The organism is Aeromonas sp. R7-5, from assembly GCF_040908015.1.
Classification (GTDB): Bacteria; Pseudomonadota; Gammaproteobacteria; order Enterobacterales; family Aeromonadaceae; genus Aeromonas; species Aeromonas caviae.
Window position 1 is genome coordinate 1 of sequence record NZ_JBFOCZ010000021.1, and the last position, 57,402, is coordinate 57,402.

Here is a 57,402-nt window from a genome sequence, read left to right on the forward strand (position 1 = left end):
TGAGAGGATTCGAACCTCCGACCCTCTACACCCCATGCAGATGCGCTACCTGGCTGCGCTACACACCGACGGAGTCAGCTCGGCTGACGGGGAGGGAGTTTATGGAGATGCCCCGACCCTGTCAACAGGGGAAATTCAGGTTCGAGATCGTTTGCCTGCTTTGCGAGCAACTTCGGATCAAAGTGCGACCAGTGGTGCATTTTGTCGGCACCTCACCGCTGTCTTGCAGGAAAAACGGCCACCCGGAGGCGGCCGTTTGGCGTGATGCTCTCAAGCCGAGATCAGCGGTTGAAGGCCAAGCGCTTGCCCAATACCTTGCCGGTGACCTGACCGTTCTGCCAGGCTATTTGCCCGTTGACCAGGGTCATCTCAAGCAGGGCGCGCTGGAAGCGGTCATCATCCAGATCAGCGGTTGAAGGTGAGACGCTTGCCCAATACCTTGTCGGTGACTTGGCCGTTCTGCCAGGCAATCTGGCCGTTCACCAGGGTCATCTCGATGGTGCTCTGGAAGCGGTAGCCGTTGAACGGGGACCAGCCGCACAGATAGAGCAGGTTGCTGTCGGTGACCACGTAGGGCTTGCCGAGATCCAGCAGCACCAGGTCGGCGAAGTAGCCTTCCCGGATGTAGCCGCGATCCTGCACCTGGAAGCGTTCGGCCACCGCGTGGGAGGTCTTCTTGACGATGGTTTCCAGGCTGAAGACCCCGTTGTGGTAGAGCTCCAGCAGCGCCTGCAGGGAGTGCTGCACCAGGGGCACGCCGGACGGCGCCTTGAAGTAGCTGTTCTGCTTCTCTTCCCAGGTGTGGGGGGCGTGGTCGGTGGCGATGATGTCGAGCACATCGTTGCGTACCGCATCCAGCAGGGCGTGCTGGTCGGCAGCGCTCTTCACCGCCGGGTTGCACTTGATCTGGCTGCCCAGGGTGTCGTAGTCCGCCTCGTTGAAGAAGAGGTGGTGGACGCACACTTCGGCGGTGATGTTCTTGTCCTTGAGATCCTTCAGATCCGGGGTGGCGGTAAAGAGCGAGAGCTCTTTCGCCGTGGTCAGGTGCAGCACGTGCAGCTTGGCGCCGTACTGCTTGGCCAGGGAGACCGCCATGCTGGAGGATTTGTAGCAGGCGTCCGCGCTGCGGATGCGGCCGTGCTCGCGCATGGGCACGTCTTCGCCCCACTTGGCGCGAGCTTCGTCTTCCAGCACCTTGATGGACGGGGTGTCCTCGCAGTGGGTGACGATCATCACCGGGCTCTCGCGGAAGATGGCTGCCAGGGTCTCCTGGTTGTCCACCAGCATGTTGCCGGTGGAGGCCCCCATGAAGATCTTGATGCCGCAGGACTGCTTGGGATCGAGCTTCTTGATCTCTTCCAGGTTGTCGTTGGTGGCACCCAGGTAGAAGCTGTAGTTGGCGGCGGCGGAGTTGGCGGCGATCTGGTATTTGGCTTCGAGGGCGTCGATGGTGGTGGTCTGGGGATTGACGTTGGGCATTTCCATGAAGCTGGTGGTGCCACCGGCCACGGCGGCCCGGGATTCACTGGCGATGGTTCCCTTGTGGGTCAGGCCGGGCTCCCGGAAGTGGACCTGATCATCGATCATCCCGGGGATGAGATGACGGCCCGTTGCATCGATCACCACGGCATCGGGGGCACTGATGTCCGGAGCGACGCGGGCGATCCGCTCACCCTCGATCAGGACGTCGGAGGCATAGATGCGGCCTTCGTTGACCAGGGTGGCATTCTTGATAAGCAATTTGTTCATGGGGGGTTCCAGTTCCTTTGCCGATAATCCGGGGTCATAATATCGCAAACTGCACTTTCTCTGTAGCAAGGCCTGAGTAATGAAGTTATTTGTTAGAGATTTGACTGTGATCGATTCCAGCTATTTATGCGAGCGCCGCGGCATGGTGGGCGAGAGCTGGCTGGTGGACATCGAGATGAGTGGCGAGCTCAACGAGATGAGCATGTTGCTGGACTTCGGTCGGGTGAAGAAGCTCATCAAGTCGATCATCGATGAAGAGGTGGATCACAAGCTGCTGGTGCCGACGGAATGTCCCCTGGTCCATGTCAACGCGCTGGAGAACGACGAGAGCACCGTGGATCTGCTGCGTCCGGGTCGCGCCATCCACCTGCGCTGCCCGGCCCAGGGCTTTGCCTTCATTCCGGCCCCCCAGGTGGATAAAGAGTCGGTGACCCGCTATCTGCTGGGGGTACTGGCCAAGCGTCTGCCCGGCAACATCAAGGATCTCTCCCTGACGTTGCGCTCGGAGCGCATCGAGGGCGCCTTCTACCACTACAGCCACGGCCTCAAGAAGCACGACGGCAACTGCCAGCGCATCGCCCACGGCCACCGCTCTCCCGTCGAGATCCTGGTGGATGGAGAGCGTGACGAGGAGCTGGAGTTCAACTGGGCCGAGCGCTGGGCCGACATCTACCTGGGCACCGAAGAGGACAGGGTGGCCCTTGGCGAACTCGCCCTGAGCGAGCGGGCCGAGGCGTCACTGAAAGAAGGGGACGCGCACTACATCGGCTTCAAGTACGTGGCGCCCCAGGGGCTGTTCCAGCTCGCCATGCCGGCGGCGGAGGTGGAAATGATCGACACCGACACCACCATCGAGCTGCTGGCCCACTACATCGCCCGCGAGGTGAAGAAGCAGGTTGGGGACAAGTTCGTCAAGATTGTCGCCTATGAAGGGGTCGGCAAGGGCGCCATCGCCTACGCCTGATCCCGCGCCGCATGCCAGTAAAAAGCAAGGCCCCGCCAATGCGGGGCCTTGTCGTATCGGGTCGTGGCCATCAGGCACTGAGGCGGAAGCGCTGGACCAGCCCCTCCTGCTGCTCGGCAAGGGAGTCGAGCTGCTGGCTGGTCTCGGCGACCCGCTCTATGCCCTGATAGTTGAGATCCGAGATGTCGGAGATGCGGTTGAGGTTGGTCGCGATGTCGGCGCTGGTGGCCTGCTGCTGCTCGGCGGCTGAGGCTATCTGGCTGGACATGTCGCTGATGAGCACCACGATGCCCTGCACCTCTTCCATGGCGTTGTTGGCCTGGGAGCTCTGATCCACGCAGCTGTCCATCTCGCGGGAGCACTCCTGCATCACGTTGACTGCCCGGGCGACGCCTTGCTGCAGGTTCTCGATCATGGTCTGGATTTCGCTGGTGGACTGGGCGGTGCGGCCAGCCAGGTTGCGCACCTCGTCGGCCACCACCGCAAACCCGCGTCCCTGCTCGCCGGCACGGGCCGCCTCGATGGCGGCGTTGAGGGCCAGCAGGTTGGTCTGCTCGGCGATGCCGCGGATGACGTCGAGGATGTTGCCAATCTGGCCGCTCATGGCGCTCACGTCGCCAATCACCTTGCCGGTCTGCTGCAGCTTGCCCGCGAGCTGATGGGTGGTGGTGATGTTGCCTGCCATCACCTTGCGCCCCATCTCGGAGGCTTTCTCCACATCCTGCACCCGCTCCAGGGTCTGGTTGGCGGCCTGGGCCACCTCCCGCACCGAGGCCTCCATCTGGGTCATGGCGGCGGCGACCGAGGCGGTCTCCTGACGCTGTTTTTCCAGATCCGCCCGCACCGATTCGGTGGTGTGGCGGTTGTCGTGGGCGGCGCTGTTGAGCTGGGTCGAAGCCTGGGAGAGCTGCTTTAGCACATCCCCCATCTGGTGGATCAGCAGGTTGATCTGGCTGGCGAGCTGGCCGAATTCGTTCTGGCTCTTGAAGCCGACCCGCTGGGTCATGTCACCCTGGGTCACTTCGGTCAGCACCCGCAGCAGCTCTTTCAGGGGGCGGCGGATGGCCTTGCCCAGGGTGAAAGCCACCAGGATGGCGACGAAGATGGCGATGGCGATGCTGATCCCCTGGGTCAGGGTACTCTGGGTCTGCACCCGATCGGAGGCCTGGATGCTGGCGTTCATCAGCTGCTGGCTCTGGGCGGTGATCCCCTCCAGCTTGTTCTGGATGCTGAGGATGAGCTGGCTCGCCTGCTTGCTCTGCTCGCGCATGGCCTGCTGCTGCTTCATCAGGGCCAGGTATTGGGAGAGCACGCCGTCATTGCCCGTGGTGTCGCGCACGAAGCCATGGACGTAGTGGCCCATGTTGTTGTCGAAGTCCTTGAGCTCCCCCTGGAGATCCTTGATGGTGCTGTTGAAGCCCTCGATCTGCATCTTGTTGCGCTTGAGCGCCGCCTCGATGGGGGCGGGGATGCTCTGGTTGAGGGCATCCATGGTGGAGAGCTCGATGGCGGAGAGCTTGGTGGTCAGGGTCTCGGAGAGCATCTTGATGAAGCTGTCGTCGATGGTAACCATCATGTCCCCCAGGTTCTTCTTGAACTGGGGCAGGCTGACCTGGAACTGGCCCTTGGCCTGATTGACCTTGTGCAGCCGGGTGAGCAGGGCCTCGTGTTCGCCGGGCAGGGTCTGGGTCAGTTGCAGGTAGTCATCCACCAGCTTGACGAGGGCAGTCATGTCCGCCTGCAACTGGGGATGCACCGCCACCTGCTGTTTGAGGCTGGCGACCATCTTGTCGACCTGGCCCTTGGCCTGTTGCAACTCGGCCACTTCCGCCGGCAGTTGCTTGAGATCCTGCTCGGTCAGCACGTCGGTGAGCCATTTGTTGGCGCTGAGCAGGCTTATCTGGGTCTGGCTGCTGGCGAGTACCAGCGGCATGGACTCCTGGGTCACCTGATCCAGGGCGCCGCTGAGTTCGCTCTGGCCGCGAAAGGTCAGTACCGCACTGGCGACCATGACGGCGACCAGGATGGCAAAGCCCAGATAGACTCTCTGTAAGATCGAGAGGTCTGACATTGTTTGTTTCATTATTGTCCCGCTGTCTGTGCAAAAGTCCCTTGCCTGAGTACCCCGTCCCTTTGATACCCTGCATGCCCCGAAGGGGATGCCGTTGTGGTTCGCGGGACGTCTCCTCGCTATCGGTATTCTTCACAATAACTGAAGCGATTGGGACAACGGCTGTGCCAAATGTCGGCTTGTGTCACACTTGGCGCGTTGCGGCGGCCTGTTTGGGAGCCGCTTGAGCTTTGTATTGAATTTTCTTTTTCCTATAAAGGAGTTACCCATGGCGCAAGAAACCATTTTCAGCAAAATCATCCGCAAGGAGATCCCCGCCGACATCCTTTATCAAGACGATCTGGTGACCGCGTTTCGCGACATCCAGCCCAAGGCCAAGACCCATATCCTGATCATTCCCAACGTGCTCATCCCCACCGTCAACGACGTGGAGCCGGATCACGAGCTGGCGCTGGGCCGGATGTTCACCGTGGCCCGCAAGCTCGCCAGCGACGCGGGCATCGCCGAGGACGGCTACCGCCTCATCATGAACTGCAACCGTCACGGCGGGCAGGAGGTCTATCACATCCACCTGCACCTGGTCGGTGGCGAGCCCCTGGGACCCCTGCTGAGCCTGTGATGCGCCTCGTCACGTCGACCGGCCTGCTGTTGGCCGGTCTGCTGCTGGGGGGCTGTGCCTCCCAGTGGAAAGACATGTTCGTCTCCTACTCGGATCAGATGGTGCCCTTGCGCAACCAGCTGCTGCTGGGCCATGCCGCCGAGGCCCTGCCCGAGGTGCGCGAATCGACCCCGGGGGACGACACCTTCGTGCTCGACCAGCTGGAGAAGGGGCGCATCGCCTGGCTGGCGGGTCAGGACGGCCCCAGCAAGCAGGCCTTTGCCGCCGCCGACAGCCGGCTTGCGTGGGAAGACAATCAGGCCGAGTACCGCCTGAGCCAGGGACTGGCCCAGGCGGGCAGCCTGCTCACCAACGATCAGACCCTGGCTTACCAGGCGCCCGATTACGAGCGCACCATGCTGCACCACTATCTGGCGCTCAACTACTTGCAGCGCGGAGATGCCGACGGCGCCCTGGTAGAGGTACGCCGTGCCAATCAGGTGCAGGAGCAGGCCCTTAAACGGCGGGCCGACGAGGTGCGCAAGGCCGCGCAGGAGGGGGAGCAGGAGGACGAAGCCGGGGAGATGCGCCAGCTGATGTCGCGCGGCGCCCCCGAGCTCGATCGCCTGATAGGCCAGGTGAAAAACGGTTTCCAGAACGCCTACACCTTCTATTTCTCCGGCGTGCTCTACGAGGCGGCCGGGGATCTCAACGACGCCTGGGTCGATTACCAGCGCGGCTACCAGATAGCGCCGGACAACCAGAGCCTGCAGGATGCCCTGCTGCACCTGGCACGGCTTCGCGGCTCTCCCGAGGAGCTCAAGGAGACCGAGCAACGGATGGGCCGCAAGGCGCCGCCCTTGGCCAAGGATCAGGGCCAGCTGGTGGTGCTGTTTGAAGATGGCCTCATCCCGGCGCGCCGGGAGCTCTTCCTGCCGCTGCCCATCTCCACCTCCAGCGGCGATTTTCGTACCTTTACCGTGGCGGTGCCCTATTACGACAATCGGGCCAGCGACGGCGCCCCGCTCACCCTGTCGGTGGGCAAGGGGGTGGCGCAGACCAGCGAGCTGGTGAGGCTGGAGGCGCTGGCGGCCAAGGATCTGCAGGAGCGGCTGCCCGGCATGCTGACCCGGCAGGCCCTGCGGCTGGTGGCCAAGGAGCAGGTGCGGCGCACTGCCGCCAAGGAGGGGGGGGATGTGGGCAACATCCTGGTGGGGATCTTCAACACCCTCTCGGAGCGGGCGGATACCCGCAGCTGGCTGACGCTGCCCGCCAAGGCCTCGAGCTGGCAGGGGATGGTCCCGGCCGGGAACGTCACCCTGACCCTGGGGGCGGGCAGCGCCATGCGGACCCTGCCACTCAGCGTCCACGCCGGGCGCACCACCCTGGTGTGGGTACAGCGCCTGGGGAGCGGGCTCACGACCCGGGTGATGCCCCTCTAGGGGGAACCGGATATGGCAACTCAGATGAATGACCGGTCAGGCCGACGGCCACCGGCAAGGAGAGCAAGATGAAAGCACAAGGGCTGGCCCTGGGCCTGGTTCTGCTGCTGACGGGCTGTGCCACCAATACTTCCGGCGTGGCGCTCTATGGCGCGGCCGGTGCGGCGGCGGTGGCCGAGCAGCATCAAAACGTCAACGTCACCCTGACCGAACTCAGCCGGCGCCAGCAGAACGGCCTGTTGCAGGTCAACGTGGCGGCGGCCAGCACCCAGCGTGGTGACAACACGCTGCAATATCTCTTCTACTGGTATGACGACGCGGGGCAGGAGGTGGCCAGCGATGGCCGCGGCTGGACCCCCCTTAAGCTGCATGGCTACCAGACCCGCACCCTGTCCGCCCTGGCGCCGAGCCCGGCTGCACGGGGTTACCGGATTTACGTTCGCGAAGTGATGGAGGAATCCTACTGATGAAAATGAATCATGCCCTGCTGATCCTGACTGGCGCCCTGCTGCTGGGCGGCTGCTCCAGCACCACCGTCAGCTATGGCGATCCCACCGAGACCGAGACGGTGACCGTCGATTACGGCTCCTCCGACTTGCAGGCCATTGCCGACAAGATGGCGGATTCCATGCTGGCGTCCCCGGCCACCAGCGAGATCACCGCCGGGGGCCGCCCGGTGATGTTCATGGACTCCATCCGCAACAAGACCTCGGAGCACATCGACACCGAGGCCATCACCGACACTATCCGCACCAAGCTGCTGCGCTCGGGCAAGTTCCGCTTCGTGGACATGAGCAAGGTGGCGGCGGTCAAGCAGCAGCTCGAATACCAGCAGGGCAGCGGCATGGTGGATCCCGCCACCATGGTGCGGCTCGGCAAGCAGACCGGTGCCCGCTACATGGTCTATGGCAACCTCGCTAGCATCGTCAAGGACAACGGCAAGGTGAAGGACGTCTACTACCAGATGACCATGAACCTGATGGATGTGGAGAACGGCGAACTGCTGTGGGCCGATCAGAAAGAGATCCGCAAACAGGCCAAGAAGTCCACCTTTGGCTGGTGAGGACCCGCGGGGGCAGGGGGATCTGGCGGAGCTGGCGCTCCTCGCCAGCCTGCCGGTGCCCTGGGATCAGGGGCGCCTTGAGCCGCTGGGCCAGGGCCTGACCAACGGCAACTACCGGCTTTGCCTCCCCACTGGCGAGCAGGCCTTCCTGCGCCGCGGTCATCCTGATCCGGTGCGCCTTGGCATCGACCGGGCCACCGAGTGGCAGCTCTACCAGGGGGCGGTGGGGCAGGGGCTGGCGTTGCCCTGTCATCACGGCGATCCCGCCACCGGCCTGATGCTGCTGGCGTGGTGCGACGAACCCAACTGGGCCGAGCAGGCGCCGCCTCTCGCCGCGCAACCCCGCCTGATGGCGGATGTGCTGGTGCGGCTGCACCGCCTGCCGGTGCCGACCGTGGTGATGGCGGTGCGGGCCCAAAGCAGCGGTTATCGGCAGCGTCTGGCCCATATCCCTCCCTGGCTGCCCGCCCTGGAGCGGGCCCTGCTCGCGAGCCGGGAGCCGGACGACTGCTGGCTCCCTTGCCATCACGATCTCAATCCGGCTAACTTGTTGGGGTCGCGACCCTGGGTCATCGACTGGGAGTACGGCGCTGCCGGTCATCCTGGGTTCGAGGTCGCCAGCATTCAGCGCACCCACGGCTGGAGCGAAGAGCAGCGGTGCCAGTTGGAGAGCTGCTATCTTGAAGCCATGGACAGGGCACCGACGGGGCTGGGGCACCGGGGATTCCAGGCCGATGCCTTCCTGCCCTGGGTCGATTACATCGGCCTGCTGTGGGCGCTGCTGATGGCCGAACAGCAACCCGGGCCCGAATATCAGGCCCTGATCGACATCAACCGCCAGCGCCTGGAGTGATGCCCGGCAACGGCCCGCGCGACGCGTGTATTCAATGAATGGGAGGCATGCATGGTGACCACATTCTCATGGCGTCAACCGCGTAGCTGGAGCCTGCTGCTGCTCTGCCTGCTGCTGACGGGTTGCGCCACCCGGGTGATCTACTACTGGCTCGACTCGGCCATCGTCTGGCAACTGGACGACTACTTCTCCCTGGACCGCAGCCAGAAGAAGCTGCTGGACCAGGAGGTGAAGGGGCTGATGGCCTGGCACCGGCAGCATGAGCTGCCCATCTATGCCCGGGATCTCGACGCCCTGGCCAAGGCGGTGGCCAGCCCCATGAGCCCGGCCCAGGTGACCCTGCACCTGGACAGAACCCAGGCGAGCCTGACCCGTACCCTGGAGAACGCCATTCCCCGCACGGTGCGCCTTGCCAAGACCCTGACCGACGATCAGGTGGCTCGCTTCATGGCCGATCGGGTGAAGCGCCAGCAGGAGCGCCAGCACGATTTTGCCACCCAGTCGAAGGCCGAGATGATCAAGGGCTTTCGGGAGAAGATGAATGAGCGCCTGGTGTTCTGGATTGGCAAGGTGAAGCCGGCCCAGGAGCCCCTCATCACGCAGTGGGCCGAGTGGCAATACGAGATGATGGCCCCCTGGCTCGACTTCCAGGAGGCCTGGACCAAGGAGCTGGATCGGCTGATGAAACAGCGCCAGAGCCCGGATTTCGGCCAGGAGCTGACCCGTCTGCTGCAGCAGGGGGACGGCCTGATGGATGGCCGCTTCACCGGCTACACGGACCAGTCCCGCCAGCGCACCATCCAGTGGCTGAGCGATCTCAGCCACTCCATGGATCTCTCCCAGCGGGCCCACCTCTACACCCTGCTCAAGGACTATGCCGAGGACTTCGAGGGCATGACCCGCAGCCGCTGAGGACGCGGTGAGACAACACAAGGGCGGCGGGCCCCGGGCCTGCTGCCCTTGTTCTTGTGGGGCAGGCTGTGGTAGCTTGCCCTATCTATTGTGTGGGAATTAACTTTTGAACCTGACCGACAACGTGAAACTGGCGGCGATGACCCTGCTCATCACCCTCGCACTGTTGTTCTCTACCCTCTCGGTGGAGGGGGTCAAGGTACCCGCGTTCCAGCCCTCGGCCCAGCAGGCCCACTCGCTGGCGGAGGGGGCGGCACCTGCCGACGCAAGCCCGGCGGCCCACGGCGTCAGCGGCAGTGACGATGGCATCGTCAAGTTCGTCGGCTCCCACCAGAATCACCTGCTGCGCCTCGAGCACTCCCTGAGCCGCGATCATCAGCCCGGCAGCGTGGTCTACGAGCTGGTGATGAGCTGGTCCCAGCAGGCGATCCTGCTGCTGCTGTGCGGCCTGCTGTTCTATGCCGCCCTCTTCTACCCGGGGACGAGCTTTCGCGATCACTTCGCCGGCATTCACAGGCGCCGCCTGCAGCGCCGGCATCTGCAGTACCGCTTCGCCCAGAGCTTCCTCGCCTGATCCCGATGGGGTCAGCTTGCCACCTGTTGCCTCATCTTCTCTCTGTTGCTGTTCACTTTTAGTGAACGGCTAGGCTGTCTTGTTTCATTTTTTTGCACGGTGCGACCCCGGTGTCGCCCCTTGCCATCGCCTGACAGAGGCCGATTTCATGAGAAAAAAGAGTCATACCGTGTTGAACCGCATGAGCCTGTGGCAGTACGCCCTGTTGCTGCTGATGCTGGTCACGTTCGCGTTCTATTCCCTGCCCACCTTCTTCGGTGAGCAGCCCTCCCTCGGTCTGCACGGCCAGTCGCGCCTGAGCGACGCGCAGCGCACCCTGCTGGCCGAGAACCACATCGACCCCCTCAAGCAGATCGCCCAGGGCGGCCGGATGGCGCTGGTGTTCGCCAGCCAGGGGGAGCAGCAACTGGCCAAGCAGTTGCTGGAGCAGCAGGGGCTGGACAGCGCCGCCCTGACCCTGGAGTTCTACTCCAACGCCCCGGCCTGGATCAGCCGGCTCGGCGCCGACCCCATCAAGCTCGGGCTGGACCTGCGCGGCGGCTCTCAGCTGCTGATCGGGGTGGACGTGGATTTCGTCATCGACAACCAGACCAAGAACTTGGTGGATACCCTGCGCACCCGTTTTCGCGAGGCCAACCTGCGGGGGGCCAGCGTGATGCGCACCGCCCAGGGGAGCGTGGCCGTCACCCTGCCCGACGTGACGGGGCAGGAGGCCTGGCTCTCCATCATCAAGGAGAGTGCCGGTACCCGCCAGGATCAGTGGACACTGAGCCGTTCCGGCAACGCACTGACCCTGGTGCTGAGCGATGCCGAGCGCACCCTGCTGGTGAACAACGCCGTGACCCAGAACCTGTCGATCCTGAAAAAGCGGATCAACGAGCTCGGCATCGTCGAGGCCTCGGTGGTGCGTCAGGGGCAGGACGGCATCCGCATCGAGCTGCCGGGGGTGCACAACCCCAAGCAGGCGAAAGAGGTGATCGGCGCCACCGCGTCCCTGGCCTTCTATGAAGCCAAGGCCGACAGCCGCTTCTTCATGGCGGATCGCAGCGGCCAGGCGGTGGGGCTGGCCCGCCAGCCGGTGCTGAGCGGCGAGCACATCGTCGATGCCCGCGCCAACATGGGGGAGATGGGGCAGCCCCAGGTCAACATCGTGCTCGACACCCTGGGGGGGAGCAAGATGAACCAGTTCAGCCGCCAGCACGTGGGCAAGCCCATGGCCACCGTGTTCACCGAGTACAAGACCAACGCCGAAGGCAAGCTGCGCGCCCGAAGCGAGGTGATCAACGTCGCCACCATCCAGACCGCCCTTGGCAACCAGTTCCGCATCACCGGGATTGGCAGCCTGCCCGAGGCCCAGGAGCTCGCCATGCTGCTGCGGGCCGGGGCCCTCACCGCGCCGCTGAAGATCCTGGAAGAGCGCAGCATAGGCCCGACCCTGGGTCTGCAGAACATCGAGGCGGGCTTCACCGCCCTGGCGTTCGGCATGGCGGGCATGATGCTGTTCATGATGGCCTGGTATCGCAAGTTCGGCTGGGTCGCCATCACGGCGCTGGTCGCCAACCTGCTGATGCAGGTGGGGATGCTGGCGGTATTGCCTGGCGCCGTGCTGACCCTGCCGGGGATCGCCGGTCTGGTGCTCACCGTCGGCATGGCGGTGGATACCCATGTGCTGATTTTTGAGCGGATCAAGGATCGGCTGCGGGAAGGGGGTTCGTTGGCCAACGCCATCGACTTTGGTTATCGCTCGGCGTTTCGCACCATCTTCGATGCCAACATCACCACCCTCATCTGCGCCGTGGTGCTCTATGCCATCGGCTCCGGGCCGCTGCAGGGCTTCTCCATCACCCTGATCCTGGGGCTCATCTCCAGCATGGTGACCGGCATCTGGGGCACCCGCGCCATCATCAACCCCCTGTGGGGCAACAGCCGCGCCAAGCTGCTGAGGGTATGACCATGAACCGACTTCATCACCATGACGCCGCGCCCGTGAGTCTGTATGACCTGCGCACCGACCGCTTCCTGCCGGGAAGTCTGAACCACCTGACGTCGAGGGAAGAACAATGCTGAGAATGATCCTGGCCATGGGGCTGACCCGCTGGCGCTATATCGGGCTGTGGGCCTCCGTGCTGCTGACCCTGGCCTGCGTGGCCGTCCTTGCGACAAAAGGGCTCGCCCTCGGGCTCGATTTCACCGGCGGCATCCTGCTGGAGTTTCGCATCCAGACCCTGAAAGAGGCCCATGAGCTCAATGCTCTGCTGACGGCGCCCCTGGCGGGGGTGGTGGAGCTGCACGGCGCCGGTGTGCCCGGCGAGTGGCTCATCAAGCTGCCCCCCCACGCGCTGCCCTGGGCGGCGGAGGATCTGGCGACCATGCTGGGGCAGCAACTCGCCCTGCCGGTGGAGCTCTTGCGCACCACCATCGTCGGGCCCCAGGTGGGCGCGGAGCTGTTCCAGCAGGGGATGCTGGCGGTGCTGGTGGCCTCGCTCGCCATCTCCGCCTACCTGGCGGTGCGCTTCGAGTGGCGCCAGGCCATCGGCATCCTGGTGTCGGTGCTGCACGACGGTCTGGTTGCCATCGGGCTGCTCGCGCTCTTTGACATCGAGTTCGACCTCAACGTCATCGCGGGCCTGATGGCGGTGATAGGCTACTCCCTCAACGACAGCATCGTCATTTCGGACCGGTTGCGGGACTTGCTGGGGTCGCGTACCCGCATGGGGATCCACGAGTGCTCGGACGTGGCCATCAAGGCCACCTTCAGCCGCACCATGATCACCTCGGGCACCACCCTCTTCACCGTGGGGGCCCTGCTCCTGTTCGGCGGCGACGCCCTCTACGGCTTCTCCTTCACCCTGTTCGCCGGCATCCTGGTGGGGACGCTCTCCTCCATCACGGTGGCCTCCACCGTGCAGGAGCTGCTGGGGCTCTCCCCCCAGGCCTACCAGAAAAAAGAGGAGGAGCTGGCCGAGGCGGCGTGACCGCCGAGCCCCCCGTCACGGGGCACATGGGCGGCCGCCCCGGGCAAAAAAGGAAGGCGAATGCCTTCCTTTTTCCATTCTGCCAGAGGGGGGCGGCGGTCCCGAAGGCCGGGTTGGGGCGGCAGGTGTGATGCGGCCGAGCAGAAGTTGAAAAGTGTAATGAAATGCATGTTTTAGGCGCTATTTTCGGGGCCCGCATCGGCTACACTGGCAGGGAGTCTATGGATGGAGTAAGCACTCATGAATATCGCTCGTCGGCTTCAACTCATTGCCCTGCTGGTCATGCTGGCCCTGGGGTGTCTCAGCTGGTTCAGTATCAGCAGACTCTCCTCCGCCAATGCGGATCTCAGCTATGTAACAGACAACACAGTCCCCAGCATTTCCACGATCAAGGAGATACAGACAGACTTCTACGCCCTGCATTCATTGATCCAGGCGCACGTGCTCAACACCGACGACGGCAAGATGAGTCAGATAGAGCAGAGCATTGCATCCCTTCACACCAAGATGGAGGCCCTGCTGAGCCAGTATGAAAGCGGGATGATCTCCAATGAGGAGGACAGGCAGCTCGTCGCCGATGACAGGCGCCTGGTTGCCCAGTACGGCAAGGCCTCTGAAGACGTCCTGCGCCTGTCCCGCGAGAACAAGAATGTGGAGGCCAGAGAGGCGATCGACACGGAGCTTGCCCCTTTGTTTGAGCAGCTTTCCCAGGCCATCGACAAGCACGTCCACTTCAACATCCAGCAAGGTGACGCCGTCAAGCTGCGAGGCGAGCAGAATGCCGATAGCAGCATGCAGGCCCTGTTGTTCATCTCGGTGGGCACGGGAGCCCTCACGCTGGTGCTCTTTCTCTGGCTGTTCAGGCAGGTCGCCAATCCCCTCCGTCTGGCCATGGCGACCCTGTCCGAGATCCAGCGCGACCTGAACTTCACCCTGCGGGCCAATGTGAGCCAGCAGGACGAGATCGGCCAGACGCTGACGGCGGTCAACCGCCTGCTGGACACCTTGCAGCAGACCTTCACCGAGTTCTCGGTGGGCAGCCTGCAAATCAAGAGCACGGCAGAGTCCCTCTCCCAGGCGGCCCAGCACATGGCGGAGTCGGCGAGTCAGGCCAATGACGCCACCAGCCTTATCGCCGCCGGGGTGGAGGAGATGAGCGTGAGCATCACGGACATCTCCCAGCGCACCCAGGAGACCAGCCGCATCACCAATGAATCCGGCAAGCTCGCCAGTGACGGCGGGGCCACCATAGAGCGCACTGTGCTCGCCATCAACGACATCGCCGACGCCATTCGTCAGGCCTCCCGCGATGTGACGGCGCTGGGGGAGGGGATCTCCCGCATAGGTGGGGTGGTGAACGTCATCAACGATGTGGCGGGGCAGACCAACCTGCTGGCGCTCAACGCCGCCATCGAGGCGGCGCGGGCCGGTGAGCAGGGACGCGGCTTTGCGGTGGTCGCCGACGAGGTGCGCAAGCTGGCGGAGCGGACGGCCCAGTCGACCCAGGAGATCTCAAGGACGGTGGAGGCTATCCAGCAAGGGTCCGAGGCCACGGTGGCCAGAATGGTCCTGGTGGAGGAGAAGGTGGCGCAAGGGGTGGCCATGGCGACGGAAAGCGGGGCCATCATCACCCAGATCCGCCAGGCTTCCCATCGCGTCATGGATCAGGTCGGCGAGATCACCCTGGCCATCCGCGAGCAGACCTCGGCGGCGGAATCCATCGCCCTCCAGGTCGAGCAGATAGCCCAGGTGGTGCAGCAGACCAGCAGCACGGCGGAGGAGACCTCCGCCGCCGCAGAGGAGCTGAACGTGACCACGGAGAATATCCATCAGCAGATCTCCCGCTATCGCATCCAGTGAGGTGCGGATCGGTTGTTCTCTCCCCGCCATGCCCATGGCGGGGATTTTTTTATGTCAGAATCCCGAACCGGGTTGTTGCAGGAAGGCGGCCTCTTCCTCCGTGCTCGCCCTGCCCAGGATGGCGTTGCGGTGGGGGAAGCGGCCAAAGCGATCGACGATCACCTGGTGGCGCCGGGCAAAGTCGGCAAAGCCTTCGAAGGTGGCCCGGGCCGGGCCTGCGGCCTGCTCGTCGGCCAGGGCCTCGAACAGGGCGACGCTTCTGGCCTGCTGCTCTCTGGACTCCGCGTGCTCGAGGGGCAGATAGAAGAAGACCCGGGCCAGCGGCGAGAGCCCCTTGTCGACCCCGAGGGTGAGCCCCTTGAGGCACAGCGCCCTGGCCTTGTCGTCCTGGGCGAAGGCGGCGGGGGTGTGGCGGTGAAGGTTTCGCGGCAGCTGGTCCAGCAGCAGGATGAGGGCCAGGCGCCCTGCGGGATCGCCCTCCCAACGGGCGAGCTCGCCCGCTGCGGCACGGGCCGCCAGTTCGCCGAAGCGTGAGGCCAGCAGGGCATCGGTCTCGCTGCTCTTGCCCCACCAGAGGGGGGCCTGACGGGCGGCACGGGGCGCGTCGTCTGCGTCATCGCCAAACCAGAAATCGAGCAGAGGTTGCCAGGGTTGCATGGGAACTCCTTGGGCCGGTGGCCGTGAGGTGAAAACGGAGCAGGGGATCTGCCATGGGGGGCTGCCGCCGTGGCGGCTTCCCGTTACACTGTGCCATCTTTTGCCCCAAAGGGTGATCCCCGGATGGGCCCGTGATCCCCTGACCCCCTCATCACCCTGACCGGGGCAGCCCGGATGTGTCCCACTCAATAGAAGGAATGCCAGATATGGCCGGAGCCAGTTTGTTGACCCTGCTCGATGATATTGCCAGCGTGCTCGATGATGTCGCCCTGATGACCAAGGTGGCGGCGAAGAAGACGGCCGGGGTGCTGGGGGACGATCTCGCCCTCAATGCAGAACAGGTCTCCGGGGTGCGGGCCGAGCGTGAGCTGCCGGTGGTGTGGGCGGTGGCCAAGGGGTCGTTTCGTAACAAGCTCATCCTGGTACCTGCCGCCATCGCCATCAGCGCCCTTATCCCCTGGCTCATCACCCCGCTCCTGATGCTGGGGGGGGCCTACCTCTGTTTCGAGGGGGCGGAGAAGCTGGTCCACAAGTTCCTGCCCCACGAGGAGGAGGCGCATCAGGCGGCGCCGGTGCCCGAGGATCTGGCGGCCTATGAGCGCCAGAAGGTGAAGGGGGCCATTCGCACCGATTTCATCCTCTCGGCGGAGATCATCGTCATCGCCCTCGGTACCGTGCAGGGGTCGAGCCTGGGCCTGCAGATCGCCGTGGTAGCGGGCATCGCCCTGCTGATGACCGTGGGGGTCTATGGCCTGGTGGGGCTCATCGTCAAGCTCGACGACATCGGTCTGCACCTGCTGCAAAAGCCCGATGGCGGCGCCGTGCGCCGGGCGGTGGGGCAGGGGCTGCTGGTGACGGCGCCCCGTCTGATGCACCTGCTTGCCTTGGTGGGCACCATCGCCATGTTCATGGTCGGCGGCGGCATTCTGGTCCATGGCTGGCCCTTCCTCCATCATCTCATCGAAGGGACGGCGGACACGGTGGCCGCCCTGCCCGGGGTCGGCGGGGTACTGGCCGTGGTGACGCCCACCCTGCTGAGCGCCCTGGCCGGCGTGGTGGCAGGACTGGTGCTGGTGGTGGCCATGACCCTGGTGAGCAGGCTTCAGCCCGCCAAATAGGTCGCTTGTCGGGGGAGGGCCGACAGGGGCCGTCGCACCCGGGGGCGCTCTTCTGCTGGTTGCCTCGAATGGGGGCTAGGCAAGTGCCAGGCCCCCTTCGTACTATCCGGTTTCACCCGCCCGCAGAGGCGGGGTGACCCGATATGGACGCAAACAGACAAGGACAACCATGAAACCACCCGTTTGGCGAGATGATCACATCTATGCCGCCCCCGACGATCCTGCCATCGAGGCCGCCTTCCAGGAGGCTGCCCGTACCCTTACCCGGCTTGACGCCCTCCTGGCGGACCTGCCGGATCCCGCCCATCCCGTTGCGGATGCCAATGCCCTGCGCCACCTGTTGCGGGCCATCCGCCGCGAGGCCAACGGGGTGAAGAGCCTGGCCTGGAACAGTCAAGTCTATGGTTACAACCGACTGAGCCAGAACGGGCGCGACGAGGAGGCCCGGGTACTGCTCTCCCGGGGCCAGCAGCTGGAGGCGACCCTGGCCCAGCGCAGCAAGCCGGTGGACCTGTTCTGGGTTCGCGCCCCCGAGTCACTGGTGCGCACCCTGCTGCAAGACCCCGAACTCTTCGAGCTGGCCTACCAGATCCATCACGACAGAGCGCTGCAGGATCAGTGGCTTTCGCTCGAGAGCGAGCAGCTCATCGAGGGGTTGGCGGTGGACGGCCTGCAGGGGTGGGGGGATCTCTATGACAACCTGGTGGGGCGGCTGCTGCCGGTGGTGGAGGGGGTGCCCATGGGGCTTGCCCAGGCGGACAACCTGCTCGCCCACCCGGACAGGGCGCGGCGCGCCAGTGCCTGGCACGCCATCCAGGGCGCCTGGGAGGCGGAGCAGGAGACGGTGGCCGCCATTCTCAACGCCATCAACGGCTGGCGCAACGAGCTCGGCCGCCAGCGTGGCAAGGGGCGCAGGCTGGATGCCCTCGAGGTCACCTGCCATCAGGAGCACATCACGGGCGCGACCCTGGAGACCCTGATGGCGGCGGCCGGGGAGCACAGGGAGCTCGGGCGCCGCGCCTTGAGGGCCATGGCCTGTGCCCAGCAGATCACCGACTTCGCCCCCTGGGATCTCTTTGCCCCGGCGCCCCAGGCCGTGCACGGCAAGTTCGGCTTCGAGCAGGCGCTGAATCTGGTGATGGAGGCCTTTGCCGCCTTCGACCCCGAGATGGGGGCGTTTGTCCGCATGATGGCCGACAAGGGGTGGATCGATGCCGCCCCGAGCGAGCACAGGCGAAGCGGCGCCTATTGCACCGAGTATGCCGATCCGCCCGAGCCAAGGGTCTTCCTCACCTTCGAGGGGACCATGGACAACGTCATCACCCTGGCCCATGAGCTCGGCCACGCCTGGCACAGCTGGTTGCTGCGGGATCTTTCCTTCGAGCAGCGGGGCTACCCCAAGACGCTGGCGGAGACCGCCTCCCTCTTTGCCGAGATCCTGGTGCGCGATGCCCTGCTGGCCGCTACCGACAAGGTGGAGCAGCGGCGGGCCATCGCCTGGCTGGACGGGGAGCGGGCCGCGAGCCTGCTTCTGGACATCCCCGCCCGCTTTGCCTTCGAGCGCGCCCTGGTGACGGCGCGGGAGGTGGGTTACGTGGGGGCGAGCCAGATGCGGGAGATGATGAAATCGGCGCAGCAGCAGTGCTATGGTGACGCCCTCAGCCAGTATGACGAGCTGTTCTGGGCCAGCAAGGGTCACTTCTCCATCGCCGAGTCCGGGTTCTACAACTACCCCTATCTGTTTGGCTATCTCTTCAGCCTGGGGCTCTATGCCCAGCATGCGCGGGCCGGGGGCGAGTTTGTGCCCGCCTATCGCGCCCTGCTGCGAGATACCGGCCGCATGAGCGCCGAGGCGCTGGTGGAGAAGCACCTGGGGGTCGACATCCGCGAACCCGGGTTCTGGCAGGAGAGCCTGCGCTATGTGGAAGAGGCGGTGGTGCGCCTCGAGCGGTTGGTGTGATGCCTGCCCGCGAAGGTGGTGGCTCTGGCCACCTGGATTTCACGACGGGCGATGCCCGTCCCTGACGATGAGCGTTCGATGCAACAACGAGTCTATCCACAGCAGTGGCAAAATGATCACATCTACCCCTCCCTCGACAGCTGTGTCCTCGAGGCGGACATGAGCCTGGCCCGCGCCAGCCTGGCCGAGCTGAGCGGTTTTATCGAGGGACTGGCCCAGGTGCCTCGCACCCCAGGCGCCTTGCAGGACTTCCTCAGGGAGGTACGCCTGCGGGCCCGCCGCATTCGCGACATCGGCTGGAACATCGCCGTGCTGGCGGCCTGCAAGGGGAGCCAGGACGCCCGGGATCCCCTCGCCAAGCAGGTTGCCTCCCGGGCCCGTGCCCTCAATGCGGATCTGTTCAAGACGCTTGCCCCCATCGAAGATCTGATGCTGGGGCTGCCTGCGTCCGAGTTTGAGCAGCTGATGGCCGACCCCCTGCTCGGGGAGGAGGGGTACCGGCTGCGCCACGAGCGTCGCCTGCAGGATCAGCGGCTGCCGGTGGAGGCGGAGCAGCTGGTCATCGGCCTTGGCACCGATGGCCTGCACGCCTGGGGCAACCTCTACAACGATCTGGTGGGCAAGATAAGGCTGGTGATCGCGGGTCGCGAGATGGGGCTGGCGGAGGCGAGCAACCTGCTCTCCAGCCCGGATCGGGCCCTGCGCAAAGAGGCCTTCGATGCCATCAGCGCCGGCTGGGAAGGGGAGCAGGAGACAGTGGCAGCCATCCTCAACGCCCTCAACGGCTGGCGCCTGGAGCTCTCGCGCCAGCGCGGCAAACACCGGCGCCTCGATGCCCTGGACGTTTCCTGCCACCAGAGCCACATCGAGCGGGCGACCCTGGATACCTTGATGGCGGAGACCTGGCAGGCCCGCCATCTGGGCCAGCGGGCCCTGGGGCTGATGGCCGGTCACCTCGGCCTCGAGGTGCTGGGGCCGGAGGATCTCTTTGCGCCGCCCCCTGCCGCCAGCCGCCGGGAGATCCCCTTCGAGGAAGCGGTCGACATCATCGCCCTGGCCTTCGCGCGCTTTGACCCCGAGATGGGGGACTTTGCCCGCATGATGGCCGAGCGTGGCTGGATTGATGCCGCCCCCACCCCCAACCGGCGCACCGGGGCCTATTGCACCAAGTTTGCCGAGCCGGTGGAGCCGCGGGTCTTCATCACCTATGCGGGCACCATGGACAACGTCATCACGCTGGCCCACGAGCTCGGTCACGCCTGGCACAACTGGCTCATCCGCGACTTGCCCATGAGCCAGCGCAGCTACCCCATGACCCTGGCGGAAACCGCCTCCATCTTCGCCGAGACCCTGGTGCGCAGCGCCCTCTACGAGCAGGCCCGAAGCGCCGAGGAGCGTCTGGCCATTGCCTGGGCTGATGCCGATGGCGCCGCCACCTTCCTGGTCAACATCCCGGCCCGCTTCGACTTCGAGCGGGCCCTGGTGGCCGAGCGCGAGCAGGGCTATGTGTCGTCGGCCCGGCTCAAGGGGCTCACCGACGAGGCCTGGGGGCGCTGGTACGAGCAGAGCCTCGACCGTTATCACCCCCTGTTCTGGGCCGCCAAGGCGCACTTCTCCATCGCGGGCTTCGGTTTTTACAACTACCCCTACCTCTTTGGCTATCTGTTCAGCCTCGGGGTCTATCAGCAGCTGATGAGCCGCCAGGCCGCAGGGGAGGCGGGCGTGGCCGAGGCCTACCGCGCCCTGCTGCGAGACACAGGTCGCATGAGCGCCGAAGAGCTGGTCGAACGGCATTTGGGGCAGGACATTCGCGAGCCCGCCTTCTGGCAGGGGAGCCTGGCCCTGGTGGAAGCGGCGGTGGCGCGCTTCGCCCAGTGCGGCAGTTAACCTCGCCAGACCCGGTTTGCGCCATGTCCCGCCGGGGCATGGCGCTGCCACAGCGGCCCCGGCGCGCGGTTCGGTGGCCCGAAGGGGCGTGATCCAAAGCAAGAAAGTGGGATGTTTTGGTGGCGCAAGGCCCTGTCGCTGGGGTAGTTTCGATAGAACCGACACAGTTTTTGAGGTCTTGTCCATGATCATCTATCTGCATGGCTTTGATGCCACCAGCCCCGGCAATCATGAAAAAGTGCTGCAGTTGCAGTTTATCGATGATGATGTGCGTTTCGTGCACTACAGCACGGTTCACCCCCGCCACGACATGAGCCATCTGCTCAAGGAAGTGAAGAAGCAGCTCGACATGAGCACCGATCCCAAACCTCTCATCTGCGGCGTGGGCCTGGGTGGCTACTGGAGCGAGCGGATCGGGTTTCTGTGCGGCATCAAGCAGGTGGTCTTCAACCCCAACCTGCACCCGGAAGAGAACATGCAGGGCAAGATCGACAGGCCGGAAGAGTACGAGGACATCGGCACCAAGTGTGTAACCGAATTTCGTAATAAAAATTCAGGAAACTGCCTGTGCATCCTTTCCGTTCAGGATGAAATCCGCGATAATCGGGACACTGAACGTGAATTGAAGAACTATTACGACATCGTATGGGATGAGCGCGAGACCCATAAGTTCAAGAACATCTCGCACCATCTGCAACGGATGAAGGCCTTCAAAGAAGCCTGAGCCATCACGTCAACCGATTTCGTTTTAGGGAGCCAATGGCTCCCTTTCGTTTTGAGGAACCAAGGAAAATCATCATGATGAATATTGTCGTTGTAGGCGGTGGCGCCGGTGGTCTCGAGCTTGCGACCAGCCTGGGCCGCAAGCTGGGCAAGAAGAACAAGGCCAGGATCACCCTGGTGGATCGCAATCGCACCCACCTGTGGAAGCCCCTGCTGCACGAAGTGGCCACCGGCTCCATGGATGCGGGCATCGATGCCCTGAGCTACCAGTCTCACGCCAAGAACCACGGCTTCGAATTCCAGCTCGGTAGCCTGACCGACATCAAGCGCGACGAGAAACGCATCGTGCTGGCCCCCATCCACGACGAGAACGGCGCCCTGGTGGTCAACGAGCGGGAAGTGGCTTACGACATTCTGGTGATGGCCATCGGCTCGGTCTCCAACGACTTCAACACCAAGGGCATCAAGGATCACTGCATCTTCCTGGACAGCCCCTCTCAGGCGCACCGCTTCTACAACAGCATGATGAACCGCTTCCTGCAGTTCGCCACCGAATACCAACCCGGTGACAAGGTGAAGATCGCCATCGTCGGCGGCGGCGCCACCGGCGTCGAGCTCTCCGCCGAGCTCTACAACGCGGTGGAGCAGCTCTACGCCTACGGCTTCAAGAACCTCACTACAGACAGCCTCAAGGTGACCCTGGTGGAAGCGGGCCCTCGCATCCTGCCGGCCCTGCCGGAGCGCATCAGCGGCTCCGCCCATCAGGAGCTGGTGAAGCTGGGCGTGGACGTGCGCACCGCCACCATGATCACCGAGGCGACCGCCGAGGGCCTGCACACCAAGGATGGGGAGCTGATTGAAGCAGACCTCATGGTGTGGGCCGCGGGCATCAAGGCGCCGGACTTCATGAAGGAGATCGCGGGCCTGGAAACCAACCGCATCAACCAGCTGGTGGTCCACGAGACCCTGCAGACCACCCGGGACGAGAACATCTTCGTCATCGGCGACTGCGCCGCCTGCCCGCAGCCGGACGGCAAGTTCGTGCCGCCCCGCGCCCAGTCCGCCCACCAGATGGCGACCCAGGCGTTCAAGAACATCCTGGCCAAGATGAACGGCGGCGAGATGAAGCCCTACCGCTATCACGATCACGGCTCCCTGGTCTCCTTGAGCCGCTTCTCCACCGTGGGCAGCCTGATGGGCAACCTGATGCGGGGCTCCATGATGGTGGAGGGCTACATCGCCCGCATCGTCTACATCTCCCTCTACCGGATGCACCAGGTCGCCCTGCACGGCTACATCAAGACCGGCCTCATCATGCTGGTGGGCCGCATCAACCGGGTGCTGCGCCCGAGCATGAAGCTGCACTGAGTGCATGGCGGCTGCCGCTGCGAACATCAGAAAGGAGAGGCTTGCCTCTCCTTTTTTTATGGCCGACGCGGGGCGCTCCTGGCAGCGCCTGCCGCCGTCCAGGGGGCCGGTGCAGCTGCCGTCGTGTCTGCATCATCAAGGCCCCGCTTTCATCGTGGCCCGGAAGCCCTCTCCCCAGCACCGGTGCCCAAGGTCGCTTTGCGGGGGAAAGTGGCACGACACAGGCCCTATGGATGGCTCCTTGATGAACCTGGCGGACGCTGTGCTTGAAGCCCCTGACCACGCCGGGCTTATGCTTTGGCCAGCGCCTTGCTACCATGACGGCAACGGTGCTTCGCACACCCAGCCCAACTCACAGGAGACCTCATGATCCTCTCAACCACCCCCACCCTGGAAGGCAAGACCATTCGCGAGTACCGCGGCATCGTCGTGGGCGAAGCCATCCTCGGCGCCAACATCTTCAAGGATCTGTTCGCCGGCATCCGCGACATCATCGGCGGTCGCTCCGGCGCCTACGAAAAAGAGCTGGCCCGGGCCCGGGAGATCGCCTTCGAGGAGCTCAAGGAGCGTGCCCAGGCGCTGGGGGCCAACGCCGTGGTGGGCATCGACATCGACTACGAGGTGGTGGGCCAGAATGGCAGCATGCTGATGGTCAGCATCAGCGGCACCGCCGTGGTGATCTAGCCCGCCAGTGCCCGGCCCTGCATGGCCAAACGCCCCGTCACAAGCCGACCCCGAGGTCGGCTTTTTGCTGGGTGTGACGCGCAAAGGTGGGCGCAAGTGAGTGTGGCTCAAGGCCTGAACGTATCGAATGCTCCGATGGCTCTGGGCTGGCCGGGAATGAGGGAGAAAATGGCCCGGCCCGGAGAAGGTGCGGGAACATGGGGGGCACGGGGCCTGAAGGTCGGCAAAGTTGTTCAGTTTTGCTATTCGATAATGAGTTATCGTTTGATATATCTAAACAAAAAATGACCTGTCAGGGGTCGCAGAGCCCAGGTCGGGACGAACATGGCGAGGTGCAGGCGGCACTGTACTCGCATCCCGCCCATAAATAGAGGTCGCCCGGGCGACCTCTTTGTCGTCTGCTAGTTCGCTGCGGATCAGGACAGGGCATCGGGCCGGAAGGTGTTGCAAGGATCTGTGTCCCTCGTGTCTCAATCGATCAGGGCAATGCATCGGGCCGGAAGCTGGCGCGGATCTGCGGCACCAGGGGGGAGGGGTCGAAGCCTTTCTCCTCCCCGAGCACCGGGTGGAGCAGGGGTTGGTCCCGGATGGGGGTGAGGTCCCCCGCCAGCAGTTGCCTTGTGGCCTGGCCCATCTGGTAGAGCTGGCGCACCGGGTCGAACTGGCGGGCGAGATCCAGCCCGTCCCCGGCCCGGGTGAAGGCCATCATGGGGATCTGGTAGCTGGCATCCCGTGGCGGTTTGGCGCCGTGGATACCCTTGCCCGCCGACATCAGGAAGGGCTGGTGGTCCCCGAAGGCCACCACCAGGTAGCGCTTGCCGGAGCTGTCCAGGGTCTTGAGCAGCCGCTCCAGGGAGGCCATGGCGTCCACCACCCCGGTGTAGTAGGTGTTGAGCAACTGGGTATCCGCCGGGCTCTGATCCGGGCAGGCGCCGCTGCGCTGCTGGGCCCGGTAGCGATCCCCGTCGAAGGGGCCGTGCCCCTGCATGGTGACCGCGTAGGCGAACAGGGGCTGATCGTCCTGGTTGCTGCGTTTGAGCAGGTGATCGATGAGGGCATCGTCGGAGATGTAGAGCCCCTTGTGCTCGAGGGCGGTGAAGCGGGTATCGAACCAGCGCTCCTCATAACCGAGGGCCGGGATCGCCTTGGCACGGCCCCAGAACTTCTCCACATAGGGGTGGGCGAACAGGGTCTGGTAGCCGCTCTGGGCTGCGCTGCGCGCAAGGCCGGGCACCTTGTCCGAGAGGTAGTAGTAGGGCACCACCCCCTGTTTGAGCAGGCCCACCGGCAGACCGGTGTTCATCTCGAACTCCGCCAGCACCGTCATGCCGCCCGTGGTGGGGGAGTGGATGGTCTTGCGCCATTGGGCCACGCTGGCGGGCAGGCTCAAGGTGGGGGCGGGGGCGCAGAGACGGCCCTGCCAGTCAAGCCAGAGTGACTCGTATTGCAGCACGATCACCAGATCGAAGCGGGGAGCCCTGGGCTGGGCGGGCAGGCTCAGTTCCGGGGTGCGCTCGTTGATCTGCAAGGGGTAGCGAAACACGTTGCCGCTTTGCAGCATCTCGTCCACCAGGTTGAACAGGTAGAGGCCGGGGCCGGCGCGGATGATGTCCCTGTGGTAGTTCACCGCCCTGTCCACGTAGCGGATGTTGGCCCCGAGCAGCTTGTTGCCGGTCTGGGTGGCGAACACGCAGAGGGCGAAGAAGGCGGCGGTGGCGGCGGCGGTGCGCAGCAAGCCCCGCAGGATCCAGCGGGAGAGGGCGAAGCGCCACACCAGAAAGAGGAGCCCCAGCACGACGAGCACCGGCACCACAGGGTGCTGATCGAGCAGGATGTGCAGCAGGGCCAGCAGGTTGCCCAGATCGTCCCCCCCCAGCGGCACCCCGTAGATGGCGATCTTCATGAAGTTGGCGAGCAGCCCGATGCCCGAGAGGGCGGTGAAGAGCAGCCCCATATAGAGGCTGAAGCCCGCGAGGGCACAGAGGCTCCAGCCCAGCACCATGCTGCCCCAGGCGAGGTAGTAGTGCTCTGGCCGAAAGCCCGACCAGAACAGGAATTCCCCCAGCTTGAACACCACGAAGCCGTGCAGCAGCACGAAGGTGAGGTTGCCGAGCAGCAGGCTGCCTGCCACCCGGGCGCGGTAGCTTCGGCGCAGCCGCGGCAGCAGGGCCTTGAGCACGGCGGCGCTCACCAGCAGCACCAGCAGCAGGCTGGTCATCAGGTAGAGGAGGTTGAAACCGCGCTCCGGCAGGGTCTGGAGGATCTGGCTGTATTCGGCGCTCTCCGGCCTGTCTGCCAGCAGCAGCCCGATGCGTAGCTGGTAGCGGCTGTCCAGGGCGTCGTCGGGGGCGCGCAGGGCGCTGTTGAGGCTCAGGGTGCAGCGCTCCTTGCGGCACTTCTGGCGCTTGTCCACCGCCTGGCTCAGCTGATCGATGCGCACCCCTTTGTCGTTGAGCAGCTCCACCCGCACCTTGTCCCCCTCCTGCAGGGGTTTGAGCAGTTGCCACTGGCTGCGCACCACCAGATAGAAGCCCCGGTTGTCACTTTTGTAGAGCAGGTTGTAGCGATTGAGGGTCGCGATGGGCTGATCCGCCGGGCCCAGAATGAGGGGGGCGGCACGCCCGAGCCAACTGACGGGGTTGAGCAGCGGCAGGGCGAGGGTCAACAGCAGCAGGGCGGTCAGCAGACCCAGCAACAGCTCGGCCAGGGGCTGGGAGGCGGGGCGGTGGCCGGTGACGGGGGCATTCATAAGGGCTCATCCTTGGAGCGGTCATGGCAGCGACGACTGCCTCTATTTTGACCCGATGGTGCGTGGCTTGTTCCTTGATGTCAATTTAATGACAACAAGATGAATATTCCGTGATGAGCACTGTGAAGCAATTTGTGATCCCGATCCGCCAGGGGCACTCATTCTGTGATGAAAGCGTCATCATGAGCCTTTGCTGCTGGTCTGGGAGGGGGGCGCTGTTTAGTCTCTCAGTAACGGTTGGAGGTACATGTATGAATCCCAAAGTTGCGGCGCGTCAGGCCAGATTGCTCCAGATGCTGGAGAGCAAAGAAGAGATCCGGATCGGGCGGGAGCGGGACTGCCCCCTGCCGCTGCCCCAGCTCGTCCGGCTGACCGAGGATCACCCGGACGTCGTCAAGGTCTACGGTCACGGGCTCACCGCCGAGGTGTTCCATCTCAAGGTGGAGGGGCACCATTGGTGCCTGAAACGCTGCCGCCAGGACTCTCTGGTAGCCAATGTGGACGGCAAGACCGCCTTTCTCACCGAGCTGGAGCGCCGCCGGGAGATAGAGAGCCTGCGGGAGCTGCACCCCACCATTCTCTCCAACGTGGTCTGTACCAGTTTCGGCTCCGCCCGGGCCGGGGTGTTGGTCTCCCCCTGGCTGCGGGGGGAGCCGGTGCGCACGCTCTGCGAGCGCAACCTGGCGCAGATGCTGGCGGTGGAGGCGGAGCTGGCCCGCTGGGGCTGGTTTGACTGGGATCCGAGCCCGGGCAACCTGCTGGATGACGGCCAGCATATCTCGGTGTTCGATTTTGGCTACATGTGGCCCTTCGATCCCCTGCACGAGTTCAACTCCAACGGCCTCACCGATCCCGACTTCCACGTGCCTGAGCGGCTGGAAACCCGCACCCTCTCCGGGCTCTGGCTGGACGAGGCGGGTCCCTTGCCGCTGTTTCGCCGCTGGCGCGAGCTCTGCCTCGCCTGGGCCAGGGGAGAGCTGCAATACCTGTCGCGGGAGGGGGCGAGCGCCCCCGTGCTGGCGCGGATGCAGGGACTGGTGGGGGAGTGGAGTGCGGCGCTGGCAAGCGACGAGGCGCTGGCGGCCAACTGGTGGCGCGACATGTACCGCAGCCATCGGCTCGACATCCTGGACGACCTCAGCGGCAAGAGCTGCGGCCCGCTCACCCTGCGCCGCCTCGACTGGCTGGAGCAGGCGGTACGGGAGCACTTCCCGGCCCTGGTGGACAATCTGGTCCCTGACGAAGCGGGGCTCGGTCAGGCCGGGTTGCTGCAACGGCTGGGAGGGCTGCGCGAGCAGATCCGGGCCAATCTGCTGCCCACCCGGGCTACCCTGGTCACCAGCTGATGGTGGAAGAAGAGTGACAAGAGGGGCGCCGCGGCGCCCCTCTTTGCTGAGTGGGGAAGTGTGATGGGGCGGAGGAGGCTCGTTGTGTGCCAGCGCCGGGGCGACTCAGTCGAGCAGTTCCCGGTGCAGGCAATTGACGATGTGGCCCGCCTCGTCCTCTTTGACCAGGAAGCAGAGGTTGTGGGCGCTGGCGCCGTAGCAGATCATCCGGATGTTGTGCTCGCGGATGGCGTCGAACACCTGGCTGCCCACCCCGGCCGCTTCGCTCATGCGGTTGCCGATGAGCGCCACCAGGGCGAAGCCGGTCTCCACTTCCACCTTGCACAGCTGGCCGAGCTCCGCCAGCACCTTGTCGTTCAGGATGGGTTCGCCGTTGCTCTGGCTGCCGGTGTGATCCAGGGTCAGGGAGACGCTCACCTCGGAGGTGGTGATGAGATCCACCGAGATGCGGTGACGGGCCAGGATGCCGAACACCTCGGCCAGGAAGCCGTAGGCGTGGAACATGTTGAGGCTGTGCAGGGTCACCAGCACCTGCTGGCGGCGCAGGGCCACGGCCCGGAACAGCGGGTTGCTGCGGGTGGTGGCGCGGATCCAGGTGCCACCGGCGGCGGGGTCCTTGGCGGAGCCCACGAACACCGGGATGTCCTGGCGCAGCGCGGGTTGCAGGGTAGCTGGGTGCAGCACCTTGGCGCCGAAGGTGGCCATCTCCGCCGCCTCCACGAAGCTGATTTCGGGGATGGGGCGGGCGCGGGTGACCAGGCGGGGATCCGTGGTGTAGATGCCGGGCACGTCGGTCCAGATCTCGATGCTGCCTGCGTCCAGGGCCTCGGCCAGGAGGGCCGCGCTGTAGTCGGAGCCGCCACGGCCGAGGGTGGTGGTGCGACCATCGCCGTCGGCACCGATGAAGCCCTGGGTGATGACCAGGCTGTCACCCAGCAACGGGCCCACCGCCTGCTGGCAGAGGGCGCGGGTCGCCGCGAGATCCACGGTGGCCTTGCCAAAGCGGCTGTCGGTGCGCAGCAGTTGGCGCGCATCCTGCCACTGGGCCTTGACCCCGCGCTGGTGCAGGAGTTCGGTGAAGAGACGGGTGGACATCAGCTCGCCGCAGGCGATGAGGCGATCGGCGAGTTCGGCGTCGGTGTGCTGACTGGCCTGGCGGGCCATGGTGCGAATGTCGCCTAGCTGGGCATGGATGAGGGCGCTCACGTCGCTCGGGTTGCCAAGGGCGGCCAGAATGGCCAGCTGGATGTCGGCAAGCCTGGCGAGCTGGGCATCCTGTCCGGCTTCGTCCAGTTCACCCTGAGCCAGGCTCACCAGCAGGTTGGTGACGCCGGCGCTGGCGCTCAGCACCACCACCCGGGTCGCCGGATTGGCCAGCACCACGTCGGCGCAGTGGTTCATGGCCGCGGCATTGGCGACGCTGGTTCCGCCAAACTTGGCGACATTGATCGGGTTCATTGCATACTCCTGTCTCAAGGTGAAAATCCGGTTTCATCGGGCAAATAGAGAGGAGGAGGCAAAAAATGGCAGGAAAACGCGAGGATCCCGGCCAGAAGCACTCCACCTGCAGAGCCCATCCCGTACCCGCCCCAAGTGGGGCGCGGTGTGGGATGACCACTACCGATGACAACCCGGGGGATTCAGCCCCCGCAGCCGACGTGGCGGTGTCCAGTCACTCGCCTCGTCTCGGCGCTGCTCCCCCTGACCCAAGTTCACCGGACACTGGTGTCCTCCCCTGGGCTGCCTGGGCAGCGCTCCTCTTCTGGTGCCACCTGTGACAAGTGGCGTGCATGTACAAATACCTTGGTCTGGATTGCACTGTCAATCGAGTTCGTAAAAAAGAACAAAATTGACGGTAACCAGACACAAGATCAATCAGTTACGAAATGGTCTTGGACAAAACCTTGGAGCGACGCTGCCAGTTGTAGAAGCGCTGGCGCTCCACCGGCAGATCTTCGACTTCCAGGGGATCGAAGCCCCGCTCCCGGAACCAGTGGATGGAGCGGGTGGTGAGCACGAACAGGCGACGGATGCCGAGCCGCCTGGCCCGCTCGGCCACCTTGGCGATCAGGGTGTCTCCCCGGTTGGAGTTGCGATACTCCGGGTGGATGGCGACGCAGGCCATCTCGGCCATGGCTTCTTCCATGAAGCAATAGAGCGCGGCGCAGCCGATGATGAGGCCGTCCCGCTCGATGATGGTGAACTTGTCTATCTCCATCTCCAGCTGCTCCCGGGAGCGGCGCACCAGGATCCCTTCCTCCTCCAGCGGACGGATGAGATCCAGGATGCCGCCGATGTCCTCAATGGTGGCGGCCCGGGCCCGCTCGGCGCTTTCGCGCACGATCTGGGTTCCCAGCCCCTCGCGGCTGAACAGCTCCTGCAGCATGGCGCCGTCGTCCTGATAGCTCACCAGGTGGGAGCGGGGCACGCCACCCCGGCAGGAGGCGATGGCCGCGCGCAGGTAGCGGGCGGTGCCTGACATCTCTTCCCCCGCTTGCTCCAGCGCCACCAGCAGCTCTTCGGCCTGCTCGGGGAAGAGCTCGGAGATGGCCTCCCCGTGCCTGTCCATGACCCCCTGGGTGCTGCTGAAGCAGATGAGCTTGTCGGCTTTGAGATCCACCGCCACCCGGCGGGCTACCTCTTCTGAGCTCAGGTTGAAGCTCTCGCCGGTGACCGAGCAGCCAATGGGGGAGATGAGCACCAGGCCGTGCTGATCCAGCTGGCGGGTGATCCCCTCCACATCGATGCGACGCACCCGGCCGCTGTGGCAGAAGTCGATGCCGTCATCCACACCCAGCGGCTGGGCGGTGACGAAGTTGCCGCTCACCACGCTGATGCGGGCCCCCTGCATGGGTGTGTTGGCGAGCCCCATGGAGAGCTGGGCGGTGATGTCGTATTGCAGACCGCCGCACACCTGCTTGATGATGGCGAAACTGGCATCGTCGGTGACCCGGATCCGCTTGTGATACTGGGCCTGGATGCCGGCGCGGGCCAGGGCCTCGTCATTTTGCGGACGCGAACCAAACACCAGCACCAGGCGGATCCCCAAGGTCTGCAGCAGGGCGATGTCGCTGACGATGTTGGCGAAATTGGGGTGACAAATGGCTTCCCCGCCGATCATCAGGACGAAGGTGGCACCCCGGTGCACATTGACATAGGGGGTGGATTGCCGAAAGGCATGGACCAGGCTGGGTTCGCGTTCACGCACGTGTTTCATTCCATAAAAAAGCAGCAATTTGCCCAATATATGAAAATAAATTCACAAATCAAGACTAAATATCGAGTTGGTGTTTTTTTGTCGCCATTTTGACCAGTGCTGGCGGGGAGGGGAAGACGCAGGCGAGGGCGGGAGGGTCGCCCCGGGGGCCGCTCCCTGGTTGATCCGGGCTAATAACCTGATATCTTCGGTGTTCCTTTTCGTCAGCCGCATTGCGCGGGGTTTTATACAAGGACAGGGCATATGGAGCAGATTATTTCACCGGCAGAGGCGCTGCCGGGACGGCGGGAAGCGCTGGAGATTGGCCAGGTGCACGCAGTAAACGGCCACCCGACCCAGGGGCCCTGGCCCGAGGGGATGGAGCTTGCCTGGTTCGGCATGGGCTGTTTCTGGGGTGTGGAGCGTCTGTTCTGGCAGCAGCCCGGGGTCTATTCCACCGCCGCCGGGTATCAGGGGGGGCTGACCCCCAATCCCACCTACAAGGAGGTGTGCAGCGGCCTGACCGGCCACGCCGAGACGGTGCAGGTGGTGTTCGATCCCAAGGTCATCAGCTATGGGGATCTCGTCAAGCTGTTCTGGGAACACCATGATCCGGCCCAGGGGATGCGCCAGGGTGGCGACATCGGCACCCAGTATCGCTCCGTCATCTTCGTCGGGGACGACACCCAGGAGGCGATTGCCCAGCAGAGCCTGGCCGCCTACCAGCAGGCCATGACGGCGAGCGGTGACGGGCGTACCATCACCACCCGCATCCTGCCGCTGGCCCCTTTCTACTATGCCGAGGATTATCACCAGCAATATCTGGAGAAGAATCCCGAGGGGTATTGCGGCCTGGGGGGCATCGGTGTCTGCCTGCCTCCCAGCCTGAATCGCTGAGGCGTCATTGCATACCACGGGGGCCATCAGGCCCCCGTGTCATTGTGATGAAAAATAATTGAAAAAAATGCGTCAGGTGGGGAACTAAACTGAACCCTGGCTGACCAACAGGGTAGCGACCACGGATGGTTGCCAAGACCAGACACATTTTTTTGCCCCGAAATTCATTACTCTGACGAGCGCGATGAATTGACAATGCTAGCAAGCAGGGCTGCCCGATGAGGCGGCCCTTTTCATTGGGCGTCCCGCCTCACTCCTCGCCTCATTGCATCTCGTCCCCTTGCCGTCACGGCAGGGGCGGGGTCAGCTGATGGTGCTGTCGAACAGGTTCTTGATGAGGTCGATGAACTCGATGAGGAAGGCTTGCTGGGCTTCGCTGGGGGCGGACAACCAGACGGCGGAGAGCACCTCTTCCAGGTCGGCGACCACGGCATCGGCCTCCTGCATGATCAGGAAGCGCACCTTGGGGTCGAGCTGGGGGTTCTGCTCGCAGATGGCCATCAGGTTGTCGGCCACCCGGCTGCTCACCAGATCCTCGATGGTCTGGGCGCCGCCGCCTTGTTGCTGGCTCTCGAACAGACCCAGACTCTCTACCAGATACTCGATCAGCGCAATGTAACCGTCGCTCTCTACCACCATGATGGCTGCCCTTTCTTCATTATTGCCTTGGGGAAATGGTGCGTATTTTAGTGGCTGAACCCGTCATGGCAAGCGGCAGTGGAGCCGATGGCGGATAAATTGGACACCGCCGCGCTCCACCGTCTCCAATCCGGTCAGCAGGAAGCCGTGACGCAGGAAGAGGGCGAGGCTGAAGGCGCTCGCCTCCGTGGTGAGGCTGCCAAGCCCCATCTGGCTGGCGGCTGCCAGCACCCGCTCCAGCAGCAGGGTGCCGAGCCCCTGGCGCGGATGATCCGCGCTCACGTAGAGCAGGCTGAGATGACCGTCATCGCTCAGGGTGGCAAAGCCAAGGGGCACATCGTCTTGCTCGATGACCCAGCCATGGTGTTCGCGCAACTGGCTGGCAAGCCCCGGGTGATGGGCGCCCCTGGCCCACTGCTCCACCTGATCCGGGCTGTAGTGTGCAGGCCCCAGGCGGCGTACCGACTGCTCGAACAGATCCAGCAGCCTTGGTATGTGTGCCTCCTCGAGGGGGACGATGCGAGGAGAAGAAGGAGACGGCATGGGTCAACCCTCCCTGATGGTCGAGCGGGGGGCCTGGGGCCGCTTCGCCCTGGGCAGACCCGCCACCACCCGCTCATAGGAGTGGACTATCCAGCCCTGCCAGAGATCGTCAGACAGGCCTCCACTCAGGGTCACCGTGTTCCAGTGCTGCTTGTTCATGTGCCAGCCCGGTTTCACCTCGGGGTGGATCTCCCGCAGCAGCAGGGCGAGCTCGGGTTCGCACTTCAGGTTGATGGAGAGGGGCTCCGCCTGCCAGTCCACCAGGGCAAACATCTTGCCGGCGATGCGGTAGACCAGGATCTCCGGGCCGAAGGGGGTGTCCTCGGTGGCGCCGGGCTGGCTGAGCAAAAATTCACGCAATTGAACGAGGGTCATGGGGACTCCAGGCTGGTCCGATCATGGTGGAAGCATGTTCACCGGGGTGAGCCTTCTGTTAATATGCGCGCCGAGTATACCCCCCATCACCCCGGGAGCCCATGAGATGTTGTACCACAAGACCTTTGAACTGGGTCCCGATCGGGATTGGGTGGTGTTCGTGCACGGTGCGGGCGGCAGCTCCTCCATCTGGTTCAAGCAGTTGCGGGCCTACCGGGAGCACTTCAACGTGCTGCTGCTGGACCTTCGCGGTCACGGCCAGTCCAACCAGCTGCAGCAGGTGGTAAAGGGGCACTACAGCTTTCGGGCCGTGACCGAGGACATCCTGCGCCTGCTGGATCATCTGCGCATCCCCCACGCCCATTTTGTCGGCATCTCCCTTGGCACCATCCTCATCCGCCACCTGGCGGAGCTTCGCCCCGAGCGGGTCAAGAGCATGGTGCTCGGCGGCGCCATCCTGCGTCTCGACATCCGCTCCCGGGTGCTGGTGCAGCTTGGTCGCCTCGGCCAGCACTTCCTGCCCTACATGTGGCTCTACCGCCTGTTCGCCTTCATCATCATGCCGCGCCAGCACCATCAGGAGTCCCGCAACCTGTTTGTGCGCGAGGCCAGAAAGCTCTGTCAGAAGGAGTTCAAGCGCTGGTTCCGTCTCGCCACCGAGGTGAACCCCCTGATGCGTTACTTTCGCGAGCGGGCCCTGCCCATTCCCACCCTCTACGTGATGGGGGAGGAGGATCACATGTTCCTCGCCCCGGTGCGTGAGCAGGTGGCCCGCGACCCTTACAGCCGCCTCGAAATCATCGAAAAGTGCGGCCATGTCTGCAACGTGGAGCAGCCGGATCACTTCAACCGCCAGTCCCTGGCGTTTCTCTCCCGTCAGGCGGCGTCATCCGCCCTCTGAGGCCCGACAAGGGCCTCAGATGAAGTAGTGGCCAATCTCCAGATAGCGCTGGCGGATGTGCTCGATGAGCAGCCTTATCTTGCGCGGCGGCTGGCGGGTGAAGGGGTAGACGGCGTAGATGCCGAGCTTCTTGCCCACCCGGTCGGGAAACAGGTCCACCAGATCCCCCTGCATCAGGTCGTGATAGACCAGACAGCGCGGCACATAGACGATGCCGCGTCCCCCCAGCGCCGCCTTGCGAAGGGCGCCGGCGTTGTCGGTTGAAAAGCTCCCCGACACCGACACCAGATAGTTGCCCTCTTCCCCCTTGAAGGCCCACTCCGAGGCCCCCGTGCTCTGGTAGGCGTAGCGCAGGCAGTTGTGGGTGAGCAAATCCGACGGCTCCCGCGGTGCCCCGAAGCGGCGCACATAGGCGGGGGCCGCGCAGATCACCCACTGGGAGTCGAGGATGTGGCGGGCAATCAGGCTGGAGTCATCCAGATAGCCGGTGCGAATGACCAGATCGAACCCCTCTTCCACCAGGTTGACGAAGCGGTTGTCGAGCGACATCTCCACCGTGAGCCCGGGGTGCTGCTGGCAAAAATCGGCCACCGCATCGGCGAGCAAGAGCTCGCCGGAGATGGTGGGCACCGACATCCGCACATGACCGCTCACCTTTTCACCAAATCCCGCCACCGCGTCGAAGGCGTCCAGTGCGGCGGCCTTCACATTTTTGGCACCTTGATAGAGCGCCTTGCCCGCCTCGCTCAGGGTGAGCCGGCGGGTGGTGCGATAGAGGAGCTGGACCCCGAGCTCCTCCTCAAGACGCCCGATCCGCTTGCTAACCACTGAATTTGTCAGGGAATTTTGTTCAGCCACTTTGCTGAAGGAGCCGGCCTCCACCACCTGGGCGAAGAGGATGAGGTCGTCGGTACTGGCCATATTGATCAACTTTTGGAACGAATGTTGTTCATTATTTCCATATATCGCGAAAAAGGAACAGGGTAAGGTCACGTCCGCTTAACAAAACAACAACAAGGTGCGCCTCTGCACCCCTCTGGACAAGGACGCAATGATGACAGACACCCTGCTGGCCCTGGTGGCCTTCTCGCCGATCCTGGTGGCCGCCGTGCTGCTGGTCGGCCTCAACTGGCCCGCCAAGCGCGCCATGCCCGTCGCCTTTCTGTTGACCGTGTTCATCGCCCTCTGGGGCTGGCAGATGAGCCCGACCCGGGTGCTCGCCTCCACCCTGCAGGGGCTGGTGATCACGGTGACCGTGCTCTGGATCGTGTTCGGCGCCATCCTGATGCTCAATACCCTCAAACACACCGGTGCCATCACCGCCATTCGCGGCGGTTTCACCAACATCTCGCCGGACAGGCGCATCCAGGCCATCATCATCGCCTGGTGCTTCGGCGCCTTTATCGAAGGGGCCTCGGGCTTTGGCACCCCGGCCGCCATCGCCGCGCCCCTGCTGGTGGCCATCGGCTTTCCGGCGCTGGCCGCCGTGCTGCTCGGCATGATGATCCAGTCCACCCCGGTGTCGTTCGGTGCGGTGGGCACCCCCATCCTGGTGGGTATCAACAAGGGGCTGGATAACCAGGCAATCGGCCAGACCCTGAGCGCCGGCGGCAGCAGCTGGGACATCTACCTGCAGCAGGTGACCACCAACGTGGCCCTCATTCACGCCACCGTTGGCACCCTGATGCCGGTGCTGATGGTGATGATGCTGACCCGCTTCTTTGGCCGCAACCGCAGCTGGACCGAGGGGCTCTCCATCCTGCCGTTTGCGATTTTCGCCGGGCTCGCCTTCACCGTCCCCTATGCCCTCACCGGCATGCTGCTCGGCCCCGAGTTCCCGTCCCTCATCGGCGGTCTGGTGGGGCTGGCCCTGGTGGTGACGGCGGCGCGAGCCGGTTTTCTGGTGCCCAAGAACTCCTGGGATTTCGCCCCCGAGAACGAGTGGCCCGCCGAGTGGCTGGGCTCCTTGAAGCTCGATCTCAAAGAGGCCGCCGGTCGCCCCATGTCGCTCATGCTGGCCTGGCTCCCCTATGTGGCGCTGGCGCTCCTGCTGGTGGCGAGCCGGGTGAGCCCGGAGTTCAAGGCAAGCCTCTTGTCGGTGAGCCTCGCCTTCACGGACCTTTTGGGGGAGAAGGGGGTCAGCGCCTCCATTGAGCCGCTCTACCTGCCGGGTGGCCTGCTGGTGCTCTGCGCCCTGCTCGCCACCTGGCTGCAATCGCGCTCCCTCGCCCCCTTCGGGCGGGCGCTGGGGGAGTCCAGCCGCACCCTGATCGGCGCCGGCTTCGTGCTGATTTTCACCGTGCCCATGGTGCGCATCTTCATCAACTCCGGCGTCAATGGGGCGGATCTCGCCAGCATGCCGGTGACCACCGCGAATTTTGCCGCCGGGCTGGTGGGGGAGTTCTTCCCGGCGCTCAGCGCCACCATCGGCGCGCTGGGGGCCTTCATCGCCGGCTCCAACACGGTATCGAACATGATGTTCAGCCAGTTCCAGTTCGAGGTGGCCCAGACCCTGGGGGTCTCCACCGCCGCCATGCTGGCCCTGCAGGCAGTCGGCGCCGCTGCGGGCAACATGATCGCCATTCACAACGTGGTGGCGGCGTCGGCCACCGTGGGGCTGCTCGGTCGTGAGGGGGCGACGCTGCGCAAGACGGCGCTGCCGACCCTCTACTACCTGCTGGTCACCGGCCTTATCGGGCTGGCGCTCATGTACAGCTTCCACATCTCGGACGCACTGCTGCAGCTCAAGTAAGGAGAGCAAGTGATGAAGGTAATGCGGGTCTACCCGGCCAAGCCGGCCGATGTCTATCTCTACGCCACCTGTCTGGTGGACCTGTTCGACCCGGTGGCGGGGCTCGATGCCATCGCCCTGATCGAGCGGGAAGGGATAAGGGTGCACTTTGTCGAGAAACAGACCTGCTGCGGGCAGCCGGCCTACACCTCGGGTCACGAGGAGGAGGCGCGCAAGGTGGCGCAAAGCCAGATGGCGCTCTTCCCCGAGCCCTGGCCGGTGGTGGTGCTGTCGGGCTCCTGCGGCGGAATGATGCACCACCACTACCGCCGCCTCTTCCCCGAGAGCCCCAAGGTGGCCGATTTTTGCGATCGGGTGTTCGAGCTCACCGAGTTTCTGGCCCGGGTCTGCCGGGTGCGCTGGCACGGGGTGGGGGAGGCGAGCATCGTCATGCACACCTCCTGCTCGGCCCGGCGCGAGATGCAGGTACACACCACGGCCCGCAGCCTGCTGGGGCAGCTCGATGGCGTCACCTTGCATGAACAGGCCTACGAGAGCGAGTGCTGCGGCTTTGGCGGCACCTTCTCGGTGCGCCACCCCCACATCAGCCAGGCCATGGTGGAGGACAAGACCCGCCACCTGCTGGCCACCGGCGCCGACACCCTGGTGAGCGCCGATTGGGGGTGCCTCTTGAACATCAAGGGATCCTTGGCCTATCAGGGCAGGATCTTGCCTGCCACCCATCTGGCGAGCTTCCTGCTCGCCCACAGCCGCCCCGACAGTGACGAAATAGCTCATAACGGCGCCGCTGTTAGCGATTTGGCTCATACCAAAGAGGCCCAGCCCCATGTCTGATCACGCCAAGTATTCGCCGCGCCGCTTCCATCCCCAGGCCGAGGCGGCCCTGGCCGACCCCGTGCTGCGCCAGAATTTTCGCGGTGCCATGGATTACCTGCGCGCCAAGCGCCGGGATGCCTTCGCCGATCCAGCCGAGGAGGCGGCGGTGCGCGATGCGGCGGAGCAAATTCGCCAGCGCTGTCTCTCGCGTCTGCCGGACCTTTTGGAGCAGCTCGAAGCCAACTGTGAGCGCAACGGCATCCGGGTGCACTGGGCCCAGACGCCGGCCGAGGCCAACGCCATCATCCTTCGCATCGCCCAAAAAAACGGGGTGAGCAGCATCGTCAAGGGCAAGTCCATGGTGAGCGAGGAGGTGGGGTTCAACCACGAGATGGCGCGCCACGGCATCCGCTGCCTTGAGAGCGACATGGGGGAGTTTATCGTCCAGCTCGACGGTGACACCCCGTCCCACATCATCATGCCCGCCATCCACAAGAACAAGCAGGAGGTGAGCGACACCTTCGCAAGCAACCTGGAAGGCTTCACCCCCACCACGGACGTGGACGCCCTGATCCAGACCGGGCGGCGGGCCTTGCGCGAAGAGTTTCGCCGCGCCGGCATGGGGCTCTCCGGCGTCAACTTTGCGGTGGCCGAGACCGGCAGCCTGTGCCTCGTTGAGAACGAGGGCAACGGGCGCATGTGCACCACTGTGCCCAAGGTCCACGTGGCCATCACCGGCATCGAGAAGGTGGTGGAGTGCCTATCCGACGTGCCGCCCCTTTACAGCGCCCTGACCCGCTCGGCCACCGGGCAGGCCATCACCACCTACTTCAACGTCATCAGCGGCCCGCGCCGGGCAGGGGAGCTGGACGGCCCGGACGAGGTGCACCTGGTGCTGCTGGACAACGGCCGCAGCCAGGCCTATCGGGACGAGGAGCTGCGCAAGACATTGCAGTGCATCCGCTGCGGCGCCTGCATGAACCACTGCCCGGTCTACACCCGCATCGGCGGCCACGCCTACGGCACCATCTACCCGGGGCCCATCGGCAAAATCATCTCCCCCCATCTGCTGGGGCTGGAAAGCACGAGCGATCTGGTGACGGCCTCCAGCCTGTGCGGTGCCTGCGGCGAGGTGTGCCCGGTGCGCATCCCCATTCCCGACATGTTGCAGCGCCTGCGCCGGGAGGCCAAGCACGACGCCCAGCCCGGTCACGAACCGCTGGCGGGGCAGGGGGCGGCCAGGAGCCGGCTCGAGACCCTTGCCATGCAGGGCTTTGCCTTTGCCGCCACCCACCCGCGCCTCTATCACGCTGCGACCGGGGTGGCCGGTCGCCTGCGGGGCTTGATGCCCAAACACCTGGGCCCCTGGACCCAGTGCCGCGAAGCCCCCAAACCCGCCCCCCAGAGCCTGCACGCCCTGCTGCGCCAGAAGAAGAAGGAGTCCTGAGATGTCGAGCAAAGAGGCCATATTAAGCCGCCTGCGCGGCGCCGCCACCCCCATGGCCTACGCCCCCCATGGCTGGCAACCCTGGCGCGGGGCAGACGACAGCGCGCGGCGTGAGCGCTTTGTTGCCGGGATCAGCGCCAGCCACGCCGAGATCCTCACAGTCCAACAGGCAACCCTTGCCCGGGATCTGGCCACCTGGCTGGATGGGGAAGCAATAACGCATCTGGCCTGTGGCCAGGGCGGTCGCTGGCAGGAGGAGGTCGCGGCCGCCTGCGCCGGGCGATCTGTGCTGACCCCCTCTGGCGAGTTCGCGAGCTGGAAGGACGATCTGTTCGACGTCTGTCAGGCGGGCATCACCCACTGCGCGGGCGCCATCGCCGATACCGGGACGCTGGTGTTGCTGCCGGATGGCGGCGAGCCGCGCACTATTTCGCTTGTGCCCCCCTGCCATATCGCCCTGCTGGCGGCTTCCACCATCGCCGACAACCTGGCGGGGCTGGTGGCGGCCGGGCGCTGGCAGCAGGCCATGCCCACCAATCTGCTGCTGGTCTCCGGCCCCTCCAAGACCGCCGACATCCAGCAGACCCTGGCCTACGGCGCCCACGGCCCGAGCCGCCTCTTGGTCGTGCTGGTGGAGGATTGCTGATGCGCTGGAATGAATTTGACGCTGCCGTGCTCTCGCGTATCCCGCCGGAGCGGCTGGTGAGCAACCCGGATCTTCGGCTGGCCCACGGCACGGACGCCAGCTTCTACCGCCTGGTGCCCGAGCGCATCGTGCGCCTCGACTCTTTGGATGAAGTGCGCTTCGTGCTGTCGGTGTGCCGCAAATTGCACCTGCCGTGCACCTTTCGCGCCGCCGGCACCAGCCTTTCGGGCCAGGCCCTGAGCGATTCGGTGCTCATCACCCTGACCGACAGCTGGCGCGGCCACCGCATTCTGGACGAGGGGGCCCGCATCGCCCTGCAACCCGGGGTGATCGGCGCCGATGCCAACCGCTATCTGGCGCCCCTGGGCCGCAAGATTGGGCCGGATCCCGCTTCCATCAACGCCTGCAAGCTTGGCGGCATCGCCGCCAACAACGCGAGCGGCATGTGCTGCGGCACCGCCCACAACAGCTATCACACATTGCACGCCATGACCTTGCTGCTGGCCGATGACACCGTGCTGGAGAGCGGCGATCCCCAGAGCCGCGCCGCCTTTGCGGCCAGGCGCCCGGAGCTGCTCACGGGGCTCGCCGCCCTGCGCGCCGAGGTGCTGGCGAACGCCGAGCTTGCCGCGAAAATTCGCCACAAGTACCGGCTCAAGAACACCACCGGTTACGCCATCAACGCCCTGCTCGACCATGAGGACCCCGTCGATATCCTCACCCACCTGATGATCGGCTCGGAGGGGACCCTCGGCTTTATCGCCGAGGTGGTGCTCGACACCGTGCCCGAATACCCCCACAAGGCGTCGGCCCTGCTGGTGTTTCGGGACGCTGAGCAGGCCTGTCTGGCCACCTCGCGCCTGAAAAGTGCGCCGGTGGCGGCGGTGGAGCTGATGGATGGGCGATCCCTTCGCTCGGTGGCGGGCAAGCCCGGCCTGCCGGACTTTATCAAGACCCTGGATCTGGCTGCCTGCGCCCTGCTTGTGGAGGTGCATGGGGAGTCGAAGGAAGAGTTGGTGGATCGCTGCGAGCAGGTGACGGCCATGGCCGCCGAGTTCGCCCAGGTCGCCTCTGTGCCTTTTACTACCGACAGCGCCGGGCTCTGGGCGATTCGCAAGGGGCTCTTCCCGGCGGTGGGGGCGGTGCGTACCACAGGCACCACCGTCATCATCGAGGATGTCGCCTTTCCCATCGAGCGCCTGGCGGAAGGGGTGGCGGGGCTGCAGCAACTGTTCGATCGCTTCGAATACGGTGAAGCGATCATCTTCGGCCACGCGCTGGAGGGGAACCTGCACTTCGTCTTTACCCAGGGCTTTGACGATCCGGCCCAGGTGGCCCGCTACGGCGCCTTTATGGATGCGGTGGCCGAGCTGGTCGCCGTGCGCTTTGGCGGGTCCCTCAAGGCCGAGCACGGCACCGGCCGCAACATGGCCCCCTATGTGGAGCTGGAATGGGGGCCGGAGGGGATGGCGCTGATGCGTCGCATCAAGGCGCTGCTCGACCCCGACGGCCTGCTCAATCCCGGCGTCATCATCAACGATGACCCCAAGGCCCACCTGGCCCACCTCAAGCCCATGCCGGCGAGCGATGCCATCGTGGATCCGTGCATCGAGTGCGGCTTTTGCGAGGCGGTCTGCCCCTCGCGTACCCTGTCGCTGTCGCCGCGCCAGCGCATCGTGCTCTATCGGGAGTTGTCACGCCGTGGTCGCAGCGGTGAAGTGGCAGGGGATCTTGCCTGGCTGTTTGACTATCAGGGAATTGAGACCTGTGCCGCCACCGGGCTGTGCGCCGATCGCTGCCCGGTGGGCATCAACACCGGCAGCCTGATCAAGAAGCTGCGCAGCGAAAAGTACCAGCGCTTCGTGCCCATCGCCCGCTGGAGCGCCGATCACTTCGTAGGGGTCACCCGCACGGCCCGTGGGGCGCTGGGCCTAAAAGCCATTGCGGGCAAGGTGCTGGGAGACAAGGCGCTGGCAGGATTGGTGAACGGGGTTCGCCATCTGAGCGGCCAGCGCACCCCCGCCTGGTTGCCCACCCTGCCGGGGCCGAGCCGTTACCAGTGGTCGCAAGGGGAGGGGAGCCATGGCGGATCCAATGAGGGCATTGGAGAGGATCGCGCCGTGGTCTATCTGCCCTCCTGCGCGAGCCGGGTGTTCGGCCAGCAGGAGGAGGCCCCGTCACTGCCACAGGTGGTGTTATCCCTGCTCAAGAAGGCGGGCTGCCGGGTCATCGTGCCGGCGAGCGTTGAGGGGCTCTGCTGCGGCATGCCCTATGACAGCAAGGGGATGAGCGAGGTGGCGGAAGCCAAGCGTAGTGAGCTGGCCGAGGTATTGTGGCAGGCAAGCGAGCAGGGGCGCTGGCCCGTGCTGCTCGACACCAGCCCCTGCGTGCAGCGACTGCTCTCGGGGGCGCTCGGCAAGGGGCTTCGGGTGTTTGAGTCCGCTACCTTTGTGCTGGAACACCTGCTGCCCCACCTTGAGCTGACCCCCATTGATGAGACCGTGATGCTCCATATCACCTGCAGCAGCCGGCGCATGGGGCTGGGGGATAAGATGCTGGCGGTGGCTCGCGCCTGTGCCCGCGAGGTGATCGTGCCAGAGCATATCCAGTGCTGCGGCTTTGCCGGCGACAAAGGGTTGATGACCCCGGAGCTCAACGCCGCGGCGCTTGCCAGCCTGCCCGCCCAGGTGCCCAGGGATTGCCGTCAGGGATTCAGCAACAGCCGCACCTGTGAAATGGGGCTCAGCCAGCACGCCGGCATTCCCTACCACAGCATCCTCTATCTGGTGGATCAGGCGGCGAGATAAATAATCCCCCCGGCAGAATAAATTCTGTCGGGGGGGTAATTAGCTCAGAAAAAGTTCAACTTGTTAAGTCTTAACAATTAATATTCCAACTCTCGCTTTGCCCTAGAAACATACTCTTTTAGCTCGCGTCTTACTTGTTCAAGGGATTTTTCTACATACTTAATAGTTTGGATTGCGGGTGTTAATTCAACCTTGATTATTTTATTGCTTGTAGTAATTGCCACATCTTTTGCGGCTTCTCTAGCCATATTTAATAGTTTTTCTTCATGATTGGCAAGTCGACTATCAAAGTTCGAAAGCATGCCGGCCAGACTTTCTGACTTTATAATAAGCTCGTGAGCTATTCTTCTAAGAGAGGAAATTTCATTTTCAAGGTTCTGGACTCTATTCATCGCTTCAGAAAATGCTGTTCTTTGCTCTTTTAGGTCTATTTTTAATTCAGAGCGATCAGATTCCAAGTCCTTTATTCTTGTTTCCATGATCAGACTTAGTTTCTTGCTGCTGTAATTTTGAAATAATGAAAATGCAGATGCTACGACAGCTATAATTCCTAGGCCTGTTGATAGTGCTATTCCAATGTCAATGTCCATAAGCTCATTTATCCTTTTAAAATGACATCTGTAATTTTATACTTTTCGTATATAATAGTCTTTTTGGTATGTGGAAGCTTTCGTTTGTTTTAAAATTATATACTCTATCTCCATGGTAAAGAAGGTTAATGAATTTTAAATATGCATTACCACTACAGCCCAAAAATTGATTTAGTTATTTATCAACATTAATAATGTACCTTGATACAGAGGCTATTAATAACATATGTTCATGCCCAAATGTTAGTTGTCTTGGCATCAAAAAGAGTTACTTTACACTTAAATCTATCTTGAATTCTTTCGATGTGTTTTCTATCGTTATCGCTGTATACACCAATGTACACGCTGAATAATTTTTTACCAGCACGTCGACCTTGTTTAGCCGCAATATTTATTGCATCAATTATATGGTAATCATAGGCTCCAAAGTTAAAACCAAAAGTAATTAATGAACCTTCTATATTGCACAGGGATTCATAGCAATAAGTTAGATAACGGTTGTGAAGGATATGGTTTAGCTTTTCTTCTCCATTACCAGAAGCAACAAAGACTGGATAGTGCCCCTTATCAATTCGTTTTTTTATATTTTCAAGTAAGTAGTTTGCACCAGTATATTGTTCTTTTATTATGTGTATACCCTCATCAAAAATAGGTAGAGCACCATGAACATAATAAATGTTTTGCTCTTTTCTGTTGTTTCCCCATCTGAGCTCAGAGTATTCTGGCTCATCGTGATAATCTCCAGTATCTTCTCTGTCACGACCAAAGCCATCAATCGCATTTCGTGCATTTTTTCTCATTAAAACCCAATAAAGTAAGAGGTCGTAATTAGTACTAAAAATGGAGCCATTATTGTTTATGAAAAAAGATAAAAAATTATAACATTTTGCTATCTGGTTTTCTCCTAGTTTGAAAACATGCTCAGGGTGCAATGCTTCAACAGCATCAATTAAGCTTTCTTTCAAACGGGAACTAGCAGTTTCAATTTTTTCTAGGAGCTCATCATTTGAGCCAAAAGCATTTATAAGCTCACAGAAATTATCAAGCTGTTGCATTATTAGTTCGAAGTTTTTTGTTTTGATGATCTTAAACAAAGATGTAATGAGAGGATCATCTTGCTCTTCAATAAATCTATGTAGTGCATTGTAAGAAAAAATCTCATGATTGTAAGCCATGCTAAAACCATTTCCTAAAAGGAGGTGAGGTTGTCTTTTCTTACTTTCTAAATAACTTATTACTTCACTATATGTTTTTAATTTTTCGGTCATGCTTCCTCGCAAAATAAAAAGTAGTTTTAACTATCAATAATCGCAGGAGAGAAGACATTTTTATCACTTAACATGCAGTGTGTTTTTGCCAATGAAAATGGCTACCGCACGGATTTCAGCTTCCGTTGTGCTGCCTTCAAGCAGAATTAAAAAGAAATGAACCATAACCACTCCCTGGCTGCCTTTGGGGCTCTGAGGGCCGGATGAGTAGCCTATCAAACGCTGACCGCTCCTGTTGAGTAAAAACACAGCCGATCCGTGGTATTTGAATGAAATCTTGATGGCGGTCAGATTTTACGTGGCACGGTCGAGAGAAACGGGGGGAGGGGAGATGGCCTCTCTGCTTGTTGCTGCCCCGCCGCCCTGTCCGCCTGTGACAGCGAGAAGGCGGCCAACAGCATCGCCAAGCGCGCGCTGATGCTGACATCCATGAGTCGAACCTGCTCATCCGCGATGGCGAACGGGGTAAGACTCAGTAGCCCGTCATCTCCAGATAACCGACGCCTTTTGCATCCCCCGAGACGGACACCGCCCCTTCCCAGTAGTCAAAGCGTCCCGTCATGGCCTGATTGGCTTGGCGGGCGCGGATCGTCAGGTTCAAATCGCCGGCTTCCAGCTGCCACTCGATGGGGTAGGCTTGCCCCTTGGGGCCGCGCCAGGTTTTGCCGGGGGTGAGGCGGATCTGCGCAGGGCTCAGTACCCGGCTGCTGCCGTCTCGTTCAATCAGGATGCCGTAGCGGTTCTCCGGCTCAGTGCGTCCTGCCTTGGTGCGCAGGCGAAACAGCATCAGCTCGCGGCCATCGTCAAACTGCAGCGAAAACCAGTCCCAGCCCGATTGCCACTCGGCCAATACCGAGCTGCTCCACTCGTGATCAAACCACCCCTCACCGCTGACGTGGCGGGTCTCCCCATCCAGGGTCAGGGTGCCGCTGATGGTCAGGCGAGGGTAGGAGTAGTAGAAGGAGGCGTTGCCCGGGCTCTTCTCGCTGTAACCCGCTTTGCCCTGTAGCACCGCGGGCTTGGCGGCACTCACCTTCACATCAAGATCCCCCGCCTTGCTCTGCACCTTGAGGGTGGCGGGAAAAAGCGCTTCCCCTTGAGAGGTAAGCCGCCACTCTTTCAGCCAATACTCACCGCCGCTGGCACCGGCGAGCCCAGGCCCCTGGCGGCTGGTGCGCTCGTCCTGCTGGTGGCTGCCTTTGCTCACATCCGTGATGGCGAACTGGGCAAGCCAGAGCTGGGGGGTGAGCCAGGGGTTGTCGGATGTTATCTCCTGCTCGATGCCTTGGCGAAACAGGGTCCACTGCATGCCGTAGTCGCGCCCTTGCTGGTCTTTCAGGTTGCCGGTGAGATACCACCACTCGGAGCGGTAGTCGGGGTGGGCAGCGTGATCCGCGGGCAGGTTGATGGACTGACCCGGCAGGGCCTTTTTGAAGTGATCGTTGCCGCCACCCAGGATGCTCCCCAGATCGCTGGCTTGCGCATGGCCGCTTATGGCAACAAGCGGGATCAAGAGGGCTGCAAGCCAAGAGGACAAGATTCCCCTCACCCTGGCCCTCTCCCGAAGGGAGAGGGGATGGTTCGCGGCAGCTCTGTGCGCTTCTCTGCGCTGAATCAGGGGCGGTGACAGAGATCTGGTCAATGGGAACGTCAAGCCATGGCTGAGCCAGTGCGCCAACCAATCTTTCATACCACTCTCCTCGCGGCGTACCAGGAGGCGAGCGCGCCACAGACGGGGGCGAGCAGAAGCGCCGTGACGGCGTGCAGGGGGGCGGCCTCGAAGGCCAGCCGCCAGCCAAAGGCGCGGGGGTTGACCACCTCAATCAGCACCCAGGCAAGGCCATAGCCTACCGGCAGGGCCAACAATGCGGTGAGCAGTCCCAATCCCGCCCCTTGCCACACCAGCAGCCGGCGGCAGTGGCGGGGGCTCAGGCCAAGGCTTTGCAGGGTCTGCAACTCGCCGCGCCGGGCCAGCCCCAGCACCATAAAGGCCGAGCCGATGCCGACGAAGGCGATCCCCAGAATGAGCAACTTCAATAGCTCAGTCACCACAAAGGTCTGATCGAACACCCTGAGGGCGGCGGCGTGGATGTCGGGGGCGGGCAACAGGTTCACCTGCTCGCCAAACTGGCTCCTGAGCCTGTCGCCAAGGTGCTCGGGGTCCGGGCTGAAGAGGGCAAGGGATTGCACCTTGCCCCCTTCGAAGGCATGCAGTATCTGCCCCTTGTCGCTGCCGTAATCCTGATAGACGCCGGTGACGGTGAAAGCCCTCCGCCCCCCTTCGCTGGTTACCTCGAGGCGCTGACCCACCCTGACCCCGAGGCGTACCGTCAGCGGTTCGCTCGCCAGCACCTCGTCGGGAGCGGCGGGCCAGCGCCCGGCGAGCAAGGGATAGGCGGCTTTGATCTCGGGGATAAAGTCCATCTGCGCCCACTCGATGGGCTGCCCCTGCCAGCGGGCGGGGAGCACGGCGCGGCGGGAGGCGGCGCGCACATCCGGCGCTGCAAGAATGGTGTTGAGGGTCTGCTCGCCCAGGGCGCCCCTGCTGCCGGCCACCCCCTTGGGGGCGGTGACGTAGAGATCGGCGGCCAGACGCTGGCCGAGCCAGATCTCCACGCTCGAGCGAAAGCTCGACACCATGACCCCGATGCCGATGGCTGCGGCGATGGCCAGTTGCAGCGCCATCACCGCAATGGCGGTGCGATCCAGGTGATAGAGGGTTTCGGCCACCCCGAGCCGGGCGGTGAGGGGGCCGCGTGCACGCAGCCGCCCCAGCAAGGAGCGAAGGGCATCGGGCAGCAGGAGGGCCATGGCGAGCAGCCAGCCTCCGGCCACGAAGAGGGCGCCGCCCAGGCCGGTTTCTGGCCGCCATAGACACAGGGCGCACAGCAGCAGGATGGCGATGGCAAGGCCCCGACGTTGCCAGGGATGAGCCGGCGGGCGGCTGTTGCCCTCTCGCAGCGCAAGGGGGGATTGGCGCAGCAGTTGCCACCAGCCGGGCAGGTTGGCGGCAAGCATCCCCAGAAGGCCAATCACCAGCGCCTTGCCAAGGCTCGTCGGGGAGAGGCGCAGCAGGTCGATGGGGTTGGGGCCATAAAGGTCGGCCAGCGCCTGGGTGAGCTGCCCCATCAGGGCGAGGGCCAGCAGGCTCCCCAGCAACAGCCCGAGTAGAGTGCCGAGGGTGGCGAGGATCAGGATCTCCAGGGTCAGCCAGCGCAGCACCCGGCGCGGCGGCATCCCGAGGATGATGAGTTGGGCGAGCAGGGGGCGGCGCACGCTCTGCACGAAGCGCTGGGCGTTGAACACCAAAAACAATCCCACCGCCATGGCGAGCAGGGAGAGCGCCGTGAGGTTCAGCGCCAGCGCATCGCCGAGCTGGCTGGCATCGAGCGCCGGACTGATGGGCTCAAGCCAGAGGGGCTGATGGGGGGCATAGGATTGCAGTGCAGCCTGCAAGGCTCTTTGCAAGGTATTGGCCTCGTCCTCGCTGAGTTTGAAGACGATGCGATCGAGCCGCCCCACCTTGCCCAGCAGCGGCTGGGCGAGGCCGATGTCGGTCACCAGCAGCCGCTCCATGGGGACGGCGCCGGGCTCGAAGGTGCCCGCCAGGGTCAGGGTCAGGGGGCGTTGTCCCTCATCCCCCAGCACAAAGGTTCGCGACTGGCCCGGTTGCCAGTCAAGGCGCCTCGCCTCGGGGGCGGCCAGCCAGACGCTGTCGGCGCGATTCAACGAGACATCGGGTTGGCTGTCTGGCGCATCGCCAAAGAGGCGGCGCAGGGGGCCGGGGTTGAAGAGATCCATCCCCAGCAACTGGAAGCTGCGCCCCTGCTCGTCCTTGAGCCAGGCGTGAAGCTCTGGCATGGCGTCAAGGTTCGGCTGGCTTCGCACCAGCCTCACGTAGACTTGCTCATCCAGGCCACCCTGGGGGGCCAGGCGGTAGTTGGCCTCCCCGGCGAGCTGGCTGCGGGCGGCGACGAAGTTGGTGCGGGCGCTGTGGTTCAAGAGCTCGATGGCCACCACCAGGGTGACCCCGAGGGTGAGCCCGGCCAGGCTCATCAAAAGCAACCAGGGGTGAGCGCGATAGAGGCGCAGCTGCGCCTTGAGCGGCAACATCAGCAGGCCCCCCGGCAGACGTCAGCCATGGCGGCGCCCCTTGAGCTCGACCAGCTGCCCCCCTTCAAGGCGCAGCACCCGATCCGCCAGGTCGCCATAGCCCGGGTTGTGGCTCACCAGCAAGAGACCGGCGCCGGTATCGCGCACCGCGCTCATCATCAGGGCCATCACCTGCTCGGCGTTGTGTTCATCAAGGCTCCCGGTGGGTTCGTCGGCGAGCAGCCAACGGGGCTGATGAATGAGGGCACGGGCCAGCGCCACCCGCTGGCGCTGGCCGCCGGAGAGCTGCTCCGGCCAGGCGTGGCGCTTGTGGCTCATGCCAAGGCGCGCGAGCAGGGCATCGAGGCGCCCATCGTCCTGGGGCAGGTTGTTTATCTGAAGGGGCAGGGCGAGGTTCTCGGCCACGGTCAGGGTCGGCAGCAGGTTGAAATCCTGATAGACGATGCCGAAATGGCGGCCACGCAGGCGGGCCCGCTCATCTGTCGGCAGGGTGTCGAGGCGGGTCTCTTCCAGCCAGATCTCCCCCTCGTCCGGGGCGATGAGACCGGCGATGAGGTTGAGCAGGGTGGACTTGCCACAGCCGCTCTGCCCCAGCAGCAGGCAGGTTTCCCCCGGGGTGAGGGCGAGATCCAGCCCCTCGAACAGGGGGAGCGTCTCGCCGCCGTTGGCGAAGCGTTTACTGAGGTTGCGCAGGCTAAGCATGGGATAACCGTTTGATGGTCAATGGCTTTCACAATGTCCGTCACTATGCCAGTTAGTGATCGCGCCTGCAAAAGGGATGGGGATCCTCGCTGGATCCCGCTTGCCTGAGGTGGTTAGAATAGGGCCTTCCATGGGTCACAGGATGAGCAAGGATGTTACACAAGCAAGTCAGTTTTATCGTCGACAGCAAGGGCGTCAAGCAGGCTGCCGTGGTCCCCATCGATATCTACAACGAGCTGATGACCCTGCAAAAGGCCCTCTCCGACAACAAGCCGGGGGAGCGCGAGCTCTACCACTTCAACGGCAAGGGGGCAGAGGCCCATGGTTATCCGGTGGGCAAGCGGCAAAACCCCGGCTTCATGGTCCAGGCGGGCTCCACCGCCAACGGCGAGGATGCGGCCTCCCTGCGCGAGGCGGTGATCGAGCTGCGCCAGGAGCTGCTGGGCAAGGGGGTGCTCGTTCCCCACCCCGAAGGGGGCTTCATCTTTACCGCCGATCAGCTCTTCAACAGCCCGAGCCTGGCCGCGAGCCTGGTGGCGGGCAACAACCGCAGCGGGCTGGATGCCTGGCAAAACAGCGCAGGCTACACCCTCAAGCAATCGGGTTTTGGCAAGAAGACCTCCTGATGACGGGGCCCGGCAACGGGCCTCGCTCATGTTTGCCTGAGTGCCCGCGGCGGGCCGCTCATCAGGATGACAAAGAGGCGGCTTCCCTTTGCGCTGCTAGCCTCAATGCCAGACGCCTGCCAGGAGATGCCGCCATGTCTGGACTCCTTCGCCTCGCGCCCGGGGCTGCCCTGCTCAGTGCCCCCGCCGCTGCGGGCAACGGCCCCCTCGATCTGACCCACAGCGGGGTCGGGCTCTTCGCCCTCGCCATCTTCGCCCTGGCTTATGCCCTGGTGATGGCCGAGGAGTACCTGAAGCTGCGAAAATCCAAGCCGGTGCTGGTGGCCGCCGGCATCATCTGGATAGCCATCGGCCTGGTCTATACGGGGCAGGGGCACAGCGAGCTGGTTCAGGCCGGTTTTCGCCACAACCTGCTGGAGTATGCCGAGCTGATGCTCTTCTTGCTGGTGGCCATGACCTATGTGAACGCCATGGAGGACAGGCTGCTGTTCGCTGTGCTGCGGGTACGCCTGGTACAAGCGGGCTTCAGCCTGCGTACGCTCTTCTGGCTCACCGGTTTTCTCGCCTTTTTCATCTCCCCCGTGGTGGACAACCTCACCACGGCGCTGCTGATGTGCTCAGTGGTACTCAACGTGGCCAACGGGGAGCGCCGCTTCATCAACCTGGCCTGCATCAACATCGTCGTGGCGGCCAATGCGGGCGGCGCCTTCAGCCCCTTTGGCGACATCACCACCCTGATGGTGTGGCAGGCGGGCAAGGTGCCGTTCCAGCAGTTCTTGCTGCTCTTCATCCCCGCCCTGCTCAACTTCCTGGTGCCGGCCACCCTGATGAGCCTGATGGTGCCCCGTCTGGTGCCCGCCATGCCGGGCGAGATGGTGGTGCCAAGGCGCGGCGCCCTTGTCATCGTGCTGCTCTTTGTGCTCACCATAGTGACCGCCGTCGCCTGCCATCACTTCCTGGGGTTGCCCCCCGTGCTCGGCATGATGATGGGGCTGGGCTACCTGCAATTTTTCAGTTTCTATCTGCGAAAGACCCAGCCCGTTACCCTGGCCCGGGCACGGGCGCTGTATGAGCGCACCGGGGACGAGGCCAGGCTGCTGCGTCTGGGCTCGGTGGTGCCGTTCGATGTGTTCAACAAGATTGCCAAGGCGGAGTGGGACACCCTGCTCTTCTTCTACGGGGTGGTGATGTGCGTCGGCGGTCTCGGGTTTATGGGGTATCTGGCGCTTGCCTCCCATTTCCTCTATGACGGTGGCGATCCGACCCTGGCCAACGTCGCCATCGGCCTGCTCTCCGCCCTGATCGACAACATTCCGGTGATGTTCGCCGTGCTCTCCATGGAGCCGCAGATGAGCACGGGGCAGTGGCTGCTGGTGACATTGACCACCGGGGTGGGGGGCAGTCTGCTCTCCGTCGGCTCCGCCGCCGGGGTGGCCCTGATGGGGCAGGCCAGGGGCATGTATACCTTCGTCGGGCACCTCAAGTGGTTGCCTGCCATTTTGCTTGGCTATATGGTCGGCATAGGGGCGCACCTGTGGCTCAACAGCGCCCTGTTTTAGGAAATCCGGTTCCAGGCACCAGGGAGAGGCAAGATGGGACAACTGTTCGAGGCGCTTTCGCCGCGCCATGTCACCTTTATCGAGGGGCAGAAGATCTTCTTCGTCGGCACGGCAGCCGCGAAGGGATCGGTCAATCTCTCCCCCAAGGGCGGGGATTCGCTGCGCGTCCTCGATGCCCACACCCTGGCCTGGCTCAACCTGACCGGCAGCGGCAACGAGTCCGCGGCCCAGGTGCTGCAACAGCCGCGCATGACGGTGATGTTCTGCGCCTTCGAGGGGGCGCCGCTTATTCTGCGAGCCTATGGCCAGGCACGGGTGCTGCACCGCACTGATCCGCAGTGGCCGTCGTTGCTGGCGCTGTTCCCCCCAAGTGTCGCGGCTCGCCAGATCTTCCTGCTGGACATTGAACGGGTCCAGACGTCGTGCGGCATGTCGGTGCCTCTGTATGAGTACCAGGGGGACAGGGAGGATCTTGCCAACTGGTCGGCCCGTCAGGGCCGGGAGGGGATTGAGGCCTACTGGCGCAAGAAGAACCAGCTAAGCCTGGATGGGCTGGAGAGCGAGATCCTGGCTCGTAGCGGGTTGCAGGCCGATGACTGAGGCCTGCGCCCCGATGGAAAAAGCCCTGTCCATGGACAGGGCTTTTTCATTGCAGGGCATCAGGGGACGCGCTTGCCGCTCAGCAGCCAGTAACTGAGGGCCGACCCCAGGCCGCAACCGGCGATGGCGATGGCCATGGGGAGCGGCGATTCAGGGGGATTGAGGTTGACCAGCACCCCCACCAGGGCCCCAAGACCAAAGCGCAGGGTGCCCGCCAGCGCCGAGGCGGTGCCTGCGGACTGGGGGAAGTGGCCCATCAGGCCGGTCATGGCGTTGGCCCCCACCAGGCTGATGTGGCCGACGAAGAGCACGACCGGGATGACGATGCCCCACAGGCCGCCAGTCTGGCTCCAGGCGTTGTAGATGAGCAGGGCCCCGGCGAGCGGCAGCACGGTCAGGCCGTATCGCAGCATGCGCTCGGCACCCACCCCTTTCACCAGCCGGCTGTTGGCGAAGGTGACCACCATCATCAGCAGGATGTTGAGGCCAAAGAGCCAGCCGTAGTGCTCGGTCGGCACCTTGAAATACTCGATGTAGACATAGGGGGAGGCGCTCAGGAAGGCGAACATGCCGGAGCTCGACAGGGCGCCGCACAGCACATAGCCCATGGCACCGCGGTGGGAGAGCACCCCCCAGTAGTTGCGAAGCACCTGCCCGAGTCGCAGGGGCTGCTTGTGCTCGGGCTTGAGGGTTTCCTCAATCTTCCACTGCATCACCAGGCAGATGAGCAGGCTGATGGCCACCAGCAGCCAGAAGATGACCCGCCAGTCGCTGTGAGCGCTGATGTACCCCCCCACCACGGGGGCCACCAGAGGGGCGAGGGTCATCACCAGGATGACGAAGGACATGGCGCGGGAAAACGCATCCTTCTCGAACAGGTCTCTCAGCAGGGCGTTGACCACCACCGAGCCAGCCGCCCCGCCAGCTGCCTGCAACATGCGCCAAGCGAGGAGCTCAGGCAGGGAGTCCGCCATGGCGCAGCCCACGGAGGCCACGGCAAACATCGTCAGGCCCGCCAGGATCACCGGCTTTCTGCCGAAGCTGTCGGCGAGCGGCCCGTAAAAGAGCTGGCCGATGGCAAAGCCCCCCAGGAAGGCGCTGATGGTGAGCTGGGCGCCGTCGATGCTGGTAGCCAGATCCCGGGCGATGGCGGGAATGGCGGGCAGATACATGTCCACCGCGAGGGGAGTCAGGCCCGCCAGGGCACCGAGCAGGATGAAGAGGAAACGGGGGGAGAGGGAGCTGGCTTGGGGCATAGGGTATCCGAGTCGTGGGCTGGGCCGGGTTAAGAGGCAGGTGTTGAGTCTATCAGTTTTGGCGGGCGCGATCAGGTGCATCCTGCCCGATGCCCTTTTGTCGGGTGTGGCGCCAGAGCAGCCAGAGCCAGGCAAGCCATCCGAGCAGGGAGAGGGCATTGCCGGTGCGCTCCGGCCAGCGTGCCGCCAGGGCCAGGGTGAGGCTGTGGTGGCCTGCCGGAACCCAGAGTTGCATCAACCCCTGGCGATTGGCGCTCACCGTCAGCGTCAGGTGCCCGTCGAGGCGGGCCTCCCAGCCGGGGTAATGGTATTGGTGCAGGACCAGCCGGGTCGGTACCCGGGCCTTGACCTCCAGCGCCAGGGCGCGGGGTTGCCAGCGGGTCAGGGTCCAGCTCGCGCCTGGCGGTTCGGCGCTGACGGGCGGCTGGAACTCCTCCTTCCAGGCGAGCAGGGTCGGGGCGAACATGCCTCCCGGTACCTGCCTTGGCCTGTATTCCCGGGCACTGCGCTTGCTGTCGAACTCGAATGCCATGGCCTCCCGTTCGGGGGCCTGGGTGAGGGGGGCGTGACGCACATAGGCCAGGGTGGAGAGGAGGGTCAGCAGAAATACTCCCCACCAGAGCCCCTGCCGGAGACGATGGGGCTGGATGCCGAGCGCCACCACGGCGACCGTGGCAAGGGCGAGCACCAGGTTGAGCCGCCAGGGAAACTGCACCCGTTGCAAGGGGGGAAGCAGGCTCCAGAGAGGCTGGCTCGGGGGCAGCATCATCAGGAAGGCGACGACGCCGATCGCCCCCCAGCACAGCAGCTCGGGGTGGCGCGGCTCCCGGGCGGCGGCCCAGGCGATGAGCAGCAGGGCCAGGGTCAGCATGCTTTGCCACGCCAGGTGACCGCGAAAACGCCAGTCCTCCCAGGCGCTGGGCAGGCGGTCGAGAAAGTTGCGCCTGTAGTCGAACATGCCGCCGCGCATCAGCTCCATGGAGATGGCCCCCTGATCCGCCAGGGCGGGCAGCAGCAGGGCGGCTGCCATGCAAAGGCCCACACCCTGGGCGCCGAGGGCTTGCCAGCAGGGCGTCAGAGTGCGGGTGCGTCTGGCGAACCAGAAGGCGCGCAAGGTGACCAGCCCCATCATGAGTAAGAGGCTGGGGAGGTGGGAGAAGGCCAGCAGCGCCAGCCCCAGGATCAGCAGGGGCAACCCCTGAGGTCGTCCGCGGTGGGCGAGATCCTGCCCCAGCAGGATAAGGGGAGCCCAGGTGAAGGCCCAGAACTCCGCCAGGGCGAAGCGGGCATAGAGATCCATGGCGACATGATAGGGCAGCGCCAGATAGAGCAGGCTGGCGGCCAGGGCCCGGCCAGGGGGCGTGGTGGCACGCAGCCACAGATAGGCAAACACCCCGGAGAGCAGCAGGGCCAGGGTGGCGCTGCCAAGCAAAGGGTAGATGGCTTGCTGGGGGTGGGCACCGGGCCCGGCAAAGAGGGCGCTGACGTAGTAGGGGAGCGGGGGATAGAAGAAGAAGGTGGGGCTGCCGAAGCCGCCGTTCATGGCCATCAGCCAGCGGGGATAGAGTTCCCCCTGCCAGAGCTGACGGGCAAAGTAGTGGCCGGAGAGCAGGTGATGAAACAGATCGTGTCCCTGGCTGCCCCCCTGCCACCAGAGCGGCAGCATCAGCAGGGCGCAGGCCAGCAACAGGGCCAGCGCGACCCGGATCCCCTCCCCGGTTCCGCTCGTGTTTCTTTCCATTGCACTGGTTCCTGACAGACCCGGCTGTGAGTGTAGACGAGTCGAGCGATGCCTTCGCAAGCGCCCGGTTCAGCGGGGCAGGGCGAGCCAGAGGCCGGGTTCGGCGTGAAAGCGGGGGGCAAACCAGAGGGTGTCATAAGGGCTTGGCAGCGCCTCTGCCCCCAGGGGGCGGCGGCTAAGGCGGCAGGCCCCCTGGGTGAGCGCAAGGGCGGCATCCCCCCGGTACCAGCCGTCGGTGACGGGCAGGGCCGTGGTTTCGCGCAGCAGCCTCACCCCCCACTGGGTCACCAGCGCCGGGCACGCCTGCTCGGCCACCTTGGCGGCCCGGGTCATGGCTGGCGCCGCCGGCGGGGTGAGGGTGCAGAGCAGCAGCAACAGGGCTCCCAGCATGGCTGGCAGCTCGCCCCGGCGCGGCAGCCAGTCTGCCAGCAGCACCAGGCCAAGCAGGGTGATGGGCGCGAGATGGCGGGGATTGTCCGGATTCTGGCCAAACAGGGTCCAGAGCAGCAGAACGAGCCAGTAGAGGGGCCAGAGCACGGAGAGGGCTGGATTGTGCTCCTTTGAGCGTTGCCAGAGTGGCAGTACCAGCAAGGCTCCCATCAACAGGGGCCAGAGCGGGGTGAGCTGCTCGTTGAAGGTGCGGGCCCAGCTCAGCAGTCGATCGTCGTGGGCCGCCGCCGTATTGCCCCAGAGGGTAAAGTGACCGTCGGTAAAGCGGCGCCCCTCGCTGAAATAGGCCCAGCCATCGGCCTGCCAGACAAACAGCAGGCAGGCTAGCCCCACCAGCGCGATGGGGAGCACAAATCTGACGCGCGCGCCCTTCTGTGCCATCCCAAGCCACAGGGGCAGCAGGGCCAACACGAAGTAGGAGGGACGCAGCGCCAGCATAAGGCCCAGCAGCAAACCCGCCAGCGCTATCTTGCGCTGTTGCAAAGCCAGCAGCGCGGCCAGCCAGGCGGCGAGCGCAGGCCCGTCGGACAGGCCGGAGAGCGCCAGGGTCGGGGTGAGCGGCAGGGCCAATACCAGCAGCCAGACCGGCGCCAGCAGGCTGGGCCGCTGCCACAATCTGACCGCGAGGAAGGCGGCGAGCGGCGCCAGCAAGCTGCTCCCCAAGAGGCTTGCCCACTGCACCGCGCGGGCCGGCTCGTCCACCGCCAGATTGATCAGCCGCGCCAGCCAGATAAAGGCGGGGTAGCCCGGAAAGTGGGGGGAGAACTCCAGCACGCTGAAGCGTACCACCCCGTGGGCGAAGTTGAGGGCATCGTCGGAATCGAGCGACACGGGGAAGGTCAGCAGCCAGCCAAGCCAGGCCAGTTGCAGCAGGAGCAGCAAGTAGAGTCGATTGGCGAAGCGTAATCGGCCGTGGCGACGCCCCCCTTCTCCCCGTGCGGGGGAAGGGCTGGGGATGAGGGGGGCAGTCGTCATCGATGAGAGGCCATCAAAGCGGTGCCAGCACGGCCATCAGCGCTTTTTCGGCATCGCTAAAGGCAGTGGCATCGGCAGGCTTGGCACCCACCCCGAACACTCCCGGGTTGCCGATGGCATCGAGCACCTTGGCCAGCGCCTGTTCGGCGGCCTTGCGATCCCCTTCATCGAGGGAGGGGAGGATCAAATCGAGGAAGCGCTTGCTCTTGACCACCAGCACCTTGGCGGTCTGGTAGTCGCCAAGGTTCTGGCTGGCCCCCTCGAGGCGGCGCTCGATCTCCGCCTTGTAGGCCCGGTTGAGCAGGGCCGCGGTAGTGGCGGCGTCTTTGGCCTTGATGGCGGCGGCCAGCGGTGCTTGCAGCTCGACCTTGTGGTGCTGTTCCAGATAGGTCAGCTCCTCGGCAATCTCGCTCAAGGTGGCGCTGGCATCCTTGCCGTCAGTGGCTGCGCCCAGCAGTGCCTCGCGGGCATCGATCAGCGGCTCCTTGCCGGCGGCGGCGTAGGAGTAAGCCTGCGCCTGCCCGCTCAGGGTCAGCAGCAGGGTGAGGGCGAGTAAACCCGGGCGGATGGTCATCCTGTTCTCCTTACTTATGCCAAGAGGTTATGCCCATGGCGCGGCACTCAGGCCACGCTCTGGGTTTCGATCACGGTATTTTCGTTGCGATGATTGAAGATGGCGTGGCGTCTGTCCACCCCGTCGATCACCATGTCTGCGGCCATCATCCCCATCTCCATGGCGGTGTCGGTGAAGATGTAGCGGAATGTCCCCTGACGGCCGGTCATGATGAGGTTGCCTATCGGCATCAGCGCCTTGATGGCTTCGTTGCGGCGGGCCTGATAACCCAGATCCATCAGCGGATAGGCGTATTCACTGCGCGCTTCGAATGTCTCATCGCCGAGCTTCTGGGTATCGACGCCGAGGCTGTCGAGATCGGCGGTGACCCGGCCGC

At 63.9% G+C, this 57,402-nt stretch carries 49 protein-coding genes and 1 riboswitch (1 of these 50 only partly in view); of the genes, 29 read left to right on the forward strand and 20 right to left on the reverse strand.

Annotation, left to right across the window (positions count from 1 at the left end; translation table 11 throughout):
- Positions 1–101 precede the first annotated feature (101 nt).
- Entirely contained in the window at positions 102–416 is a 315-nt protein-coding gene (locus AB5Y53_RS07245; RefSeq protein ID WP_336582875.1) for a hypothetical protein, read from the forward strand.
- Here the strand turns inward: AB5Y53_RS07245 and AB5Y53_RS07250 are convergent.
- Positions 406–1,749, reverse strand: coding sequence for a dihydroorotase (locus AB5Y53_RS07250; RefSeq protein WP_039038976.1), 1,344 nt, complete (start codon positions 1,747–1,749; stop codon positions 406–408). The two genes, AB5Y53_RS07245 and AB5Y53_RS07250, sit on opposite strands and share 11 nt — an antisense overlap.
- Before the next feature lie 79 nt (positions 1,750–1,828).
- Between AB5Y53_RS07250 and AB5Y53_RS07255 the strand changes: the two genes are divergently transcribed.
- Positions 1,829–2,713, forward strand: a complete 885-nt coding sequence (locus tag AB5Y53_RS07255) for a 6-carboxytetrahydropterin synthase (protein ID WP_263308547.1) — start codon at positions 1,829–1,831, stop codon at positions 2,711–2,713.
- A 70-nt stretch (positions 2,714–2,783) separates the two neighbouring features.
- Here the strand turns inward: AB5Y53_RS07255 and AB5Y53_RS07260 are convergent, their stop codons facing one another.
- Entirely contained in the window at positions 2,784–4,796 is a 2,013-nt protein-coding gene (locus AB5Y53_RS07260; protein ID WP_041215416.1) for a methyl-accepting chemotaxis protein, read from the reverse strand.
- Between the two features lie 256 nt (positions 4,797–5,052).
- On the opposite strand from AB5Y53_RS07260, the gene hinT reads away from it, so the two are divergent.
- The 10 genes from hinT (at position 5,053) to AB5Y53_RS07310 (ending at position 15,061) form a co-directional block, all read left to right on the forward strand.
- Positions 5,053–5,403 (forward strand): purine nucleoside phosphoramidase, encoded by a 351-nt coding sequence (hinT, locus tag AB5Y53_RS07265; protein WP_010674343.1) that lies wholly within the window; start codon positions 5,053–5,055, stop codon positions 5,401–5,403.
- Entirely contained in the window at positions 5,403–6,824 is a 1,422-nt protein-coding gene (locus AB5Y53_RS07270; RefSeq protein WP_368181483.1) for a COG3014 family protein, read from the forward strand. Before hinT ends, AB5Y53_RS07270 begins: the two co-directional genes overlap by 1 nt.
- 68 nt (positions 6,825–6,892) lie before the next feature.
- On the forward strand, positions 6,893–7,291 hold the full coding sequence (locus AB5Y53_RS07275) for a YcfL family protein (protein ID WP_010674345.1): 399 nt from the start codon (positions 6,893–6,895) through the stop codon (positions 7,289–7,291).
- Positions 7,291–7,887 carry a penicillin-binding protein activator LpoB gene (lpoB, locus tag AB5Y53_RS07280; protein ID WP_010674346.1) on the forward strand — a complete coding sequence of 199 codons (597 nt, stop codon included), beginning with the start codon at positions 7,291–7,293 and terminating at the stop codon, positions 7,885–7,887. Before AB5Y53_RS07275 ends, lpoB begins: the two co-directional genes overlap by 1 nt.
- Positions 7,877–8,740, forward strand: coding sequence for a phosphotransferase (locus AB5Y53_RS07285; protein WP_368181485.1), 864 nt, complete (start codon positions 7,877–7,879; stop codon positions 8,738–8,740). Before lpoB ends, AB5Y53_RS07285 begins: the two co-directional genes overlap by 11 nt.
- Before the next feature lie 51 nt (positions 8,741–8,791).
- Positions 8,792–9,652 (forward strand): DUF6279 family lipoprotein, encoded by an 861-nt coding sequence (locus tag AB5Y53_RS07290; protein ID WP_042017226.1) that lies wholly within the window; start codon positions 8,792–8,794, stop codon positions 9,650–9,652.
- A gap of 106 nt (positions 9,653–9,758) precedes the next feature.
- A complete protein-coding gene (locus tag AB5Y53_RS07295) occupies positions 9,759–10,226 on the forward strand; it encodes a hypothetical protein (protein ID WP_041212852.1) in 468 nt (155 codons plus the stop codon).
- A 148-nt stretch (positions 10,227–10,374) separates the two neighbouring features.
- A complete protein-coding gene (gene secD, locus AB5Y53_RS07300) occupies positions 10,375–12,177 on the forward strand; it encodes a protein translocase subunit SecD (protein ID WP_042863668.1) in 1,803 nt (600 codons plus the stop codon).
- A gap of 109 nt (positions 12,178–12,286) precedes the next feature.
- Entirely contained in the window at positions 12,287–13,201 is a 915-nt protein-coding gene (gene secF / locus AB5Y53_RS07305; protein WP_029314368.1) for a protein translocase subunit SecF, read from the forward strand.
- A 240-nt stretch (positions 13,202–13,441) separates the two neighbouring features.
- Positions 13,442–15,061 carry a methyl-accepting chemotaxis protein gene (locus tag AB5Y53_RS07310; protein WP_368181486.1) on the forward strand — a complete coding sequence of 540 codons (1,620 nt, stop codon included), beginning with the start codon at positions 13,442–13,444 and terminating at the stop codon, positions 15,059–15,061.
- A gap of 54 nt (positions 15,062–15,115) precedes the next feature.
- On the opposite strand, the gene AB5Y53_RS07315 is transcribed toward AB5Y53_RS07310, so the two are convergent.
- Positions 15,116–15,718, reverse strand: coding sequence for a DUF924 family protein (locus AB5Y53_RS07315; RefSeq protein ID WP_368181487.1), 603 nt, complete (start codon positions 15,716–15,718; stop codon positions 15,116–15,118).
- A gap of 206 nt (positions 15,719–15,924) precedes the next feature.
- Between AB5Y53_RS07315 and AB5Y53_RS07320 the strand changes: the two genes are divergently transcribed.
- The 6 genes from AB5Y53_RS07320 (at position 15,925) to AB5Y53_RS07345 (ending at position 23,458) form a co-directional block, all read left to right on the forward strand.
- Entirely contained in the window at positions 15,925–16,836 is a 912-nt protein-coding gene (locus AB5Y53_RS07320; protein WP_102948307.1) for a DUF808 domain-containing protein, read from the forward strand.
- 169 nt (positions 16,837–17,005) lie between these two features.
- Entirely contained in the window at positions 17,006–18,796 is a 1,791-nt protein-coding gene (locus tag AB5Y53_RS07325) for a M3 family oligoendopeptidase (RefSeq protein WP_368181488.1), read from the forward strand.
- Between the two features lie 78 nt (positions 18,797–18,874).
- Positions 18,875–20,683, forward strand: a complete 1,809-nt coding sequence (locus AB5Y53_RS07330; RefSeq protein WP_368181489.1) for a M3 family oligoendopeptidase — start codon at positions 18,875–18,877, stop codon at positions 20,681–20,683.
- Positions 20,684–20,867: 184 nt separating this feature from the next.
- Positions 20,868–21,407, forward strand: coding sequence for an alpha/beta hydrolase YcfP (ycfP, locus tag AB5Y53_RS07335; protein ID WP_005331594.1), 540 nt, complete (start codon positions 20,868–20,870; stop codon positions 21,405–21,407).
- Positions 21,408–21,481: 74 nt separating this feature from the next.
- Positions 21,482–22,774 carry an NAD(P)/FAD-dependent oxidoreductase gene (locus tag AB5Y53_RS07340; RefSeq protein ID WP_368181491.1) on the forward strand — a complete coding sequence of 431 codons (1,293 nt, stop codon included), beginning with the start codon at positions 21,482–21,484 and terminating at the stop codon, positions 22,772–22,774.
- Between the two features lie 366 nt (positions 22,775–23,140).
- Positions 23,141–23,458, forward strand: coding sequence for a heavy metal-binding domain-containing protein (locus AB5Y53_RS07345; protein WP_010674360.1), 318 nt, complete (start codon positions 23,141–23,143; stop codon positions 23,456–23,458).
- Positions 23,459–23,936: 478 nt separating this feature from the next.
- Here the strand turns inward: AB5Y53_RS07345 and AB5Y53_RS07350 are convergent, their stop codons facing one another.
- Complete coding sequence (locus AB5Y53_RS07350; protein WP_368181492.1) at positions 23,937–26,207, reverse strand: LTA synthase family protein; 2,271 nt, start codon at positions 26,205–26,207, stop codon at positions 23,937–23,939.
- 251 nt (positions 26,208–26,458) lie between these two features.
- Between AB5Y53_RS07350 and AB5Y53_RS07355 the strand changes: the two genes are divergently transcribed.
- Positions 26,459–27,553 carry a hypothetical protein gene (locus tag AB5Y53_RS07355; RefSeq protein ID WP_368181493.1) on the forward strand — a complete coding sequence of 365 codons (1,095 nt, stop codon included), beginning with the start codon at positions 26,459–26,461 and terminating at the stop codon, positions 27,551–27,553.
- 105 nt (positions 27,554–27,658) lie between these two features.
- On the opposite strand, the gene lysC is transcribed toward AB5Y53_RS07355, so the two are convergent.
- A complete protein-coding gene (gene lysC / locus AB5Y53_RS07360; RefSeq protein WP_010674363.1) occupies positions 27,659–29,011 on the reverse strand; it encodes a lysine-sensitive aspartokinase 3 in 1,353 nt (450 codons plus the stop codon).
- Positions 29,012–29,098: 87 nt separating this feature from the next.
- A riboswitch (Lysine riboswitch) is annotated at positions 29,099–29,323 on the reverse strand.
- 109 nt (positions 29,324–29,432) lie between these two features.
- Positions 29,433–30,761: an amino-acid N-acetyltransferase gene (gene argA / locus AB5Y53_RS07365; protein WP_010674364.1), complete on the reverse strand. Its 1,329-nt coding sequence runs from the start codon at positions 30,759–30,761 to the stop codon at positions 29,433–29,435.
- 252 nt (positions 30,762–31,013) lie between these two features.
- On the opposite strand from argA, the gene msrA reads away from it, so the two are divergent.
- On the forward strand, positions 31,014–31,646 hold the full coding sequence (msrA, locus tag AB5Y53_RS07370; RefSeq protein ID WP_010674365.1) for a peptide-methionine (S)-S-oxide reductase MsrA: 633 nt from the start codon (positions 31,014–31,016) through the stop codon (positions 31,644–31,646).
- A gap of 303 nt (positions 31,647–31,949) precedes the next feature.
- Here the strand turns inward: msrA and AB5Y53_RS07375 are convergent, their stop codons facing one another.
- The 3 genes from AB5Y53_RS07375 to AB5Y53_RS07385 all read right to left on the reverse strand — a co-directional run bounded on the left by AB5Y53_RS07375 (position 31,950) and on the right by AB5Y53_RS07385 (position 33,203).
- Positions 31,950–32,285: a DUF3802 family protein gene (locus AB5Y53_RS07375; RefSeq protein ID WP_010674366.1), complete on the reverse strand. Its 336-nt coding sequence runs from the start codon at positions 32,283–32,285 to the stop codon at positions 31,950–31,952.
- A gap of 63 nt (positions 32,286–32,348) precedes the next feature.
- Positions 32,349–32,828, reverse strand: coding sequence for a GNAT family N-acetyltransferase (locus tag AB5Y53_RS07380; protein WP_069785686.1), 480 nt, complete (start codon positions 32,826–32,828; stop codon positions 32,349–32,351).
- Between the two features lie 3 nt (positions 32,829–32,831).
- Positions 32,832–33,203, reverse strand: coding sequence for an MmcQ/YjbR family DNA-binding protein (locus AB5Y53_RS07385; protein WP_319901080.1), 372 nt, complete (start codon positions 33,201–33,203; stop codon positions 32,832–32,834).
- Positions 33,204–33,309: 106 nt separating this feature from the next.
- On the opposite strand from AB5Y53_RS07385, the gene AB5Y53_RS07390 reads away from it, so the two are divergent.
- Positions 33,310–34,104: an alpha/beta fold hydrolase gene (locus tag AB5Y53_RS07390; protein ID WP_010674369.1), complete on the forward strand. Its 795-nt coding sequence runs from the start codon at positions 33,310–33,312 to the stop codon at positions 34,102–34,104.
- A gap of 15 nt (positions 34,105–34,119) precedes the next feature.
- Here AB5Y53_RS07390 and AB5Y53_RS07395 read toward each other — a convergent pair whose 3' ends face one another.
- Entirely contained in the window at positions 34,120–35,097 is a 978-nt protein-coding gene (locus AB5Y53_RS07395; RefSeq protein WP_080988704.1) for a LysR family transcriptional regulator, read from the reverse strand.
- 61 nt (positions 35,098–35,158) lie between these two features.
- Here AB5Y53_RS07395 and AB5Y53_RS07400 point away from each other — a divergent pair, with 61 nt between their 5' ends.
- Genes AB5Y53_RS07400 through AB5Y53_RS07420 form a run of 5 tightly spaced genes read left to right on the forward strand, consistent with a single transcriptional unit; the run spans position 35,159 to position 42,572 of the window.
- Positions 35,159–36,856, forward strand: coding sequence for an L-lactate permease (locus AB5Y53_RS07400; protein WP_201927056.1), 1,698 nt, complete (start codon positions 35,159–35,161; stop codon positions 36,854–36,856).
- 12 nt (positions 36,857–36,868) lie between these two features.
- Complete coding sequence (locus AB5Y53_RS07405; RefSeq protein WP_081332092.1) at positions 36,869–37,690, forward strand: (Fe-S)-binding protein; 822 nt, start codon at positions 36,869–36,871, stop codon at positions 37,688–37,690.
- Entirely contained in the window at positions 37,683–39,119 is a 1,437-nt protein-coding gene (locus AB5Y53_RS07410) for a LutB/LldF family L-lactate oxidation iron-sulfur protein (protein WP_368181494.1), read from the forward strand. Before AB5Y53_RS07405 ends, AB5Y53_RS07410 begins: the two co-directional genes overlap by 8 nt.
- 1 nt (position 39,120) lies before the next feature.
- Positions 39,121–39,765 (forward strand): lactate utilization protein C, encoded by a 645-nt coding sequence (locus tag AB5Y53_RS07415; protein WP_368181496.1) that lies wholly within the window; start codon positions 39,121–39,123, stop codon positions 39,763–39,765.
- Complete coding sequence (locus AB5Y53_RS07420) at positions 39,765–42,572, forward strand: FAD-binding and (Fe-S)-binding domain-containing protein (RefSeq protein WP_368181497.1); 2,808 nt, start codon at positions 39,765–39,767, stop codon at positions 42,570–42,572. The genes AB5Y53_RS07415 and AB5Y53_RS07420 overlap by 1 nt, the downstream gene beginning before the upstream one ends.
- A gap of 77 nt (positions 42,573–42,649) precedes the next feature.
- Here the strand turns inward: AB5Y53_RS07420 and AB5Y53_RS07425 are convergent, their stop codons facing one another.
- From AB5Y53_RS07425 to AB5Y53_RS07445, 5 genes are all read right to left on the reverse strand, one after another.
- Positions 42,650–43,162, reverse strand: coding sequence for a hypothetical protein (locus tag AB5Y53_RS07425; RefSeq protein WP_242798643.1), 513 nt, complete (start codon positions 43,160–43,162; stop codon positions 42,650–42,652).
- Positions 43,163–43,392: 230 nt separating this feature from the next.
- Positions 43,393–44,430 (reverse strand): DUF4917 family protein, encoded by a 1,038-nt coding sequence (locus AB5Y53_RS07430; protein ID WP_021468740.1) that lies wholly within the window; start codon positions 44,428–44,430, stop codon positions 43,393–43,395.
- Between the two features lie 472 nt (positions 44,431–44,902).
- Positions 44,903–45,943 carry a lipocalin-like domain-containing protein gene (locus AB5Y53_RS07435; RefSeq protein ID WP_368181518.1) on the reverse strand — a complete coding sequence of 347 codons (1,041 nt, stop codon included), beginning with the start codon at positions 45,941–45,943 and terminating at the stop codon, positions 44,903–44,905.
- 173 nt (positions 45,944–46,116) lie between these two features.
- Positions 46,117–48,543, reverse strand: coding sequence for an FtsX-like permease family protein (locus AB5Y53_RS07440; RefSeq protein ID WP_368181499.1), 2,427 nt, complete (start codon positions 48,541–48,543; stop codon positions 46,117–46,119).
- A gap of 21 nt (positions 48,544–48,564) precedes the next feature.
- Complete coding sequence (locus AB5Y53_RS07445; protein ID WP_010674380.1) at positions 48,565–49,245, reverse strand: ABC transporter ATP-binding protein; 681 nt, start codon at positions 49,243–49,245, stop codon at positions 48,565–48,567.
- Positions 49,246–49,397: 152 nt separating this feature from the next.
- Between AB5Y53_RS07445 and AB5Y53_RS07450 the strand changes: the two genes are divergently transcribed.
- The 3 genes from AB5Y53_RS07450 (at position 49,398) to AB5Y53_RS07460 (ending at position 52,030) form a co-directional block, all read left to right on the forward strand.
- A complete protein-coding gene (locus AB5Y53_RS07450; RefSeq protein WP_010674381.1) occupies positions 49,398–49,871 on the forward strand; it encodes a DUF4357 domain-containing protein in 474 nt (157 codons plus the stop codon).
- A 134-nt stretch (positions 49,872–50,005) separates the two neighbouring features.
- Positions 50,006–51,430, forward strand: a complete 1,425-nt coding sequence (gene nhaD / locus AB5Y53_RS07455; RefSeq protein ID WP_368181501.1) for a sodium:proton antiporter NhaD — start codon at positions 50,006–50,008, stop codon at positions 51,428–51,430.
- A gap of 33 nt (positions 51,431–51,463) precedes the next feature.
- A complete protein-coding gene (locus tag AB5Y53_RS07460) occupies positions 51,464–52,030 on the forward strand; it encodes a pyridoxamine 5'-phosphate oxidase family protein (RefSeq protein WP_069784797.1) in 567 nt (188 codons plus the stop codon).
- A 59-nt stretch (positions 52,031–52,089) separates the two neighbouring features.
- Here AB5Y53_RS07460 and AB5Y53_RS07465 read toward each other — a convergent pair whose 3' ends face one another.
- The 5 genes from AB5Y53_RS07465 to AB5Y53_RS07485 all read right to left on the reverse strand — a co-directional run.
- Positions 52,090–53,286 (reverse strand): Bcr/CflA family multidrug efflux MFS transporter, encoded by a 1,197-nt coding sequence (locus tag AB5Y53_RS07465; protein WP_010674385.1) that lies wholly within the window; start codon positions 53,284–53,286, stop codon positions 52,090–52,092.
- Positions 53,287–53,338: 52 nt separating this feature from the next.
- Positions 53,339–55,027 (reverse strand): hypothetical protein, encoded by a 1,689-nt coding sequence (locus tag AB5Y53_RS07470; protein WP_368181503.1) that lies wholly within the window; start codon positions 55,025–55,027, stop codon positions 53,339–53,341.
- Between the two features lie 69 nt (positions 55,028–55,096).
- A complete protein-coding gene (locus tag AB5Y53_RS07475) occupies positions 55,097–56,359 on the reverse strand; it encodes a hypothetical protein (RefSeq protein ID WP_368181519.1) in 1,263 nt (420 codons plus the stop codon).
- A gap of 106 nt (positions 56,360–56,465) precedes the next feature.
- On the reverse strand, positions 56,466–57,026 hold the full coding sequence (locus AB5Y53_RS07480; RefSeq protein ID WP_368181504.1) for a hypothetical protein: 561 nt from the start codon (positions 57,024–57,026) through the stop codon (positions 56,466–56,468).
- 47 nt (positions 57,027–57,073) lie between these two features.
- Positions 57,074–57,402, reverse strand: partial view of an FAD-dependent oxidoreductase gene (locus tag AB5Y53_RS07485; protein ID WP_368181506.1) — the final stretch only. It continues 1,096 nt past the right edge of the window; only the last 329 of its 1,425 coding nucleotides appear in the window; the start codon falls outside the window, past its right edge — the gene reads right to left on this strand; it ends in the stop codon at positions 57,074–57,076.

Coding starts and splice junctions, on each gene's coding strand:
- AB5Y53_RS07245 (WP_336582875.1), top strand. CDS start 102: ATGGAGATGCCCCGACCCTGTCAACAGGGGAAATTCAGGTTCGAGATC.
- AB5Y53_RS07250 (WP_039038976.1), bottom strand. CDS start 1,749: ATGAACAAATTGCTTATCAAGAATGCCACCCTGGTCAACGAAGGCCGC.
- AB5Y53_RS07255 (WP_263308547.1), top strand. CDS start 1,829: ATGAAGTTATTTGTTAGAGATTTGACTGTGATCGATTCCAGCTATTTA.
- AB5Y53_RS07260 (WP_041215416.1), bottom strand. CDS start 4,796: ATGAAACAAACAATGTCAGACCTCTCGATCTTACAGAGAGTCTATCTG.
- hinT (WP_010674343.1), top strand. CDS start 5,053: ATGGCGCAAGAAACCATTTTCAGCAAAATCATCCGCAAGGAGATCCCC.
- AB5Y53_RS07270 (WP_368181483.1), top strand. CDS start 5,403: ATGCGCCTCGTCACGTCGACCGGCCTGCTGTTGGCCGGTCTGCTGCTG.
- AB5Y53_RS07275 (WP_010674345.1), top strand. CDS start 6,893: ATGAAAGCACAAGGGCTGGCCCTGGGCCTGGTTCTGCTGCTGACGGGC.
- lpoB (WP_010674346.1), top strand. CDS start 7,291: ATGAAAATGAATCATGCCCTGCTGATCCTGACTGGCGCCCTGCTGCTG.
- AB5Y53_RS07290 (WP_042017226.1), top strand. CDS start 8,792: ATGGTGACCACATTCTCATGGCGTCAACCGCGTAGCTGGAGCCTGCTG.
- secD (WP_042863668.1), top strand. CDS start 10,375: ATGAGAAAAAAGAGTCATACCGTGTTGAACCGCATGAGCCTGTGGCAG.
- secF (WP_029314368.1), top strand. CDS start 12,287: ATGCTGAGAATGATCCTGGCCATGGGGCTGACCCGCTGGCGCTATATC.
- AB5Y53_RS07310 (WP_368181486.1), top strand. CDS start 13,442: ATGAATATCGCTCGTCGGCTTCAACTCATTGCCCTGCTGGTCATGCTG.
- AB5Y53_RS07315 (WP_368181487.1), bottom strand. CDS start 15,718: ATGCAACCCTGGCAACCTCTGCTCGATTTCTGGTTTGGCGATGACGCA.
- AB5Y53_RS07320 (WP_102948307.1), top strand. CDS start 15,925: ATGGCCGGAGCCAGTTTGTTGACCCTGCTCGATGATATTGCCAGCGTG.
- AB5Y53_RS07325 (WP_368181488.1), top strand. CDS start 17,006: ATGAAACCACCCGTTTGGCGAGATGATCACATCTATGCCGCCCCCGAC.
- AB5Y53_RS07330 (WP_368181489.1), top strand. CDS start 18,875: ATGCAACAACGAGTCTATCCACAGCAGTGGCAAAATGATCACATCTAC.
- ycfP (WP_005331594.1), top strand. CDS start 20,868: ATGATCATCTATCTGCATGGCTTTGATGCCACCAGCCCCGGCAATCAT.
- AB5Y53_RS07340 (WP_368181491.1), top strand. CDS start 21,482: ATGATGAATATTGTCGTTGTAGGCGGTGGCGCCGGTGGTCTCGAGCTT.
- AB5Y53_RS07345 (WP_010674360.1), top strand. CDS start 23,141: ATGATCCTCTCAACCACCCCCACCCTGGAAGGCAAGACCATTCGCGAG.
- AB5Y53_RS07350 (WP_368181492.1), bottom strand. CDS start 26,207: ATGAATGCCCCCGTCACCGGCCACCGCCCCGCCTCCCAGCCCCTGGCC.
- AB5Y53_RS07355 (WP_368181493.1), top strand. CDS start 26,459: ATGAATCCCAAAGTTGCGGCGCGTCAGGCCAGATTGCTCCAGATGCTG.
- lysC (WP_010674363.1), bottom strand. CDS start 29,011: ATGAACCCGATCAATGTCGCCAAGTTTGGCGGAACCAGCGTCGCCAAT.
- msrA (WP_010674365.1), top strand. CDS start 31,014: ATGGAGCAGATTATTTCACCGGCAGAGGCGCTGCCGGGACGGCGGGAA.
- AB5Y53_RS07375 (WP_010674366.1), bottom strand. CDS start 32,285: ATGGTGGTAGAGAGCGACGGTTACATTGCGCTGATCGAGTATCTGGTA.
- AB5Y53_RS07380 (WP_069785686.1), bottom strand. CDS start 32,828: ATGCCGTCTCCTTCTTCTCCTCGCATCGTCCCCCTCGAGGAGGCACAC.
- AB5Y53_RS07385 (WP_319901080.1), bottom strand. CDS start 33,203: ATGACCCTCGTTCAATTGCGTGAATTTTTGCTCAGCCAGCCCGGCGCC.
- AB5Y53_RS07390 (WP_010674369.1), top strand. CDS start 33,310: ATGTTGTACCACAAGACCTTTGAACTGGGTCCCGATCGGGATTGGGTG.
- AB5Y53_RS07400 (WP_201927056.1), top strand. CDS start 35,159: ATGACAGACACCCTGCTGGCCCTGGTGGCCTTCTCGCCGATCCTGGTG.
- AB5Y53_RS07405 (WP_081332092.1), top strand. CDS start 36,869: ATGAAGGTAATGCGGGTCTACCCGGCCAAGCCGGCCGATGTCTATCTC.
- AB5Y53_RS07410 (WP_368181494.1), top strand. CDS start 37,683: ATGTCTGATCACGCCAAGTATTCGCCGCGCCGCTTCCATCCCCAGGCC.
- AB5Y53_RS07415 (WP_368181496.1), top strand. CDS start 39,121: ATGTCGAGCAAAGAGGCCATATTAAGCCGCCTGCGCGGCGCCGCCACC.
- AB5Y53_RS07420 (WP_368181497.1), top strand. CDS start 39,765: ATGCGCTGGAATGAATTTGACGCTGCCGTGCTCTCGCGTATCCCGCCG.
- AB5Y53_RS07425 (WP_242798643.1), bottom strand. CDS start 43,162: ATGGACATTGACATTGGAATAGCACTATCAACAGGCCTAGGAATTATA.
- AB5Y53_RS07430 (WP_021468740.1), bottom strand. CDS start 44,430: ATGACCGAAAAATTAAAAACATATAGTGAAGTAATAAGTTATTTAGAA.
- AB5Y53_RS07440 (WP_368181499.1), bottom strand. CDS start 48,543: ATGTTGCCGCTCAAGGCGCAGCTGCGCCTCTATCGCGCTCACCCCTGG.
- AB5Y53_RS07445 (WP_010674380.1), bottom strand. CDS start 49,245: ATGCTTAGCCTGCGCAACCTCAGTAAACGCTTCGCCAACGGCGGCGAG.
- AB5Y53_RS07450 (WP_010674381.1), top strand. CDS start 49,398: ATGTTACACAAGCAAGTCAGTTTTATCGTCGACAGCAAGGGCGTCAAG.
- nhaD (WP_368181501.1), top strand. CDS start 50,006: ATGTCTGGACTCCTTCGCCTCGCGCCCGGGGCTGCCCTGCTCAGTGCC.
- AB5Y53_RS07460 (WP_069784797.1), top strand. CDS start 51,464: ATGGGACAACTGTTCGAGGCGCTTTCGCCGCGCCATGTCACCTTTATC.
- AB5Y53_RS07465 (WP_010674385.1), bottom strand. CDS start 53,286: ATGCCCCAAGCCAGCTCCCTCTCCCCCCGTTTCCTCTTCATCCTGCTC.
- AB5Y53_RS07470 (WP_368181503.1), bottom strand. CDS start 55,027: ATGGAAAGAAACACGAGCGGAACCGGGGAGGGGATCCGGGTCGCGCTG.
- AB5Y53_RS07480 (WP_368181504.1), bottom strand. CDS start 57,026: ATGACCATCCGCCCGGGTTTACTCGCCCTCACCCTGCTGCTGACCCTG.